The sequence below is a fragment of the Pseudomonas sp. P1_F7 genome (assembly GCF_056405655.1).
The window spans coordinates 228,268-283,278 of the sequence record NZ_JBFUBR010000013.1 but is presented as its reverse complement, the minus strand read 5'-3'; the positions used below and the strand labels follow the sequence as shown (position 1 = coordinate 283,278).

The following is a 55,011-nucleotide window of genomic DNA, read 5'->3' as shown; positions in this document are numbered from 1 at the left end:
TCGGTAAAGCGTGCATGGCAATTCCTCGTGCTCAATCGTGCAGGACGCTGGCGCTGCCCTGGTCGAACAACAGACCGGCCTGGCTGCCGACGGCGAAGCGTTTGCTCTGGTCGACGCAGTTGGGGGTGCGCACGGTGAGGCGCGAACCGTCGCTCAGGCTGACCTGGTATTGCAGGTCGGTGCCGAGGTAGATCTGCGCCTCGATCCGGCACGGCAGAGCGGTCTCAGTGCTGGCTGGCACCAGATGCAAACGCTCGGGGCGCACGGACAATGCGACGTTGGCACCGACTCGCACATCGCTGCACGGCTGCGCAGGCAGCGGATGACCGGCCGGGCCGGCGAACCAGGCCAGGCCGTCTTCGACGCGGGTGACCGTGCCTTCGATGAAGTTGGTTTCCCCGATGAAGTCCGCCACGAAGCGATTGCGCGGGCGTTCGTAGATGTCTTCCGGGCGACCGACCTGCTGCACTTCGCCTTCGGACAACACGGCGATGCGGTCGGACATGGTCAGGGCTTCTTCCTGGTCGTGGGTGACAAAGATGAAGGTGATGCCGGTGCGGGCCTGAATGGTTTTCAGCTCTTCGCGCATGGCCTGGCGCAGCTTGAGGTCCAGCGCCGAGAGCGGTTCGTCGAGCAACAACACTTTCGGGTGTGGCGCCAATGCACGAGCGAGGGCGACGCGCTGTTGCTGACCGCCGGACAGTTGCGCCGGCTTGCGGTTGGCAAAGCGCTCCATCTGCACCAGGGCGAGCATCTCGCGCACCCGTTCGGCCATTTGCGTTTTGTTCAGGACTTTGCCCATCGGGTGGGACTCAAGACCGAAGGCCAGGTTCTCGGCAATGGTCATGTGCGGGAACAACGCGTAATGCTGGAACACCGTGTTGACCGGGCGCTGGAAGGGCGGGCGGTCGGCGATGTTTTCGCCGTAGAGCAGAATCTCGCCTTCGGTAGGGAATTCGAACCCGGCGATCATCCGCAGTAGGGTGGTTTTGCCGCAGCCCGAAGGGCCAAGAAGCGTGAAGAATTCGTTGTCGCGAATGTCCAGGTCGATGCTTTTGAGCGCCACCGGGCCAGTCTTTGGATCACCGTAGACTTTGCGCACTGAGCGGATGGACACCGCCAGCGTTTGCAGCGAATGCAGGGCATTCATGCGTTACCTCCGATTCCCCCATCGCCTGCGCACGTGCTGAAAACAGCTGTGTCGTCGGGCCATGGATATTATTTTTCTGGGCAGGATCGAGATTGCGTTCGGGTGTTGTAACCAGCTGTTTTTTTGTTCTGCTGTGGATCGATTATCAGCGAGGGGTTGCGGGGGCGAAACTTCAATTTTAACATAGGGGCTGTTAAAAAATTTAACAGCAGAAGGCGCCCGGAAACCATGCCTGACCACCGTTTGCCGCCGCTCAACGCGGTGCGTGCCTTTGATGCCGCGGCCCGGTTGGGCAGCTATGTCGAAGCCTCCAAAGCCCTGCACGTGACCCAGCCGGCCATCGGCCGTCACGTGAAGTTGCTGGAAGACTGGCTGGGCATCCAACTGTTCGAGCGCACCTCTCGCGGGGTCAACCTGACGACGGCGGGGGAGAAGTATCACCGCAAGATCACCGCCGCCTTGCAGCAGATCATCGAGGCCGGAAAAGAGGCGCAGCCCAAGCACGCCGAACGCTGGCTGCGCATCATGGTGGTACCGGGGTTCGCCAAGCGCTGGCTGATGCCGCGCATCGAGGCCATGCGTCATCTGCGCCCGGGCTTGAAGTTCGCCATCGAACCCAATTCGACCTTCACCGAAGTGGATGGCAAAAGCGCTGACCTGGGCATCGTCTACGGGGTGGACGGCCAATATGCCCACTCGCGCACCAGCCTGATTTGTCCTCGGGTGTTTCCGATCTGCTCCCCCGATTATCTGGCCAGCGTCGAGCCCATCGACAGCCCCGCTGACCTGGTGAGGCACAACCTGATCCACGTCGATGACGGCGAGTGGTGGAACCTGTGGTTCGCCGCCAACGACCTCGACATCCACCTCAATTCGGACATGCTCTACGTCAACAATGACCACGCGTTGTCGGTGGCCGAGAGCGGGCAGGGCATTGCGCTGGCCAACGAAGTGCTGGTGCGCGAAGAGCTCCATAGCGGCAAGCTGGTGCGGGTGGTGGACGCGCAGGTGAAGCTGGAAAGCTACCGGGTGCTGACGCCGTCCGCCGAGCTCTCGGCGGACGTGGTGTGGTTTATCGACTGGCTCAAGACCGAGCTGGAGCAGGACTTCCCGGAAGCGGTGATCCGCGCCTGAGAAGTCCTGGCGGACTCAACTCAAGCGGAAGCGCCCGGTGTTGTCGCTGAGGGCCTTGCTGCCGTGGCTCAGGGTGTCCGCTGCCTGGTTCACCGCGCGGGCGCCTTCGAGCAAGCGCACCGCCGCTTGATCGACCTGCTGGATATTGCCGCTGACCTCGTCGGCGGTACTGGCCTGTTCCTCCACCGCCGTGGCGATTTGCGCCAGGGTATCGGTGACGCTCTGCACCGCGCTGGCGATTTCCCCGAGCCGTTCACCGAGGCCGGTGACCGCTTGTGCATCGGACTCTGCCTGACTGCACGCGGCTTGCATCAGGCTGACGGCCTCATTCACCGTGCTGCGCAGGCTGTCGACCGTGCCGGCAATCTGTGCGGTCGACGATTGTGTGCGTTGCGACAGGCTGCGCACTTCATCGGCCACTACCGCGAAGCCACGCCCTTGCTCGCCCGCCCGAGCCGCCTCGATGGCGGCGTTGAGTGCCAACAGGTTGGTCTGCTCGGCGACGCCGCGAATGGTGTCGACCACCAGCTGGATCTGCTGCCCCTGCTCGCTGACCCGGCCCAGCGCCGCAGCAGTGTCGTTCAGGCGTTGATTGAGTTGCTGGATGCTCGCGGTGGTGCGCTGGCTGTCACGGCTGCTGTCGGCGGCAATGCGTCGGGTGTGCTGGGCGCTGCCGGACGCCTGTTCGCAACTGTGGGCCACCCCTTGGGAGGTCGCGGCCAATTGCGTCGCCGCAGCGGCAATCTGGCTGATTTGCAACTGCTGGGCTTCGACTTCGCCCAAGGCGTCGCTGGAATGATGGTTGAGGGTTTGCACCGCATTGCTCAGTTGCAGGGTTTCGTGATCCACCCCTTGCAGGCTGGTGCGCAGTTGCACCACGGCGACGTTCAGCGCGGTGCTGATGGCCGCCAGTTCATCCCGACCCTGAACCGGTACTTGCAGGCTCAGATTGCCATCGCGCAAGGCCTCGGCCAGCACCGTGATGCCGCTGGCGCTGCGGCGGATCGAGGTCTGTAAACAGATGAACAGATACAGCGCGGCCAGCAACAGGCAACCCAACACGGCGGCCACCACAATGAACTGGCGGATCGCCGAGCCGTGGTAGTAATCCAGGCGTTGATCCAGCGACACCAGCGACTGCTGGCGCAACGAGGCGAGGTTGGAGAGCAGGGCATCGAGACTGCGCTCGAAGTCATCCGGCTTGAGGTTGATGCTGCCGCCGAACACGCCGTCATCCAGCACCTTCAGGCCTGCATCGAGGCGCTTGAGGCTGTCGTGGTATTGCCCGGCCCAGGTTTGCAGGGCGCTGGGCAAGCGCGCTTCGAGCAGGCCAGCTGTTTTCACAAGCTGCTCTCGCGCATCACCGATGCGGCTGCGCAAGTCGCGCAGTTGAAGACGGCTTTGCAGGGTGAACTGCCCAGACACCACCGAGGCCTGACCCACCGCCGCCAGACGACCGACCCGTTCGATCAGGTCCGGCGCGTGCTGGGTGGAAATCTGCGTCAGCAAATAAGTCTCCAGCCACGGCGCGAGCGTCAGGCGATTGTCCATGGCGATCTGCTCGCGCAAAGCTTGCAGGGCGCTCAAGGCGTTGGTGAAGCGATCGTAGCCATCGGGCCACCAGCCAACACTGCTCAGGCTTTTTGAGTCGAGGCCATCGAGGGCGGTTTGCAGGGCCTGATAACGCGACAGCGTTTCACCTTCGGCAGCTTCTTTTTGCAGGGCATTGCCCAACTCGGCAGTGGCCTGGTTCACGGCGGGCTGAACCGCATCGAAGGCGGCCATCGCGGCGAGGGTGGCCGGCGTTGGCTGGCGATTGGTTTCCGTGGCGCGCCACCGGGCGGCGCGATCACGCTGGGCGGCGAGCAGGTCATCCAGCGCATCGAGCGCAAGCAGTTGCCGCACTCCGGCGCGTTCGCCGGAGATCAGGTTGAGTTTGTCGCGATAGTCCTGGCCAATCATCCACAGGCTGCCGGCCAGCGGCAGGATAAACAGCAAAAACAACAGCTGGAATTTGCGTGCAAAACCAAAACGCCCCAGCAGCCCGATCCCCGGTGATAAAAAAGCCTGCATGCCCCATGACTCCTCTGGACACCACGCACCATTGGCGTGCGTCGGAGGTTGTTGCACCGCCGACTCGTGCCCTCTAAAAAGGCCTCGAAAGTTCACCCTTGTCCGCTCTGTAGGCCGACTCTGTAGCGAAACTTCCCATTGTCGGTCTCCTTTGTAAGGAAGCCGTGTTCAAGCAGACAAGGAAGGCAAGATTCAGACCATGGCTTTGCGCCATCAACCTTGCCGCGATGAAAATCGAGGTCGTTAGCAGGCTAAGGGGATGGCGTTGCTGCACTGAAAAATGGCACATTGACGCACCTGCCTGTTTGCACCCACCTGTTGTACGGAAAACCCCATGGCTATCAGCAACGCCCAGACCGGCTCAGTGCCGGCGTCCGCTACGCCCCAAAGCAGTCCTCTGGTGATGCGCATCATCGGCGCGGTGGCGCTGGCGCATTTGATCAACGACCTGATCCAGTCGGTGTTGCCGTCGATCTACCCGATGCTCAAGGCCAACTATGGCCTGACCTTCACTCAGGTCGGTCTGATCACCCTGACGTTTCAGTTGACGGCCTCGCTGCTGCAGCCGTGGGTCGGTTACTACACCGACCGTCATCCCAAGCCGTGGTTGTTGCCGGCGGGGACGGTCTGCACCCTGGTCGGCATTCTGATGATGTCGATGGTCGGCAGCTTCCCGTTGATTCTGCTGGCGGCGGGGCTGATCGGCATCGGTTCATCGACCTTCCACCCGGAAGCATCCCGCGTAGCGCGCCTGGCTTCGGGCGGGCGCTTCGGGCTGGCGCAATCGACCTTCCAGGTCGGCGGTAACGCAGGCTCGGCGTTCGGCCCGTTGCTGGCGGCGGCGATCATCATTCCCTACGGCCAGGGGCACGTGGCGTGGTTCGGCCTGTTCGCGGTGTTTGCGCTGTTCGTGCTCTACCGGATCAGCCGCTGGTACGCCAACCACTTGAACCTGTTCAAGCTCAAGCAAGGCCAGGCGGCGACTCACGGCCTGTCCAAGGGCCGAGTGACCAGTGCGCTGGTGGTACTCGGGTTGCTGGTGTTCTCCAAGTATTTCTACATGTCGAGCCTCACCAGCTACTTCACCTTCTACCTGATCGAGAAGTTCGACCTGTCGGTGGCCAGTTCGCAGTTGCACCTGTTCCTGTTTCTCGGCGCGGTCGCGGCGGGGACATTCTTTGGTGGGCCGATCGGCGACAGGATCGGGCGCAAGGCGGTGATCTGGTTCTCGATCCTCGGCGTTGCACCGTTCACATTGCTGCTGCCGCATGTCGACCTGTTCTGGACCAGCATCCTCAGCGTGGTCATCGGCTTCATCCTCGCCTCGGCGTTCTCGGCCATCGTGGTGTATGCCCAGGAACTGGTGCCGGGTAATGTCGGGATGATCGCCGGGGTGTTCTTCGGTTTGATGTTCGGCTTCGGCGGGATTGGCGCGGCGTTGCTCGGGCATTTGGCGGACATTCACGGCATCGAGTACGTGTACTACCTGTGTTCGTTCCTGCCGTTGTTTGGGGTGTTGGCGATTTTCCTGCCGCGTACGAAGAAGTCTTGATCCAGCACAAATCCCTGTGGGAGCGAGCAAGCTCGCTTCCACAGAAAAGCAAAAACAAGACACAAAAAAGCCGCGTATCAAACGCGGCTTTTTCTTGGGTGTGTGGCTTACACGTTGAAGCGGAAGTGCATCACGTCGCCGTCTTTAACGATGTAGTCCTTGCCTTCCAGGCGCCATTTACCGGCTTCCTTGGTACCGGCTTCGCCCTTGTACTGGATGAAGTCGTTGTAGGCGATCACTTCGGCGCGGATGAAGCCTTTTTCGAAGTCGGTGTGGATCACGCCAGCAGCTTGTGGTGCGGTGGCACCGACACGGACGGTCCAGGCGCGGACTTCTTCGACTCCGGCGGTGAAGTAGGTCTGCAGGTGCAGCATTTCGTAGCCGGCGCGGATTACGCGGTTCAAGCCAGGCTCTTCGAGGCCCAGGGCTTCGAGGAACATGTCTTTCTCTTCGCCGTCATCGAGTTCGGCAATTTCCGCTTCGATCTTGTTGCACACCGGAACAACCACGGCGCCTTCTTCTTCGGCGATGGCGCGTACAACGTCCAGGTGCGGGTTGTTCTCGAAACCGTCTTCAGCGACGTTGGCGATGTACATGACCGGTTTGGTGGTCAGCAGGTGGAAGCCCTTGATCACCGCTTTTTCGTCGGCACCCATGTTCTTCATCAGGCTGCGCGCCGGCTTGCCTTCGGTGAAGTGGGCGATCAGTTGCTCCAGCAGGCCTTTCTGGACCACTGCGTCCTTGTCACCGCCCTTGGCGTTGCGCGCGACTTTCTGCAGTTGCTTCTCGCAGCTGTCGAGGTCAGCGAAGATCAGTTCCAGTTCGATGATTTCGATGTCGCGTTTCGGGTCGACGCTGTTGGAAACGTGAATCACGTTCTCGTCTTCGAAGCAGCGGACCACGTGGGCGATGGCATCGGTTTCGCGGATGTTGGCCAAAAACTTGTTGCCCAGGCCTTCACCTTTCGACGCACCGGCAACCAGGCCCGCGATGTCGACGAATTCCATGGTGGTCGGCAGGATGCGCTTTGGATTGACGATGGCTGCCAGGGCATCCAGGCGCGGATCCGGCATCGGCACAATACCGCTGTTGGGTTCGATGGTGCAGAAGGGGAAGTTCTCGGCCGCGATCCCGGATTTGGTCAGGGCGTTGAACAGGGTGGACTTGCCGACGTTAGGCAGGCCGACGATGCCGCAATTGAATCCCATGGTGTTTCCCCTCGGATAAGAGTCAGGCCTTCTGGCTGTGCAGGTTTTTCATCGCGCGGTTCCATTCCCCGGCGAGGATATCCGGCAGCACGCCGAGGGCGAAGTCGATGCTGGCATCGAGTTTTTCCTGTTCGGCGCGTGGCGCACGACCCAGGACGAAGTTTGAAACCATACTGGCAACGCCCGGGTGGCCAATGCCAAGCCGCAAGCGATGAAAGGTATTCTGATTGCCCAGTTGCGCAATGATGTCGCGCAACCCGTTGTGACCGCCATGGCCGCCGCCTTGCTTGAGCTTGGCAACGCCGGGTGGCAGGTCGAGTTCGTCGTGCGCCACGAGGATTTCTTCAGGCTTGATGCGGAAGAAACCGGCGAGTGCCGCCACGGCCTGGCCGCTGCGGTTCATGTACGTGGTGGGAATCAGCAGACGAACATCCTGACCCTGATGCGAATAGCGCCCGGTCAGGCCGAAATACTTGCGGTCCGCCACAAGGTTCACACCTTGTGCGTTCGCGATGCGCTCAACAAAAAGGGCCCCTGCGTTATGCCGGGTCTGTTCGTATTCAGCGCCTGGATTTCCCAGGCCAACGATCAGTTTGATGGCAGTCACGATAGGGGCCCTTCATTGGAGTGGTGGATAACATCGCCGCAATCAGGGAGAGCGGCGAAAGTGGACGAAAATTGCTCATTTACCATGATGTAAACTCCGCGTTCTCGCCCGCTTTCTCGCTATGCTCTAGTCCGCGATGTATCCGGTCACTCCGGCGTACAGAGTAAAATTACTCTGCAGCGCCTTCTGCAGCTTCTGGAGCAACACGTGGAGCGTGGACGTTGGCAACAGCCTTGTCATCGCCGTGTGCCAGGGCCACGAACTCAACGCCTTTAGGGGCCTTGAGGTCCGACAGGTGAATGATCGAACCGATTTCAGCGTTAGCCAGGTCGACTTCGATGAACTCAGGCAGATCTTTCGGCAGGCAGGTAACTTCGATCTCGGCAACAACGTGCGAGATTTCGCCGCCTTTCTTGGTCGGTGCTTCTTCGTTGATGAAGTGCACTGGAACGATAGCGGTCAGTTTCTGGCCAGCTACTACGCGTACGAAGTCAGCGTGCATCACGTGGCCTTTGGCCGGGTGACGCTGCAGGGCTTTGATCACGACGTTCTGCTTGGTGCCACCAACATTCAGCTCGATGATGTGGCTGTAAGCCGCTTCGTTTTCGAGCAGTTTGGCAACTTCTTTGGCCAGCATGCTGATGGATTCAGGGGCTTTTTCGCCACCGTAAACTACAGCTGGAACCAGGGCGGCGAGACGACGCAGGCGGCGGCTCGCACCTTTCCCCAGGTCGGAACGCACTTCAGCATTCAGGGTAAAATCGTTCATGTTGTATCTCCAAAATAACCACATTCGCCCCAGCGTTTGCGACCAGCGCTAAAGGCGATATGGGCAAAAAAGCCCCGCCCCGACAGGAATGCCGGGGCGGGGCGCTTTTCGTCAACGAGACATTTCGAGAAGGGCAGGGCCCTTAGCGGAACATCGCGCTGATCGATTCTTCATTGCTGATGCGGCGAACCGCCTCGGCAACTACCGGCGCGATATCCAGTTGACGGATACGCGAGCAGGCTTGTGCAGCAGCGGACAACGGGATGGTGTTAGTCACCACCAGTTCGTCCAGCATGGAATTTTCGATGTTTTCGATCGCCCGACCGGACAGCACAGGGTGTGTGCAGTAGGCGAAAACCTTGGCAGCGCCATGCTCTTTCAAGGCCTTGGCCGCGTGGCACAGGGTGCCGGCGGTATCGACCATGTCATCGACCAGAATACAGGTACGCCCTTCGACATCACCGATGATATGCATCACTTCAGAGTGATTGGCTTTCTCACGGCGTTTGTCGATGATCCCGAGATCCACGCCCAGGGATTTGGCAACGGCACGTGCACGCACGACGCCGCCAATGTCCGGGGACACGATCATCAGGTTTTCGAAGCGCTGATCTTCGATGTCATCCACCAGAACCGGGGAGCCGTAGATGTTATCTACCGGAATATCGAAGAAACCCTGGATTTGGTCAGCATGCAGATCAACCGTGAGAACACGGTCGATGCCGACTACGGTAAGCATGTCAGCCACGACTTTCGCGCTGATAGCCACACGTGCGGAACGCGGACGGCGATCCTGACGGGCATAACCAAAGTAAGGAATAACAGCAGTGATACGAGTAGCCGAGGAGCGGCGGAAGGCATCAGCCATCACTACCAGTTCCATCAGGTTATCGTTGGTCGGAGCGCAAGTCGGCTGAATAATGAAGACGTCTTTACCGCGGACGTTTTCATTGATCTCGGCTGTAATTTCGCCGTCGGAGAACTTACCGACAGAGATGTCACCGAGAGGGATATGCAGCTGACGTACGACACGTCGAGCCAGATCGGGGTTAGCGTTCCCCGTAAAGACCATCATCTTGGACACGCGCAGTACCTGAAGGCTGAGGGTAACCTGGATGAGTATAGGAAAATGGCAGGGGCGGCTGGATTCGAACCAACGCATGGCAGGATCAAAACCTGCTGCCTTACCGCTTGGCGACGCCCCTGTATCTGTTGCAACGATTACCCAGTAATCGGTTCCTTTAGAGCAGACCTTGAAGCTTGCGATGCAACATCGAAACGTTGCTTCCTTTTGCTACAAAACCTGTAAGGGTCTCTGTCAGAAGGGCCGAGACTTTATCAGCTTCAGCTTTGCTTGGGAAGCCCCCAAACACACAACTTCCAGTTCCGGTGAGTTTTGCTTCGGTAAATTTACCTAACAAATTCAAAGCGTTACGTACCTCTGGATAACGCCTTGTTACCACCGGCAAGCAGTCATTTCGACTGTTTCCCTTGGGAACGGGGCGCACTTTAATGGGAGGAGTGTTACGTGTCAACAACGGATCTGAAAAAATTTCTGCCGTACTTACAGAGACTTGCGGTACCAGCACGAGATACCACGGTTCTTCAGGGTCGACAGGGGTCAGTTTCTCCCCCACGCCCTCGGCAAAAGCCGCGTGGCCACGTACGAAAACCGGGACGTCTGCGCCCAGCGTCAACCCCAGGCCAGCCAGACGATCTTCATCCCAACCCAATTTCCACAGATGATTGAGGCCGAGCAAAGTCGTTGCGGCATTCGAACTGCCGCCGCCAATGCCGCCGCCCATGGGCAGGATTTTTTCGATCCAGATATCGACGCCCAGCGAACAACCGGATTGCTCCTGAAGTTTTTTCGCGGCCTTGACGATCAGGTTGCTGTCGTGGGGAACGCACGGGAATTCGGTGTGCAGTTGAATGACACCGTCATCGCGCAGGGCATAGGTGATTTCGTCGCCGTAATCGAGAAACTGAAACATCGTCTGCAGTTCGTGGTAGCCGTCTTCACGGCGACCCAGAATGTGCAGCATCAAATTGAGTTTGGCCGGCGAAGGCAACGTCAGGCGATTGTCTGGCATTTCACTGCCCCAATTTGCGCGGTTGCCAAGTCTTGATCACCAGCGTGACATCCAGGTCGGTGCCATGCAGTTTGATCCGTTCGGGCAGCCAGTAACCGTTCAGTTGGGTATATTCGGTGTATTCGACCTGCCAACCGTCCTGTTCGAGGCTGGCCAAACGACTGTCGCCGTCCAGCGTCAGACGGCTTTTGCTGTCCGGAGCCGGGAGCCCGCGTACCCACCAGGCCAGGTTGGACACCGGCAATTTCCAGCCCAACTGTTCTTCGAGCAGCACTTCCGGATTCGGTGCGTCGTACCGTCCCTGATTGGCGACTTCCAGCGACACCTTGCCCGGGCGCCCGGTCAGGCGTGCCGCGCCGCGGCCCAGTGGTCCGGACAGGCGAATGTCGTAGTAATCCTGGCGCTGCAACCAGAACAGCGTGCCGCTGCCCGAATCTTTGGGTGCGCGAATGCCGATCTTGCCGTCGATCTGCCAGCCATCAAGGCCCGCAAGCTGCTGTTTGTGCTCTCGCCATTGGGCAGGGTTGCCGTGCCCTTCGACCGATTCGCGGGGACCCAGGCCCGCGCAACCGGCGAGCAGGGCGATAAAACTGAAAACGATGAAATGGCGCAAAAACATAATCTTAAAGAGTCTCTGATCCGGTCAGGCGTTTGATGGTGCCGCGCAGGGTCGGGCTATCGGGTTGTTCCTTGAGGAACTTGCCCCAGACTTGTTTGGCTTCACGCTGTTTGCCATTGGCCCACAGCACTTCGCCCAGGTGAGCGGCGACTTCCTGATCGGGGAAGCGATCCAGGGCCTGGCGCAGCAGGCGCTCGGCTTCGTCGAGATTGCCCATTCGGTAATTCACCCAGCCAAGGCTGTCGAGTACCGCCGGGTCTTCCGGACTGATCTGGTGTGCCTGTTCGATCAGGGCCTTGGCTTCGGCGTAGCGCGTGGTGCGGTCAGACAGGGTGTAGCCGAGGGCGTTCAACGCCATGGCATTGTCCGGGTCGCGCTTGATGATCGTGCGCAGGTCTTTTTCCATCTGCGCCAGGTCATTGCGTTTTTCCGCCTGCATGGCGCGGGTGTAGAGCAGGTTCAAATCGTCCGGGTATTGCTGCAAGGCTTGATGCAGAACGCTCCAGGCCTTGTCGCCCTGATTGTTGGCGGACAGGGTTTCGGCTTCGATGAGGTACAACTGGATCGCGTAATCCGGCTGCTCGTCGCGCTCTGCCGCCAGCTTTCTTTGCGCTTCGGCGGTCCTGCCGTTGTCTATCAGGATGTCGGCCTGACGCAATTGCGCCGGCAGGAAGTCGCTGCCTGGGCCAACCTTGGCGTATTCGATCAGCGCGCCTTGCGGGTCGTTTTGTTCTTCGGCGATGCGGCCGAGATTCAGGTGCGCCGAGTCGACGTGGCTTTCCCGGGCGATCAAGTCTTCCAGATAACCCTTGGCCTCATTCCAGGCCTTGGCTTCCAGGCAGACCAGTGCCAGCGAGTAACGCAGTTCGTCGTCTTCCGGGTATTGCTGAACCAGGCTCGAGAACTCGGTCTTGGCATCGTCCATGCGGTCCTGTTCAACCAGCATACGTGCGTAAGTCAGGCGCAGGCGCTTGTCGTCCGGGTATTTCTTGATGCTTTTCTGCAGCAACGGCAGGGCTTCGTCACCGCGATTCAGGGTTTGCAGCAGGCGTGCGCGCAGCAGAATCGGGGCAATTTCGCCGTCGTCCGGCGGATTGTTTTCCAGCAGCTTTAGCGCGCCTTTGGCATCGCCATCCTGTTGCATTAGCAGCGCCTTGCCGAAAATCAGCTGGCCGTTGTTCGGGTGACGCTGCAACAAACGGTCGAAGCTTTTCATCAAGCCGTTGCGGGTGTCCTGGTCGGTGTCGGCCGCGGACAGCGCAAGGAAGTCGAAATGGGTGTCGCCCTTGCCCTGCAAGACTTTCTCCATATAGACCATGGAGTCGTCATAACGCCCGGCGCGTGCCAGTTGCACGGCGGCGGCGCGTTGCGCTTCGAGGTCGTTGGGGGCGTTTTTGGCCCAGATCAGCGCGGTGTCCAGGGCTGCCTGATCGGCGCCCAGATACTCGGCGATACGAAATGCCCGCTCGGAGATGCCCGGATCCTGGGTGTTGATGGCCTGGGTCACATAGTTGTCCAGGGCAATGTCGAAACGATTGCGCTGGCCAGCCAGTTCGGCGCTCAACAGGCTGAAGATGGTTTCCTCGCTGAATGAGCTGTAGACCTTGGGCTTTTCAGGGGCCGGGGTGCTGTCTTCAGCCGGCGGCGTACCGTCCGACGAGACGGGTGCCAAGGCCTGGCAGCCGCTGAGGAAGACAAAAGCGAGGAGCAACGCGGAAGATCTATTCATATAGGAAGAGGACGACTAACCTGCGGTCGGATCATCATGACACAAGCTTTCGGCCAAACATAACCGGCCCGCCAATTTACCCGCGAGTCCAAAGCTCGATCTTTCGGCCTTGTTCCTGATAATCGCGGGGCGATGCCATTGTAGGAGCTGCCGAAGGCTGCGATCTTTTGATCTTGCTCTTTTAAAGGCAAAAGATCGCAGCCTTCGGCAGCTCCTACAGAGGCCCATCGCCAGCGTAAATAGGAATAGATCGCAGTCAGTGGGGATGTCTACCAAGACGATAGATATCGAGTGGTTGTTCTGATTCCGTCGAAGTAGGACAATTACCGGCTTCACGTCACCATCAGCGACTTTGAATGGCCTTCCTTGCACTCGGTATTAACCACAAGACTGCTTCAGTAGACGTCCGCGAGCGCGTGGCTTTTACCCCTGAGCAGCTGGTTGAGGCCTTGCAGCAGCTCTGCCGACTCACCGACAGCCGCGAAGCTGCGATCCTCTCCACCTGCAATCGCAGTGAACTCTATATAGAACAGGATCACCTGTCGGCGGACGTCGTGCTGCGCTGGCTGGCCGAATATCATCATTTGAGCTACGACGAGCTGCGCGAAAGCGCCTATGTGCATGAAGATGATGCGGCAGTTCGTCACATGATGCGGGTGGCTTCCGGGCTCGACTCGCTGGTGTTGGGCGAACCGCAGATCCTCGGCCAGATGAAGTCGGCCTATGCCGTGGCCCGCGAGGCCGGCACCATCGGGCCGTTGCTCGGGCGCTTGTTCCAGGCCACGTTCAATGCGGCCAAGCAGGTGCGCACCGACACTGCCATCGGCGAGAACCCGGTGTCGGTGGCGTTTGCCGCGGTGAGCCTGGCCAAGCAGATTTTCAGCGACCTGCAACGTAGCCAGGCCTTGTTGATCGGCGCCGGCGAGACCATCACCCTGGTCGCCCGCCATCTGCATGACCTGGGTGTAAAGCGCATCGTGGTCGCCAACCGCACCCTGGAGCGCGCCAGCATCCTGGCCGAACAGTTCGGTGCTCATGCGGTGTTGCTGTCGGATATTCCGGCGGAGCTGGTGCGCAGCGATATCGTCATCAGCTCCACTGCCAGCCAATTGCCGATTCTGGGCAAGGGTGCAGTGGAAAGCGCCTTGAAACTGCGCAAGCACAAACCGATCTTCATGGTAGATATCGCCGTTCCGCGCGACATCGAGCCAGAAGTAGGCGAGTTGGACGACGTTTACCTCTATAGCGTCGACGATCTCCACGAGGTGGTTGCCGAGAACCTCAAGAGTCGCCAGGGCGCAGCCCAGGCCGCCGAAGAGATGGTCTCGGTCGGCGCCGAAGACTTCATGGTCCGCCTGCGCGAGTTGGCGGCGGTGGACGTGCTCAAGGCCTATCGTCAACAGAGCGAACGCCTGCGCGACGAAGAATTGCAAAAGGCCCAGCGTATGCTGGCCAACGGCAGCAGTGCCGAAGAGGTGCTGGTGCAACTGGCTCGCGGGCTGACCAACAAACTGTTGCACGCACCGAGCGTGCAGTTGAAAAAGCTCTCTGCCGAAGGTCGCCTGGATGCGCTGGCGATGGCCCAGGAACTCTTTGCCCTCGGTGAGGGCTCATCGGATAGCTTTTCGGATAAAAAACCGCAATGAAAGCGTCACTGCTCAATAAGCTGGACATCCTCCAGGACCGTTTCGAGGAATTGACCGCCCTGCTGGGCGATGGCGAGGTCATTTCCGATCAGAACAAGTTCCGCACTTACTCCAAGGAGTACGCGGAAGTTGAGCCGATCGTTGGCGCCTATAAAGAACTGCTGAAAGTGCAGGATGACCTCGAAGGTGCCCAGGCACTGCTCAAGGACAGCGACCCGGACATGCGTGAAATGGCCGTGGAAGAAGTCCGCGAGGCCAAGGAACGCCTGGTCACACTCGAAGCCGACCTGCAACGCATGCTGTTGCCCAAGGACCCGAACGACGGGCGCAATGTGTTCCTCGAAATCCGTGCCGGCACCGGCGGCGACGAGGCGGCGATTTTCTCCGGCGACCTGTTCCGCATGTATTCGCGTTACGCCGAGCGCCGTGGCTGGCGGGTGGAAATCCTCTCGGAGAACGAGGGGGAACACGGCGGCTATAAAGAGGTGATTGCCCGGGTCGAAGGCGACAACGTCTACGGCAAGCTGAAATTCGAATCCGGGGCGCACCGTGTGCAGCGGGTTCCCGCGACCGAATCCCAGGGCCGCATCCACACGTCGGCCTGCACCGTGGCGGTATTGCCCGAGCCGGACGAACAGGAAGCCATCGAGATCAACCCGGCCGACCTGCGCATCGATACCTACCGCTCCTCCGGCGCCGGTGGTCAGCACGTCAACAAGACCGACTCGGCTATCCGTATCACGCACTTGCCGTCCGGCATTGTCGTCGAGTGCCAGGAAGAACGTTCACAGCACAAGAACCGCGCCCGGGCGATGTCCTGGTTGTCGGCCAAGCTGAACGATCAGCAGACCTCCGCCGCAGCCAACGCCATCGCCAGTGAGCGCAAGTTGCTGGTCGGCTCCGGTGACCGTTCCGAGCGCATCCGCACCTACAATTTTGCCCAGGGTCGGGTCACCGACCACCGGGTCAACCTGACCTTGTATTCCCTCGACGAGATCCTCGCCGGCGGTGTCGAGGCGGTGATCGAGCCGTTGCTGGCCGAGTACCAGGCCGATCAACTGGCAGCGATAGGTGAGTAAATGACGATCATTGCCAGTTTGTTGCGCGCCGCCGATTTACCCGACTCGCCGACGGCGCGTCTGGATGCCGAATTGCTGCTGGCGGCAGCGTTGGGCAAGTCCCGCAGTTTCCTGCACACCTGGCCGGAGCGCATCGTGCCCAGCGAAGCGGCGCTGACGTTCGCCGAATATTTGCAGCGGCGCCGCAGCGGTGAGCCGGTGGCCTATATCCTCGGCCAGCAGGGTTTCTGGAAGCTGGACCTGGAAGTGGCACCGCACACGCTGATCCCGCGCCCCGACACCGAGCTGCTGGTGGAAGCCGCGCTGGAACTGTTGCCGGCCACACCGGCTAAAGTACTCGACCTTGGCACCGGCAGCGGCGCGATTGCCCTGGCCCTGGCCAGCGAGCGTCCGGCCTGGAGCGTCACTGCCGTGGATCGCGTGCTGGAAGCCGTGGCTCTGGCCGAACGCAATCGCCAGCGTCTGCATTTGAATAACGCCAAGGTACTGAGCAGCCATTGGTTCAGCGCCCTGGAAGGTCAGCGTTTTCAACTGATCATCAGCAATCCGCCCTACATCGCAGCGTCCGATCCGCATCTGGTCGAGGGCGATGTGCGCTTTGAGCCGGCCAGCGCCCTGGTGGCCGGTGTCGACGGGCTCGACGATCTGCGTCTGATCGTCGCCCAGGCACCGGACCATCTCGACGCTGGCGGCTGGCTGATGCTCGAACATGGCTACGATCAGGCCGAGGCGGTTCGCGATTTGCTGCTGACCCGCGGGTTTGAAGAAGTCCACAGCCGCACCGATCTGGGCGGTCATCAACGCATCAGTCTGGGGCGCCTGCCGTGCTGAATGATCAGGAGTTGCTGCGTTACAGCCGGCAGATTCTGCTGCAACACATCGATATCGACGGTCAGTTGCGGCTCAAGGAAAGTCGGGTATTGATCGTCGGTCTTGGCGGCCTTGGCGCACCAGTGGCGCTGTATCTGGCGGCGGCAGGTGTGGGTGAATTGCATCTGGCGGACTTCGATACGGTCGACCTGACCAACCTGCAACGCCAGATCATTCACGACACCGACAGCGTCGGCATGACCAAGGTCGATTCGGCGATCAAGCGCCTGACGGCGATCAACCCCGAGATCCTGTTGATAGCCCATCGTGCGGCACTGGATGAAGATTCCCTGGCTGCTACTGTGGCCGGCGTGGATCTGGTCCTCGATTGCTCCGACAATTTTTCCACCCGTGAAGCGGTCAACGCCGCTTGCGTAGCCGCCGGCAAACCTTTGGTCAGTGGCGCAGCGATTCGTCTCGAAGGGCAACTGTCGGTGTTCGATCCGCGTCGGCCGGAGAGTCCGTGCTACCACTGTTTATACGGGCACGGCAGCGAAGCCGAGCTGACATGCAGCGAGGCCGGCGTGGTCGGACCGCTGGTGGGGCTGGTCGGCAGTCTGCAAGCGCTTGAAGCGCTGAAGTTGCTGGCCGGATTCGGCGAGCCGCTGGTGGGGCGCCTGCTGTTGATCGACGCTTTGGGCACGCGCTTTCGTGAGTTGCGGGTCAAGCGCGATCCGGGTTGCAGCGTCTGTGGGTCGAAACATGCGTGAAGCGCCGATTGGCGTGTTCGACTCCGGTGTCGGCGGGCTCTCGGTACTGGCCGAGATCCAGCGTTTGCTGCCCAATGAGACGCTGATGTACGTCGCCGATTGCGGGAATGTTCCCTATGGCGAGAAAACCCCGGAGTTTATCCAGCAGCGTTGCAGCGTGATGGCCGACTTCTTTCAGCAGCAGGGCGCCAAGGCCCTGGTGCTGGCCTGTAACACGGCGACGGTGGCCGGCGTCGCCGACTTGCGTCGCGACTATCCCGAATGGCCCATCGTCGGCATGGAGCCGGCGGTCAAACCGGCCGCCGCCGCAACCCGCTCCGGCGTGGTGGGGGTGCTGGCCACCACCGGCACCTTGCAGAGCGCTAAGTTCGCCGCGTTGCTCGACCGCTTCGCCACGGATATAAAAGTGATCACCCAGCCGTGTCCCGGGTTGGTGGAGCTGATTGAAAACGGCGATCTGCACAGCCCCGAGCTGCGTCAGCTGTTGGCCGGGTATGTCGAGCCGCTGCTGGCCGCCGGCGCGGACACCCTGATTCTTGGCTGCACCCATTACCCCTTTCTCAAGCCGATGCTGCGGCAGATGATCCCCGAGGACATCAGCCTGATCGACACCGGCGCCGCCGTCGCGCGCCAGCTTCAGCGGCTGCTGGCCGAAGGTGAGCTGCTCGCCGAGGGGCCTGCCCGTGAGGCGCAGTTCTGGACCAGCGCTGATCCGGTTCATTTCAGAAATATCTTGCCGATACTGTGGAATACCTGTGGCGTTGTGCGAAGCTTCAACAGGTAGAAGATTGACCGGGGGAGTACGAAAAGTCGGGTGAGCTTCTGATAAAACGCTGACTTCTATAGTTTTTCAGAGCTGGCAACAAAAAAATCATACGAAATCGTTCGGAAAAGGAAGTTTCTCGTGAAGCGACTATTCTGTTTGGCCGCGATTGCGGCCGCATTAATGGGGCACACCTTTACCGCGCAGGCGGCAGGTGTGGAGTTCGCGGTTGGTCAGACCAGCGATTCGACCATGACGTATCGACTGGGCATGCAATTCGATTGGGACCAGAGCTGGTGGCAGAGCGACGTTGGTCGCGTAACCGGTTACTGGAGCGGCGCCTATACCTATTGGGAAGGCGACAAGACCTCCAGCAACAACAGTTTGTCGTTCTCCCCGGTATTCGTTTACGAATTTGCCGGCCAGAACGTCAAGCCGTACGTTGAAGCGGGCATTGGTGTGGCGGTGTTCTCCAATACCCGACTCGAAGACAACAACATCGGCAGTGCTTTCCAGTTTGAAGACCGTTTCGGTTTTGGCCTGCGCTTCAACGGCGGCCATGAAGTCGGGATCCGCGCGACACACTATTCCAACGCCGGGCTCGCCAGTTCCAACGACGGTGTAGAAAGCTACTCGCTGCATTACACGTTGCCGTTGTAAGCACGACGGTTTTTCAGCTGGTTGCAATTCCCCCTGTGGGAGCGAGCTTGCTCGCGATAGCGATTTCAGACTCAACATTGATGTTGAATGAAGCATCGTCATCGCGAGCAAGCTCGCTCCCACAGGGGGGCACGTTGTTTTCCAGTTCAGCGATACGCCGTCGAAATCCCCTGGCGTTCGTCGATGCACTCCGGTGCGCCCATCTCGAATTCCCGGCAGATCAGCGGGCGTTTTTCGTAGATGGTGCACATCATCGTGTTGCGATCCAGCGCGGCACACCAGCCGTCATCCAGGCGCAGCATCACTTCCCCGCCCCAGTCATCGGTATCGATGAAGCGTTCAGGCACACCCGTATCGGTGATCAGCATGACTTCGAGCTGGCAGCAGCAGGCTGCGCAGGTCGAGCAGGTGACTGCGGGTTCCGCGATTTGCGTATGGGGGATGGTTTTCATGGCGCGCAGTGTAAGGCAGTCACCGGGTGCTGTGTGAAAGGTCTGACGGACGCTCAAGTATCGGAACGTCCGAGATACCGCTGCCGATGATGGCGATTTTCACGGTTGATCCTTGATCGGTGGCTGGTTGCGCACCATGGGTTTGCCGATCTCCAGTTTCACTTGGTCCGGCCGTTTGGCGAGTGGCCAGAGGGCCGCCATGAACGCCGCCGGGAAAGCGATTTCCAGCGGTCGGTCCTTGAGTTTTTCGAAGATGTGCCGTGCGGCTTTCTCCACCGGCCAGCTCAAGGGCATGGGGAAGTCGTTTTTCTCCGTCAGTGGCGTTTCGACAAAGCCGGGGCTGATCACCGTGAGTTCTATGCCTTCCGGGGCCAGGTCGATGCGCAGGGATTCGAACAGGTAACGCAGCCCGGCCTTCGAGGCGCCGTACGCTTCTGCCTTGGGCAGCGGCAGGTAAGTCACCGTACTGGCCATGGCCACCATATGCGGTGCAGTGCCAGCCCGTAGCAAAGGCAGGGCGGCGTCGATGCAATAGCTGCTGGCCAACAGGTTGGTGCGCACCACGTGCTCGACAATCGACGCATCGAACTGCTTGGCATCCACGTACTCGCAGGTGCCGGCGTTGAGTATCACGGTGTCCAGCGAGCCCCAGTCCTCGGCAATCTGCTCGCCGATTTCGCGCACAGTCTGGCTGTTTGTCAGGTCTCCGGCGACCACCAGCACCTGTCCCGGATAGCGTAGCGACAAGTCTTTCAGTGGTGCCACGGTGCGCGAACTGACGGCCAGGTGCGCACCGGTTTTCAGGATTTCTTCGGCCAGGGCGGCACCGATGCCGCTGCTGGCGCCGGTCAGCCAGTATCGTCGTGCGAGTGTGCGACTCATCTCAACCTCCTTTTCAGCCAGGCAATTGCCCGGAGCCCCGGCATCGAGTCCCGGTGGCGGTAAATCATGACCCAACGGCGGCGTATTGCCGTGAGGGCAGGTTTTTGAACGCCGTCAATGCGCGCGTACGGGATGTGCTCAAGTCGACGATCGGTGGCGGGTAATCCACAGCACCGAAAAGGCCACCGAGGTTGGCCGGGTTATGCACTTCCTTTTTACTCAGAGCGGCCAATTCCGGCAGCCAGTGTTTGATGAACAGGCCTTCGGGGTCGAATTTTTCCGACTGGCTCAACGGGTTGAAAATCCGGAAGTAAGGCGCCGAGTCGGTGCCGGTGGAGGAACTCCACTGCCAGCCACCATTGTTCGCCGCCAGGTCGCCATCGATCAGGTGGCGCATGAAAAAGCGTTCGCCTTCGCGCCAGTCGATCAGCAGGTTCTTGGTCAGGAACATTGCCACCACCATGCGCAGGCGGTTGTGCATCCAGCCGGTTGCCAACAGTTGGCGCATGGCGGCGTCGATGATCGGCAAGCCGGTGCGTGCCTGTTGCCAGGCTGCCAGTTCTTCGGGGGCGTTACGCCAGGCCAGCGCTTCGGTTTCCGGACGAAACGCGCGGTGCCGGGAAACTCGTGGGTAGCCCACCAGGATGTGTTTGTAGAACTCGCGCCATAGCAGTTCGTTGATCCAGGTGACGGCGCCGGTCTTGCCGCTTTCGAACTCACCCTGATTGCTGTTCAAGGCGGCGTGCAGGCATTGGCGCGGAGAAATCACTCCCGCAGCGAGATAGGCCGAGAGCTGGCTGGTGCCGGGCTTGGCCGGGAAATCCCGTTCGCTTTGGTAGTGGTCGATCTGCACATCGCTAAAGCTGTCGAGGCGACGTCGGGCTTCGGCTTCACCCGCCGGCCACAGGCTGCGCAGGTTGTCCCCGGGCGTTGCTAAACCGTCGACACTCGAGGGGATCGAATCGCTGGCAATGTTCAGCGGCGCTTGTTTCGGCGGCACGCGGACCAGGCTGGGCAGCGAGTGGTGCAGCCGTTCGTAGCAGACTTTGCGGAACTGGCTGAAGACCTGAAAGTAAGTGCCGGTCCGGGTCAGCACACTACCGGGCCTGAACAGCAATTGATCGAGGTAGCGGCGAACTTCGATGCCTTCGGCCCGCAGTGTCCGGGTGACCGCCGCATCGCGACGGGATTCATGGATGCCGTATTCCTCGTTTAGGTACAGCGCGTCGACTTGCCACTGTCGGCACAGGTTCAGCAGTACGCTTGGCGTGTCCTCCCAGCGAGGTGCCCGGCGTATCAGCAGGGGGATGTTCAGTTGACCCAGTTCGTGGCTCAACTCGCGCAGGTTGCGCAGCCAGAAGTCGACTTTGCAGGGCGCATCGTCGTGTTCCAGCCATTGTTCCGGACTCAGCAGATACACCGCCACGCACGGGCCGCGAGCCGCGGCGGCCGAGAGGGCGGTGTTGTCATGTAGACGCAAGTCGCTGCGCAGCCAGATCAATTGCATGTTGGTATCCACGTGATTCATTTAAATCAGCCCGCGCCGAACGAGTGTCTGATGTGCCGACAACGGATTTTCGGCCAGGTACAAATCAGCGATCTCGGTAGTACTTGCGGACAACTCGGCCTGGTGGATGCATACCGTTGGTCCGGCAATCATTTTTGGGCAACTGATACCTTTCAATAGTTTCGGCAGCTGCGCCAGGTTCAGGGCTTTACTGGAGTACAGCAGAACCCCACGGGGTTGCAGCATTTCGACCGCCAATGCCAGTTCTCCGACAGGCAGCGGCCCGTCGAAGACCTCCACCGGGCAATCCGCGCTGCTGATCAGCCAGGCCGTGAGCCACAGATGCGGCTCCATGGGCAGGTCCGAGTGGTTGATCAACAGCAGCGGCGCGGTGCGCAACTGGCGATTGTTATGGTAGATGCGTGCGCCGAATTTGCTGCGCAACCAGGCACAAAAAAAGCCCCGTTCCATCTGCGCTCCGAACTGGCCTTGCCAGCGGTGCTCCAGAGCAGCCAGCAAGGGCATCAGCAACTGCTCGCACAAGGTGCGCGGCGGATACAAAGCCATGGCCTGATTGACGCTGTCATCCAGGGCGCGCTCCTGCAGTCCGCTGACCGCCTGCAGCAATATTTGTAACAAGACGTGCCAATCGTTGTCGACGGACTCGCTGAAGGCTTGCGGTGTGTCGAGCAAATGCTTGACCTGGCTGACGGCAACGCCGCGGTTGAGCCAGGTGAGGATGGCCTGGATGCGTTGTACATGGTCGGTCGAGAACAACCGATGTCCCTTGGGCGTGCGTTGCGGCACGATCAGGCCATAGCGGCGCTCCCAGGCGCGCAAGGTCACGGCATTGACGCCGGTTTGCCGCGCCACCTCACGGATCGGCAGCCAGCCTTCGTCCAACGCCTTTTTCAAGTCATCGCCGAGGTCTTTGCGGGCGCTGGTGTCAAGTGCTCTTTTCATCAGATGGCGTTTCGCAGACTGAGATTTTCCGGGTGCAGTTGCAGGTAGACCTGCTGTGCGATGTACGGATCGGGGTGTTGGCGAAAGTGATGTTTGAGCAGCGTCAGCGGCACCACCAGCGGCACGATGCCCAGGCGGTACTGGCTGATCACGTGTTGCACTTCCTGCTTGTCTTCGTGGCTGATGGCCTGTTTCAGGTAGCCACTGAGGTGTTGCAGGACGTTGGTATGCGTGCGGCGGGTGGCACATTTTTTCAACGCCGCCATCAATTCGCTGAAATAGCGCGGGCCAAGTTCCTTCGGATCGGTATGGCTCATGTTGCCCAGCAGGTTGCCCAGGGTTTTGTATTGCACCGGGTTGTGGGCCATCAGCAGGTATTTGTAGCGCGAGTGAAAGTCCGTGAGTCCGCGCCGGGTCAGGCCTTCCTGGCGCAGCTGCTGCCAGGCGCTATAGACGAACACGCGGGTGAGGAAGTTTTCCCGCAACACCGGATCGTTGAGCCGGCCGTCTTCCTCCACCGGCAAGTCCGGGTGCCGCAGGCTGGCGCTGAAGGCGATTTTCGGTTTGGCGGAGGCGTGGGGCATCGGAGCACCTCGAATCTGAACCTGTACAAACATTCGGTTCTGTACAAGATAACTTCATCATAGATTCGAAGTTGTACAAGTCAAATTTTATGTATAGGTTTTCTGGCGGGCTGCTGCCAGGGCGACAGCAGCGATTTGCTCGGATTGATGCTCTTTACTGCAGGTGCTCATGCAAGCGGCGGGCGGCTTCCTGACCGCTGAGCCAGGCCCCTTCGACGCGTCCGGACAGGCACCAGTCGCCACAGGCGTACAGCCCCAGATCGGCATCGGCCAGGGTGCCCCATTCGTGACTGCTGGCGGGGCGGGCGTAGAGCCAACGGTGGGCGAGGCTGAAGCTCGGCGCGGGCATGGAGTCGTGCAGCAGTTCGGCGAAGGCGCCATGCAGTTGTTCGATCACGGCTTCCTTGGACAGGTCGATGTGCTGGCGACTCCAGGCGCTGGTGGCGTGCAGGACCCAGGTGTCGAGAATGTTGTCGCGCCCAGGTTTACTGCGGTTGCGGGCCAGCCAGTCGAGAGGGCTGTCCTGGACGAAGCAGCCTTCCATGGGCGTTTCCAATGGCGTTTCGAAGGCCAGGGCGATGGCCCAGGTCGGGTCCATTTTCACCCCGGCGGCGGCACCGGCGAGTTTCGGCGCTGATGCCAGCAAAGCCGTGGCCTGCGGGGCTGGCGTGGCGATGATCACGTGGCTGAACGGTCCGTGGGTGAAGCCCTCGGCGTCCTGCAGGTGCCAGTGTTCTTCACCGCGATAGACCTCGGTGATCCGGCAGGCGAAATGCACTTCAAGGTCACCGAGCAGGGCGCGGGTGATGGCGCTCATGCGGGGCGTGCCGACCCAGCGGGTCTGCTCGTCCGGCGACAAGTTGAGCTGGCCGCCATGGTAGGTGTACAGCTGCGGCGTCCACTCGGCGACCCAGCCCTTGGCTTGCCAGCGCTGGACTTCGGTGACAAAGCGCCGGTCACGGGCGGTGAAATATTGCGCGCCCATGTCCAGGGCCCCCGCATCGCTGCGCTTGCTCGACATGCGCCCGCCGCTACCGCGGCTTTTATCGAACAGTTGAACCACATGCCCGAGGTCAGTCAGGGCCTGGGCGGCGGAGAGTCCGGCAATGCCGGTGCCAATGATTGCGATAGGTACAGTCATAGGGGCCTCGTTTACCTTTCTGTACAGACTACGCCGGGGTTCAAACCTGTACAATATTGTTTTTTGGTATAGCTTTTAGCGTTCTCGTTCTGACAGCTTGGCCTATTGTTAAACATAGAGCCTGCTCGATACCAAAGATCCCTGCTTATAAAAATAGACTAATGGACAGGGTAAAACGCCACGCGAGGAAGAAGTCATGCACATATTGCTGACCGGCGGTACTGGTTTGATAGGACGTCAGCTTTGCCGGCACTGGTCGGGTCAGGGATATCGCCTGACAGTCTGGAGTCGCCAGCCTGAAAAAGTCGCAAAAATATGTGGTGCCCAGGTGCGTGGAATTGCTCGATTGGAGGATCTGGGGCAGGAGCCGGTGGATGCGATCGTCAATTTGGCCGGAGCGCCGATTGCCGACCGACCCTGGACGCACAAGCGTAAAGCCTTGTTGTGGAGCAGCCGCATCACGCTCACCGAAACCCTGCTGGCGTGGCTCGAAAGTCGCGAGCAGAAACCCCGGGTCCTGATTTCCGGTTCGGCTGTCGGCTGGTATGGCGACGGCGGCGAGCGTGAACTGACCGAGGATTCGGCGCCGATCAGCGAAGACTTCGCCAGCCAGTTATGCATCGCCTGGGAAGAGACTGCACAGCGGGCCGAAGCGCTGGGCATTCGCGTCATTTTCATTCGTACCGGGTTGGTGCTGTCGGCCGAGGGCGGCTTTTTGTCGCGGCTGTTACTGCCGTTCAAACTGGGCCTGGGAGGGCCGATCGGCAATGGCCGGCAGTGGATGCCGTGGATTCATATCAACGATCAAATCGCCCTGATTGATTTTCTTCTGCATCGCAACGAGGCCAGTGGTCCTTATAATGCGTGCGCGCCCAAACCGGTGCGCAACCGCGAGTTTGCCACGGCGCTGGGTGGCGTACTGCATCGCCCGACCTTCATGCCAATGCCGGCCTTCGCATTGAAGGTGGGGCTGGGCGAGTTGTCGCTGTTGTTGTTGGGCGGCCAACGGGCCACTCCGGTGCGTTTGTTACAGGCTGGTTTCACTTTTAAGTTCACGGATTTGCGCGCGGCTCTGGACGATCTGTCCGGTCGCCTTTGAAATAGGACGTTGCATGACCGATCACGCGTTGCTTCTGGTCAACCTGGGTTCACCTGCCTCCACCTCGGTGGCGGATGTGCGCAGCTACCTCAATCAATTTCTGATGGACCCGTACGTGATCGACCTGCCATGGCCGGTTCGACGTCTGCTGGTGTCGCTGATCCTGATCAAGCGTCCCGAGCAGTCGGCCCATGCTTATGCCTCGATCTGGTGGGACGAGGGCTCGCCGCTGGTGGTGCTCAGCCGTCGTCTGCAACAAGCCATGACCGCCCAGTGGCACCACGGCCCAGTCGAACTGGCCATGCGTTACGGCGAGCCATCGATCGAATCGACGCTGGTGCGCATGGCCGCCGCGGGGCACAAGCGAATCACGTTGGCGCCGCTATATCCACAGTTTGCCGACAGCACCACCACCACGGTCATCGCGGAAGCCAAACGTGTGGTGCGCGAGAAAAACCTCGACGTGCAGCTGTCGGTGCTCCAGCCTTTTTACGATCAACCAGAGTACCTCGATGCGCTAGTGGCCACGACCCGGCCGCATTTGCAGCAGGGCTTCGATCACTTGCTGATGAGTTTTCATGGATTACCGGAACGGCATCTGAAGAAGCTCAACCCCGGTCACAGCTTCGAGGGCGGCGGTGATTGCTGCGCTGGGGCGCCGCCGGAAGTGGTCGCCACCTGTTATCGCGGCCAGTGCCTGCGTACGGCGGCAGAGTTTGCCAAGCGCATGGGGTTGCCGGAGGGCAAGTGGTCGGTGTCGTTCCAGTCGCGTCTGGGGCGCGCCAAATGGATCGAACCCTACACCGAAGCACGCCTCGATGAATTGGCCAAAAGCGGGGTGAAAAAGGTTCTGGTGATGTGCCCGGCGTTCGTTGCCGATTGCATCGAGACGCTGGAAGAGATCGGAGATCGCGGGAAGGAGCAATTCCGCGCCGCGGGGGGCGAGGACCTGGTGCTGGTGCCGTGCCTCAACGATGATCCGCATTGGGCGCGGGCGTTGAGTGTGTTGTGCGAAAGGGCGCCGTTGACACTTTAAAAGCTTCGCGAGCAGGCTCGCTCCCACAGGGAAATACATTCCAAATTGTGGGAGCGAGCTTGCTCGCGATAGCTATCTGGCAGACTACAAGTATCTCAAGCCGTTAGATCAGCGGCTCATTCGCCTTCTTGTGCTTCCAGCTGTCGTTGCCAGGCAGGATCAGGTTCAAGCCAATCGCCACCACCGCGCACAGCGCGATGCCTTTGAGGCCGAAATCGTCCGGCCCGGTGCCGGTGCCGATCAGCACGCCGCCGATCCCGAACACCAGGGTCACCGACACAATCACCAGATTGCGCGCCTCGCCCAGATCGATTTTGTGGCGGATCAGCGTGTTCATCCCCACCGCCGCAATCGAACCGAACAACAGGCACAGAATCCCGCCCATCACCGGTACGGGAATGCTTTGCAGCAGTGCGCCGAACTTGCCGATGAACGCCAGGCTGATGGCGAAGATCGCCGCCCAGGTCATGATTTTCGGGTTGTAGTTCTTGGTCAGCATGACCGCGCCGGTCACTTCGGCGTAGGTGGTGTTGGGCGGGCCGCCGAACAGACCGGCCGCCGTGGTGGCAATGCCGTCGCCGAGCAGGGTGCGGTGCAGGCCAGGCTTCTTCAGGTAATCACGGCCGGTCACGCTACCCACGGCAATCACGCCGCCGATGTGTTCGATGGCCGGGGCCAGGGCTACCGGAACGATGAACAGAATCGCCTGCCAGTTGAATTCCGGCGCGGTGAAGTGTGGGATGGCGAACCATGGTGCCGCTGCAATCTTCGCCGTGTCGACCACGCCGAAGTAGAACGCCATGCCAAAGCCCACCAGCACGCCGGAGATGATCGGTACCAGGCGGAAGATGCCCTTGCCGAAAACCGCAACGATCAGCGTGGTCAGCAGCGCGGGCATCGAGATCATCATTGCCGTCTGGTAATGAATCAGCTCGCTGCCGTCACCGGCCTTGCCCATGGCCATGTTGGCGGCAATCGGCGCCATGGCCAGGCCGATCGAGATGATCACGGGTCCGATCACTACCGGCGGCAGCAGGCGGTCGATGAAACCGGTGCCTTTGATCTTCACCGCGAGGCCGAGGAAGGTGTAGACGAAACCCGCCGCCATCACACCGCCCATGGTCGCGGCGAGGCCAAACTGGCCCTTGGCGAGAATGATCGGGGTGATGAAGGCAAAGCTCGATGCCAGGAACACCGGCACCTGACGCCCGGTGACGATCTGGAACAGGATCGTCCCCAGGCCGGCCGTGAACAGCGCCACGTTCGGGTCGAGGCCGGTGATCAGCGGCATCAACACCAGGGCGCCGAAGGCCACGAACAGCATCTGTGCACCCGACAGCACTGTGCGCCAGAGCGGATCGTTGAACTCTTGCTGCATGGTCACGCGTCCTTCTGCTTGGTGCCGAAGATCTTGTCACCGGCATCGCCCAGCCCTGGGATGATGTAGCCGTGTTCGTTCAGTTTTTGATCAATGGAAGCGGTGTAGATGATCACGTCCGGGTGAGCTTTCTCGACCACGGCGATGCCTTCTGGCGCGGCGACCAGCACCATGGCGCGGATGTCCTTGCAGCCGGCTTTTTTCAGTAGGTCGATGGTGGCAACCATCGAGCCGCCGGTGGCGAGCATCGGGTCGATGATCATGGCCAGGCGTTCGTCGATTTCCGGCACCAGCTTCTCGAGGTAGGTGTGGGCTTCGAGGGTTTCCTCGTTGCGGGCCACGCCCACGGCGCTGACCTTGGCGCCCGGGATCAGGCTGAGCACGCCTTCGAGCATGCCGATGCCGGCACGCAGAATCGGTACCACGGTGATTTTCTTGCCGGCGATTTTCTCGACCGATACGGTGCCGCACCAGCCTTCGATATCGTAGGATTCCAGCGGCAGGTCTTTGGTAGCTTCATAGGTCAGCAGGGCGCCGACTTCCTGAGCGAGCTCACGGAAATTCTTCGTGCTGATGTCTGCGCGGCGCATAAGGCCAAGTTTATGACGGATCAGCGGGTGGCGGATCTCATGGATGGGCATGGGGAAAGGCTCCGGCGGCGGGCAAAAAAACCGGCCTAGATTAATCTATCCGAGGGTGTTGTCCTATAGACATACAGTACGTTAGTCCACAAACGCTTGATCTGGCCGTGCGGGATGCGTACCTTTGCCCGCTTTTCCGAATCCGTCCCTCCCCCTCAAACCCCCTGGAGAGCGCCATGTCCGCTGATCTCGAGCATATCCGTCAAATCATGCGAGAGGCTGACTGCCTGTACACCGAAGCTGAAGTCGAGGCGGCCATCGCCCGCGTCGGTGCACAAATCAACGAGCAAATGGCCGACAGCAACCCGGTGGTGTTCTGCGTGATGAACGGCGGGCTGATTTTCTCCGGCAAGCTGCTGACTTATCTGCAGTTCCCGCTGGAAGCGTCCTACCTGCACGCTACTCGCTATCGCAACGAAACCAGCGGCGGCGACCTGTTCTGGAAAGCCAAGCCGGAAGTTTCCTTCATCGACCGTGATGTGCTGATCATCGACGACATCCTCGACGAAGGTCACACCCTGGGCGCGATTATCGACTTCTGCAAACATGCTGGCGCACGTAAAGTGCACACTGCCGTGCTGATCGACAAAGACCACGACCGCAAGGCCCGTCCGGACCTCAAGGCCGATTTCGTCGGTCTGCCGTGCATCGATCGCTACATCTTCGGTTACGGCATGGACTACAAAGGCTACTGGCGTAACGCCAACGGAATTTTCGCCGTTAAAGGAATGTAAGACATGGATACGCCTCGCTTTCTGGATCAGACCTTGTTCGCCGAGCTGGCCGGGAAAGCCGCGGCCAACCCTCGTGGGCGCCAGCATCACAACTTCCATCAGATGGAAGACGCTTGCCATCGCATGGCGGTGGGGTTGCAGCCGTTCACGTATATCCCGCCTCACCGGCATTTGGGCGACAACAAGGCCGAAACCCTGTTGGTCCTCAAGGGCCGGCTGGGCGTGTTGATCTTCGATGAGACCGGTACGGTGCTGAGCAAGACCGTGCTTCAGGCCGGTGGCGATTGTGTTGGCGTGGACCTGCCAACCGGTGTGTTCCACGGTGTGGTGGTGCTGGAGGCCGACAGCCTGATGTTCGAATGCAAGGCTGGCCCTTACCGTCCGGTCGGTGAAGGTGAGCTGGCGCATTGGGCGCCGCGCGAAGGCGAGCCCGGTGTTGCCGAGTATCAGGCCTGGATGCGCGCGCAGTTCGACTGATGCGCTTTTTGTAACCCGCCCTCCGGAGCCTGTCATGAGCCGTTCGATCCGCTGTTGCGCCGCCTTGTTGCTGACCCTCAGCCTGCCTCTGGCTGCCGCACCTGCGCCCATGCACAGTCAATTTCTGCCGCCGGACGATCTCACTCTGCGCGATGCTGATCCCGAACAGCAGCAACTGATGCAGGTCACCGATTATTCGGTGGTGGTCGGCGCTCAGCGTCAATCCAACCAACAGCCGATTCCGGTCACGTCGCCACTGATGATTCGTCTCAAGGGCAAATCCCTGAACAAGGGCGCCACCATCAGTCAGGTGCTGGTCAACTTCGATGGTGAAAGCAAAAGCCTGAAGAAGCCGGTCTACGACGACAAGAGCAAAACCCTGACCCTCTATTACCCGCTCGCTCAATACCGGGTAGTGATCGACTTGCTGCGCAATGACACGGTGTATTGCCAGTTTCTCAGCTACGCCAATGGCCATGTCTGGGCCGATCTGCACACCGGCAGCACTCGTCCGCGTTGAGCCCTGTGCCTGCGCAGGGGTAAACTGCCCGCCCGTGTAATGTCTGCGAGCTGGAGTCGGCAATGCGTAAAGATAAAAAACAAGTGATTGGTGACGAGATCGGCGATGAGCAGATCAAGTTGTTCCTCGATTTCGAACCGGTCGACGCGACTTCTCCGTCCCTGCACAAACTGGTCAAGGCCTACCGTGGCCTGCGTATCGACGATTTCGAGCGTTTCCTGACGTTCTTCGTCGAAGCGGGTTACGACGTGAATGGCAAGGATGAGCACGGCAATGACTTTGTTGCCCTGATCAAGGATCAGCGCAATGCGCCGGATTACATCGAGCTGATCGAAAAAGCTCGCGGTTAAAAATCAAAAGATCGCAGCCTTCGGCAGCTCCTACTTTGGAACGGCGTACCTCCTGTAGGAGCTGCCGAAGGCTGCGATCTTATAAAGGCATAAAAAAACGCCCCGCTCTCAGTGAGAACGGGGCGTTTTTTATAAGGCCGAATCAAGCGTAGCTTTCGGTCTCGCTGCTGGCTTCAACCAGTTCCAGGGCAACGTTGTTCTGCGCGTTGATCTTGCGATACAGCGTAGCGTCGGTTTCCAGAACCTTTTCCCGGGCCGGGAAGATTTCGGCCAGTTTGGTGGCCCATTCGCCTATTGCTTGGCTCGGGAAGCATTTTTCGATCAGCTCAAGCATGATCGAAACGGTCACCGAAGCACCTGGCGAAGCGCCGAGCAGTGCCGCCAGGGAACCGTCCTTGGCCGCGACCAGTTCGGTACCGAATTGCAGGATGCCGCCTTTTTTCGGGTCTTTCTTGATGATCTGCACCCGTTGGCCGGCCACTTCCAGGCGCCAGTCTTCGGCTTTCGCTTGCGGGTAGAAGCGACGCAGGGATTCCAGGCGCTGCTCCATCGACTGCATCACTTCGCTGACCAGGTACTTGGTCAGGTCCATGTTGTTTTTCGCCACGGACAGCATCGGACCGATGTTGCCGGCACGAACCGACATCGGCAGGTCCATGAAGGAACCGTGCTTGAGGAACTTGGTGGTGAAGCCGGCGTATGGTCCGAACAGCAGGGACTTCTTGCCTTCGACCACGCGGGTGTCCAGGTGCGGCACGGACATTGGCGGCGAACCCACGGCAGCCTGGCTGTAGACCTTGGCCTGGTGGTGCTTGACCACTTCCGGGTTGTCGCAACGCAGCCACTGGCCGCTGATCGGGAAGCCGCCGAAGCCTTTGCTTTCTTCGATGCCCGAAGCCTGCAGCAACGGCAGTGCCGCGCCGCCAGCGCCGAGGAAGACGAATTTGGCGTCGACTTCACGGGTGTTGCCGCTGTTGACGTCCTTGATGCTGACGGTCCAGCCGCCATTGCTACGCTTGAGGCCGGTCACGCGCTTGCAGTACTTGACCTGGGCGTCGGGTGCGCTGGTCAGGTGCTTGAGCAACTGGTTGGTCAGGGCGCCAAAGTTGACGTCGGTGCCGTTGATCACGCGGGTCGCGGCGAGGGTTTCGCCAGGATCGCGGCCAGGCATCATCAACGGCATCCACTCGGCCATCTTGGCCTTGTCTTCGGTGTATTCCATGTCGGCGAAGGCGTGGTGCTTGCTCAGCACCTTGAAGCGTTCCTTGAGGAAGGACACGCCGCTGTCGCCCTGCACGAAACTCAGGTGTGGCACCGGGCTGATAAACGATTTGCACGAGCCGAACGTGCCTTTTTTGGTCAGGTACGACCAGAACTGCTTCGACACCTCGAACTGGGTGTTGATGTGCACGGCTTTCTTGATGTCGACGGCGCCATTGGCGGCCTGCGGCGTGTAGTTGAGCTCACACAGCCCGGCGTGACCGGTACCGGCGTTGTTCCACGGGTTGGAACTCTCCGCGGCACCGGAATCCATCAGCTCGACGACTTCCAGCTTGATCGCGGGGTCGAGCTCTTTGAGCAGTACTGCAAGGGTGGCACTCATGATGCCGGCCCCAACCAGTACTACGTCGACTGCTTCGTTATGCGCCATTTAACGCGTCTCCAAAATCTGCAGCACCAAATTGTCGGCATGGCTGCCAGGAGTGACGGGGCGTGTCAGTGTTGCCCCAGGTACCCATGGCAGGATCGCCATGTCCGAATCTTCGTAATTTATCGCAACTTCGACGGACGCTACCTGCCGGGCCTATGAGCCATATGAACTCATTTCAGCGCGCGGGAGGCAATTCGACTTATGGTCGATACATCCGTTTGTGCAACCAAATCCGTAGCGGACAGGCTTCAGGCTCCGGTGTTCGAGGAATACTCGGTCCTGTGTCGTTGGGCTGTTGTAGACGCTAATGGTGCATGTTCAGACGCAAAACTATTCATTTGCTCGCCACACTCTTGTGAAGTTGTGAAAACCCGTTTTTTTCACGCTCTTTTGAAGACGTGAACCTCAAAAAGGGCTGTCCCAGCCTGGCACCGTGCCCGGATGGATTACCGCCATGGGATACAGGGCAGGCAAAACGGGCAAACAGCTCAGTGACCGAGCGTAATGACAGCTCTGCAGATTCGCGAAAAGTGGAGGTTTTGCTCAACAAAACAGCAAGCGCGCCAGCTTCACTCGATCTGTGTGGGCGGCTCTCTGTGGGCGGTGCGGGGTGTCAATACAAGCGCATTGACGATGCTGCGAGGCCCGATCAGGAGACGTCCTTATAATCGGGGGGAGATTGTATCTAAGAAACGCAGGGAAATGGTCGTGTTTAATGACTTTTATTAGGTGTTTGGTCAGGTCGTCATCAGTTGCTGTGCACGCGAGCGTGGCTGTTGCTGCTGCGAAACGACACGAGCGCCGGCCGGTAGCGGCTGATTCAGCCAGTTCAGGCGGATCTCTTCGATTTCAACCCAGCCATCGCCCATGGGCTGGAGGCTGCATTGTTTGAAGGCCTGGCAGTGGCCATTGCGGTCGAGCAGGGCGAAGCAGCGATGCAGTGGGCGTGGCGCGAACAGAGAGATCAGATGGCGCATGGTGGAGTACCTTGTTGGTTTTCTGAAGAAAACGATAATCGCAAGCCATTACGTGCAAGTGTATGAGTGGTGACATCTATGTGACAGGAACCGCATTCCCGAGGAGTTGTCAGAGAATTCATCAAACACTGTGCGGTGCTGGTTCCCCGCAGTGGCGCACCGCTATACTGCCGGCCTGTTTGTGCCTGATTCTGGAGAGAAGAGCATGTTGCAACGCCTGTTGTTCGGTTTGATCACTGTGACCAGTTTGACCCTGGTTGGCTGCGCCCACAGCCCGCAACAACTGAGCCCGGAACCCAAGCTGACCGCCCAATTGGCCCCGGTCGGCCATGGCCAGCCTGTCGTGGTACGTGTAGTGGACGGTCGTCCGTCGCCGACACTGGGCACCCGTGGTGGCCTGTACCCGGAGACCAGCGCGATCACCGTGCAGGGTGCGCAGATCCTGCCGAAGCTGCAGGCCCAGGCTGAAGCCGCCGTGCGTCTGTTGGGCTTCACCCCAACGAACAATGCCATGAATGCACCGCAACTGACCGTGACCCTGGCAGAGTTGAAGTACCAGTCGCCCAAGGAAGGCATGTACGTGACCGAAGCCACCATCGGCGCGACGTTCCGCTCCGATGTACAGAACGCCAACCGTCGCTACAGCGGCCGTTATGGTTCGTCCCTGGACCAGCGCTTCGGTATGGCGCCGAATCAGGAAACCAACACCAAGCTGGTCAGCGATGTGCTCAGTGATGCGTTGACCCGCCTGTTCAAGGATCCGACCGTGGGTCAGATTCTCGGCGAGTAATGCGAGCCATGTAGGAAGATATCGTCAGGCGGCTTGCGAGTAAAAATCCAGCACACTCACACCAGTGAGCAAATCCGTTTCCGGCAAATCCGCATGTTGATGCCCGCCCAAGGCGCAATACACCAGCCAATGGCGGTCCTGCACGTTGAAGGCGAGACTGCCGACGAGGGCTTGTTGCTCTTCGCTGGGGGAGATGAGGTAAAGACGATCCTGGTTTTCGGCGTGGAGCATGACGTGGTCCGTGTCGGTTTCGAGACGCGCATGGTCGCCGATACAGATGACGAAGCCGTGACTCAGGACAGCCATTGATCAATTGCTTCGTTATTTGTCGGAAACAGAGGGCAGGCGCGCAGGCTTTCGGTAGAATTCGCGCCGCGGTCGCCGGTCGGCAGCTGCCACCTGTTTGACTTGAGGTTTGTGATGTCGCTGCACTTGATGACGCTGTTTACTGCCCATCCCGCCAAATTGATCAATCTGCTGGCCTTGCTCTTTGCCTTCCCGGGCGGCTGGTTGCTGCACACTACCCGTCGTCGCGAACTGCGCGCGATGGCCAGTTTGCAGGCGCAGCGCCAGAGTAGTTCCAAAGTAGAGCCTACGCTGGGCTGGGCGACCTTGCGCACGAACCGGTTTTTCTACATCTTCGGCTTTGCCTGCATGGGGATGGCGTTGCTGGTGTCGTGGATCAGCACTCAGGTCTGAACCATTTCAAAGTAAAAGATCGCAGCCTTCGGCAGCTCCTACGGGTGTACATCAATCCTGTGTAGGAGCTGCCGACGGCTGCGATCTTTTGATCTTGATCTAAAGAAAAACGGCGCCCGAAGGCGCCGTTCTCGTATCCAGCCGAAACCGCTTACAGCGGCAACCCTGCCTTCACCCGGTACTGATTGCGTACCGGCGTCGCATATTGCAGCACCAGGAATGGACGATGCTCCTCAGGGCAGGCGTCCAGGCGGCGTTGCCATTCTTCCTGGGCCTTGGCCAGTTCCTCGGCCGGGAACACTTCGGCGGCTTTCGGCACCTGCAACTGCGGATCGGCGTCTTTCCACTGCGCGTAAGCCAGGTAATGCACCGGGAACAAGCGGTATCCGCTGAGGATTTGCCTGTCCATCTCGACCGCCAACTGCTTGGTGTCTTCGAACAGTTCTGTGATCGGTGCGGCAAAGTTCACATGCACCCGGCCCTTGTAGCCGGTGATGCCCTTGGCGATGCTCACGTCATCCTCGCCCGGAACCTTGGTGTAGCTGCCGGTGGTGGCGCGGATGTAAAGCTCGCGGGCCTTGGCCTGGTCGCACGGGTCGTATTCGTAGCTGATCGACACCGGGGTCAGGTTCAGTGACTGAATGACTTCACCGAACGGCTCGTCCTTGCGGCTCATGTGAAACATCTTGAGGATCGCCGATTCGGTACGGTCGTCACCGTCCTTGGCGCGGCCTTCGGCCTGGGCAATCCAGATCGAAGCGCAATCGTTGCGGATCGAATGGTTGATGTACGCCGACAGCAATTGATAGGCCGCCATTTTTTCCCGGCGTCCGCTGATCGAGCGGTGCACGATGAAGCTCTTGTTCAGGCGCATCAGGTCGCTGACGAAAGGCTTTTGCAGCAGGTTGTCGCCAATGGCGATGCGTGGCGTCGGCAGGCCGGCGTGGTACACGGCATAGTTGACGAAGGCCGGGTCCATCACTATATCGCGGTGGTTGGCGATAAACAGGTAGGCACTGCCGGACTTGAACTGCTCCACCCCGGTATAGGTGACACCGTCGGTGGCACGCTCGATGGTGTGGTCGACGTAAACCTCGACTTTGTCCTGTAACGTGGCCACGGAGTTAATGCCGGCAAACTCACGGCGCAACCGATGGGCTATAAGAGGTTTGAGCGCCCAGCCTAAAGAGCCAGCAAAACGCGGAAAGCGGAAGTGGGTGAGGATATCTAGAAACGCCTTGTCGCCGAGCAGTCGTGCCAGCACTGCCGGGACTTCACTGTCGTCGTAAGGTCGGATGGCATCGAATTCGCCCATCATGCTCTCTTGTTAGAAACGGCTAGGGTAAGTAAAGGTTTTGATCGAAAACCGGCGGGGCACGGTCTGAAAAAGTAGCCAGACAAAAATAGCCCTGCAAATAGACCGGCGATTATACGCACAAGTCACCTGGGAGACCGCGATGCTGGAAAACGCGCTGTATGAATGTCCGTATTGTGGTGAGGAAGTAGAGACTACTCTGGATTTGTCCGGCGGCGATCAGACCTATATTGAAGACTGTCAGGTGTGTTGCCGGCCGATAACCTTCGTGTTGCAAGTTCATGGAGAGGAATGGCATCTCGAAGTGTTCAGCGAAAACGAGTGAGGAGCGTGTATGCAGCGCATCTACGATCCGGAAAACCTGATGGAGGGCGAGTTGCTGCAAGGCATGCTCGCCAGCGAGGGTATCGAGTCGCATCTGGTGGGCCGTGATTTGCTCGGCGGCTCCGGCGAGTTGCCGATCTATGGCCTGCTCGGGCTGTCGGTCGAGAACGATCAGGCTGAGTACGCCCGCGAGTTGATCACCGCGTACAATGCCGCGCTGCCGCTGTCCGGCGATGAACCGGACAGCTTTCCCGGCACGCTGGTCTGTTAGGCTGGCGTTCGTTTGATCAAGAGCCGTGTTACCCCATGTGTGGACGTTATGCCCTGTTTCGCTGGAATCCCGCCTTCGCGGCGCTGCCCGGTTTTCCCGCCGACCAGCAGGCGCAGTGGAACATTTCCCCCAACGATTCGGTATTGATGCTGCGGGCCGGGCCTGACGGCCAACGCACGCTGGCCCGTGCCCGCTGGGGCCTGACGCCACCCTGGTTGACCGATCTGTCCCGCACCCCGGCCCACGCCCGTGCCGAAACCGTTGCCGAACAACCGATGTTCCGCGAAGCCCTGCGCCTGCGCCGCTGCCTGTTGCCGGCCAATGGTTTCTACGAATGGCGCGGGACGACGCGCAAGCGCCCGTACTGGCTGACACCGGGGGAGGGCTCGTCATTGTTCTTTGCTGCGATCTGGGAGGCGTATCCGGTGCAGGAGCAGGTATGGCTGAGTACGGCGGTGATCACGCAACCGGCGGCGAGCCAGCGGCGGCCGTTGATTCTTGATGAGGCGGGGCAGGCCGCGTGGCTGGATCCCGAGACGCCATTGCATGCTTTGCAAGCCTTGCTGGCCAGTGAACCTGCCGCGTTGCGCGAACGGGTGCTGGCCAACATGGTGAATGATCCGAAGCTCAATGGGCCGGAGTGTCTGACGCCGGGCTAATCCTGCGCCAGTTCAGGCTCGCTCCCACAGGGATTTACGGCGTTCACGAAACCTGTGGGAGCGGGCTTGCCCGCGATGGGGCCTTTGAATCAGTCCCGGAACTGATTGATCAACCGCCGCTGTTGCTCGGCCAACTTGGTCAAATCGGCATTCGCCGTGCTCGATTCATCCGCACCGCCCGTGCCGGATGTCGTAATTGAATCAATGCACGGTGTGTGGGGCTGCGGCTCGCCCCGGAGTGTGAATTTTTTTCCTGCACCGACGAGAGCTTTGTCTGAATTGTGCGTCTTACGTCCATTGTATATGGCGTCGATACATTTCCACGCCTAGGATACGCGGCATGTTTTCTGGGAGTTTTTTGATGAACAAGATTTTGGTTGTCAGTGCACTGGGCGCAGCGTTGCTGCTCACCGGTTGCCAGTCGGTCAACACCACCAGTGGCGGCGCCGTAGGCGTTGAGCGCAAGCAGTACATGTTCAGCATGTTGTCCTCGCAAGAGGTCGACCAGATGTACGCCCAGTCCTATCAGAAGACAGTGGGCGAAGCGTCAGGCAAAGGTGTGCTGGACAAGACCAGCAATGAAGCCAGGCGGGTTCAGGTGATTGCCGACCGGCTGATTGCCCAGGCGCCGATATTTCGTCCGGACGCGGCCCAGTGGAAGTGGGAAGTCAACCTGATCAAGAGCGATGAACTCAACGCCAACTGCGGCCCTGGCGGCAAGATCATCTTTTACACCGGGCTGATCGACACCCTGAAACTGACCGACGATGAAATCGCCGCGATCATGGGCCATGAAATCGCCCACGCCCTGCGCGAGCATGGTCGTGAGGCGATGTCCAAGGCATATGGCATCGAAATGGCCAAGCAGGGCGCCGGTGCCTTGTTGGGATTGGGCCAGGACACCATGGCCCTGGCCGATACCGTGGCCAACTACGGCATGACCTTGCCCAACAGTCGCGCCAATGAAAACGAAGCGGACCTGATCGGCCTGGAACTGGCGGCCCGTGCTGGCTACAACCCGAATGCCGCGATCACCCTGTGGAACAAGATGAGCAAGGTCTCGGAAGGTGCGCCACCGGAGTTCATGAGCACTCACCCGGCGTCGTCGAGCCGTATTGCGGCGTTGCAGGCGGCGATTCCGAAAGTCATGCCGCTTTACGAGCAAGCCAAGAAGTCCTGATCTGCATTCAATGACACTTGTGGCGAGGGAGCTTGCTCCCTCGCCACAATGACTGCCTTACCCCGTCAAACCCACCCGCTGCTCTGCATCGCCTTGTACACCGCGACAATCGCCAGGATGAAGAACGCCGACGCCGCCAGTCGACGGATCAGGGTCAATGGCAATTTGTCCGCGGCAAAGTTACCGGCCAATACCACGGGCACGTTGGCAATCAACATGCCGAGGGTGGTGCCGATGATCACCAGCCACAGCTCCGGATATTGCGCAGCCAGCATCACGGTCGCGATTTGCGTTTTGTCGCCGATTTCCGCCAGGAAGAACGCGATCAGCGTAGTCAGGAACGGCCCGAACTTGCGGGCGGTGCTGGCTTCGTCGTCATCCATCTTGTCCGGCACCAGGGTCCACAGTGCGGTCGCGGCGAAGCTCGCGGCGAGGATCCAGTGCAGCATCGTATCCGAGAAGAAACTCCCGACCCAGGCGCCGACTGCACCGGCGGCCGCGTGGTTGGCCAGGGTCGCGGCAACGATGCCGGCGATGATCGGCCAGGGCTTGCGGAAGCGGGCAGCGAGAATGAGTGCGAGCAGTTGCGTCTTGTCGCCGATTTCGGCCAAGGCAACGATTGCGGTAGGTACGAGTAGTGAATCCAGCATCAGGGGTTTTCCTAAGGGGCGGGTCGACACGGCTATGACACGTACAGCCTTCCCGCCCCGGGTAAGGTGTGCGTGTCATAGGTCTTGTCAAACCCTGCGATCCATCTGATGTGGATGCTTGGGTCGCATGCGCCATGGTCTTTTGACCAAGTATGTTGACGCATGCCGGACGAGCGTGGCGCTCGTGGGAGACTACTCCCCTAGGACGGAGCGGATTCTGCCTAGGCAAAATCCATTCGGCAAGCCCTCTTTTTCAAAAGAAGATCTAACCGCGTTTGGCCCGGTAGATTCTGAAACCCTGTCCTTCGGCCTTGATCGCACACACGCCCAAATGCTCTTCGATCAGTGGTTGGTACTTCAGGAAGCTATTCGCTACCAAGCGAAGTTCGCCACCGTTTTTCAGATGTTTGGCGGCTTTTCGCAGCAAATTCTCCGTTGCGAAATAGTCGGTGTGCACACCGACATGGAACGGCGGATTGCTCAGAATCGCACTCAAACCCATCGGCGCGGCATCGATTCCGTCACCGGTAATCACTTCGGCTTCCAGACCATTGGCAGCCAGGGTCAGACGACTGCTGGCAGCGGCAAAGGCATCCACATCCAGCAAAGTGACCTGGTTGTGCGGATAGCGACGTTTCACCGCCGCGCCCAAGACCCCTGCGCCGCAACCGAAATCGAGCAAGTGACCGCTGGGCAGTTTGTCCAGATGCTCCAGCAGCAGCGCGCTGCCGCGATCCAGGCGACCATGGCTGAACACCCCCGGCAGGCTGATGACCTTCAACGGGCCTTCGGCCAGCGGTAGTTCGTAGGTTTGCGCCAGGCTTTCCAGCGGTTTGGCTTCAGGCGCGTTGGCCACGGTGACCAGCCAGAGCTGGCAGTGGCGCGCGCTGTCGAGTTTGCGCGGCTTGCCGAACGGGTTGAGTTGTTTGGCGGCACCTTCGATGCCGCTTTTTTTCTCGCCGACCAGGTACAACTCGCGGCCTGCCAGCCGCGAGGCGAGGGCATTGAGGATGTAGTCGGTCAGGTCCTTGGCTTTGGGCAGAAACACCACCGCGGTATCGAACCCGCGCTCCGGCGCATTCACACCAAAATGGCTACGCCCGGCAAAGCGGGCGTCCAGCGCGGCCTGGTCGCCAGCATGCCAGCACCAACCGTGGGCGTTGGGCAGACGGCCCAGCAAGTCGTCGGCGGGCAAACCGGCCAACAACACCGAACCCTGGAATAACTCGGCCTGGCGAAGCAGTACTTCACTGCGCGGATCCATAACTGCTCCCGTGAAAAAAAGTGCCGCAGTTTATCAACTGACGGCTCGCAGCGCCTTACCGCTGAAGTATCCCAGTGCGTTTTCGGTCACTTGGCCAACGATTCGCTGGCGCGCTTCGCGGCTACCCCAGGCGTTGTGCGGGGTGACGATCAGGCGCGGAATGTCGTTGGCCAGCAGCGGATTGCCGTTGATGGGAGGCTCGACGCTCAGCACGTCCGTAGCGGCGCCGCCCAGATGACCGTTGCGCAGGGCGTCGGCCAGTGCCTGTTCGTCGATCAAGCCACCGCGTGCGGTATTGACTACAAATGCACCGGGTTTCATCGAGGCCAGTTCACGAGCGCCGATGAAGTGGCGAGTGTGCTCGTTGAGCGGGCAGTGCAGGGTCAGGGCATCGACCTGTGGCAACAGTTCATCCAGCGGCAAGCGGTCCGGCCGGGTAGGGCGTCCGGGAACTTGCCCCAGCAGAACGCGCATGCCGAAGGCTTCAGCCAGCCGTGCGACCGCGCCACCCAGTTCCCCGTGACCCAGCAGGCCAAGGGTTTTGCCTTCGAGTTCGACAATCGGGTAGTCCAGCAGACAGAACTGTTTGGCCTGCTGCCAGCGGCCAGCGCCGACGGCTTTTTGATAATCGGCCAGGCGCGTGGCCAGATTGAGCAGCAGCATGATCGTGTGCTGCGCCACCGACGGCGTGCCGTAGCCCTGGCAGTTGCATACGGTAATCCCGTGGGCGCGGGCGGCGGCGAGGTCGACATTATTGGTGCCGGTGGCGGTGATCAGGATCAGCTTGAGATCAGGGCTGGCGGCCATGGCGGCGGCGTCGATGACAATTTTGTTGCTGATGGCGACGGTGGCGCCCTTGAGGTGTTCGACGACTTGATCGGGCAAGGTCTGGGCGAACAGCTGCAATTCGCTGAAACAACTGCGCAGCGGGTTGAGGTCAAGGTCGCCAAGGTCCAGGGACGGGTGGTCGAGGAAAACGGCGCGGCGAGTGTTCGTCATCAACTGTACCTTTTGTGCAATGAACTGAAGGCGTAATCTGCCGAGCCTACCAGATGAAATAAATAGTTACGCTTGGCCTAAAGGAGCCCCCATGTACTGGACAGAGTTCTTGACCGTTGCCCTGATTCACCTGCTGGCCGTGGCCAGTCCCGGCCCGGACTTTGCCGTGGTGGTGCGTGAGAGTGTTACCCACGGTCGCCGCGCGGGCACCTGGACCGCGCTGGGTGTGGGGACGGCAATTTTCGTGCACGTGGGTTATTCGCTGTTGGGTATCGGCCTGATCGTGTCCCAGTCGATCGTGCTGTTCAATGCCTTGAAATGGGCCGCTGCCGCTTATTTGCTGTACATCGGTTACAAGGCACTGCGCGCGCAACCGGCCAAGCCTGTGGCGGACGATCTGCACAAGGAAGCCGGCGAGCGCACGGCCCGTGGTGCCTTCACCTCAGGTTTCGTCACCAACGGTCTCAATCCGAAAGCCACGCTGTTCTTCCTCTCGCTGTTCACCGTGGTGATCAACCCGCACACACCACTGGCCGTGCAGGCCGGTTACGGGGTTTACCTGGCGGTGGCGACAGCGGGCTGGTTCTGCCTGGTGGCGATGTTGTTCAGCCAGCAGCGCGTACGGGCCGGTTTCGCCCGCATGGGCCACTGGTTCGACCGGACCATGGGCGCGGTGCTGATTGCGATTGGCGTGAAGCTGGCTTTTACCGAGATGCATTGATTCGTAGGAGCTGCCGCAATCACCAAACCTCTGTGAGAGCTGGCGCAACGCCAGTATTCATGCGGTTCTGCAAATCATTCCTTTGGCTGATTTGGCTGGCGTTCAAGGGCACTACAGTGCGTACTTTCAGTCACGACCGTGCAGTCAGATTAAAGGGATTATTATGTTGCAGACTCGCGTTATCCCCCCGGCCGAAGGCGCTTACCAGTACCCGCTGTTGATCAAACGGCTGCTGATGTCTGGTGCCCGTTATGAGAAAACCCGCGAGATCATCTACCGCGACAAGTTGCGCTACAGCTACCCGACCCTGATCGAACGGGTGGCCCGTCTGGCCAACGTGCTGACAGCGGCCGGGGTCAAGCCCGGGGATGCCGTAGGTGTGATGGACTGGGACAGCCATCGTTACCTGGAATGCATGTTCGCCATCCCGATGATCGGTGCGGTGATCCATACCATCAACGTGCGCCTGTCGCCGGAACAGATCCTCTACACCATGAACCACGCCGAGGACCGCTTCGTGCTGGTCAACAGCGAGTTCGTGGGGCTCTACAAGGCTATCGAAGGGAATCTGACCACGGTCGACAAAACCCTGTTGCTGACTGACCTGCCGGAAAAAACCGCGGACCTGCCAAATCTCGTAGGCGAATACGAACAACTGCTGGCCGCGGCGAGCCCGCAGTACGACTTCGAGGATTTCGACGAAAACTCGGTCGCGACCACGTTCTATACCACCGGTACCACCGGTAACCCCAAGGGCGTGTACTTCACCCATCGGCAACTGGTGCTGCACACCATGGGCGTGTCGACCATCATGGGCGCGATCGATAGCGTGCGTCTGCTGGGTACCAACGACGTGTACATGCCGATCACCCCGATGTTCCACGTCCACGCCTGGGGCTTGCCGTATGTGGCGACCATGCTCGGGCTCAAGCAGGTGTACCCCGGCCGCTATGACCCGGAATACCTGGTGGAGTTGTGGCGCAAGGAGAAGGTCACGTTCTCCCATTGCGTGCCGACCATCTTGCAGATGGTCCTCAATGCCAAGGCTGCGCAGAACGTCGACTTTGGCGGCTGGAAAATCGTTATCGGCGGCAGTGCCCTGAACCGCACGCTGTACGAGGCGGCGAAGGTCAAAGGCATTCAGTTGACCGCGGCGTACGGCATGTCGGAAACCGGGCCGCTGGTGTCGTGCGCGCACTTGAACGATGAGCTGATGGCCGGCACCGAAGACGAACGCACCACCTACCGGATCAAGGCTGGCGTGCCGGGGCCGCTGGTGGAGGCGGCGATCGTCGACACCGAGGGTAACTTCCTGCCCGCCGACGGCGAGACCCAGGGTGAGTTGGTGCTACGCGCACCATGGCTGACCGAGGGTTATTTCAACGAGCCGCAGAAGGGCGCCGAGCTCTGGGCCGGCGGCTGGCTGCACACCGGCGACGTGGCGACCCTGGACAGCATGGGCGTGATCGACATTCGTGACCGCATCAAGGACGTGATCAAGACCGGTGGCGAGTGGATCTCCTCCCTTGACCTGGAAGACCTGATCAGCCGTCATGCGGCGGTACGTGAAGTAGCAGTGGTGGGGATCCCCGATCCGCAGTGGGGCGAGCGGCCGTTTGCCCTGCTGGTGCTCCGTGAGGGTCACGCAATCGGGGCCCGGGAACTCAAGGAACACCTCAAGCCGTTTGTGGAACTGGGGCACTTGAGCAAGTGGGCGATTCCGAGCCAGATCGCCCTTGTTACTGAAATTCCCAAGACCAGTGTCGGCAAACTCGACAAGAAGCGCATTCGTGTCGACATCACTGAATGGCAAGCTACCAACAGTACCTTCCTCTCGACGCTTTAAGCGCCTCCCGGTGTGCCCGAAAGGGCACGCCAGCCCCACCAAGCAAGCGCTTGGCTTGTCAAATCGAAATTTTCAGCCATCCTTGCCGTGCCGACGGGTGTCGGACTGGCGAAAGGACTGTTCCAGAGTGGCTGGCAGCTGCAAATCACACTTTAGAGGGATCAAGCACAACTACCTGCTGGCTATAGTCCGCTCAAGGATTTTTAAGAACGGAGCAACCGCACGAACCGGGGCGATGCAACTTTGGAATGACTTTGGGATGCCATGGCTCCCGGTTATCCACAGCGTTTTTAGAAGTGCTCATGCCATAAAAATAAAATGCACATGGAGTAGCGTCGATGACATCAGTAAACCAGTTCTGGCGCCGGGCGAAGCTGCCCCTGGCTGTCAGTCTTGCCTCTACGCTCGCCGGGCCAGCATTCGGCGTCAGTTTCAACGTAGGTGAAATCGAAGGTCAGTTCGACTCATCCCTGTCGATTGGTGCCAGCTGGTCTACCGAACAGCCGAACAAGAACCTCATCGGTGTCAACAACGGCGGCAAGGGTTTGTCCCAGACCTCTGATGACGGTCACCTGAACTTCAAGAGCGGGGAAACCTTCTCGAAGATCTTCAAGGGCATCCATGACCTTGAACTGAAATACGGCGATACCGGTGTTTTCGTCCGTGGCAAATACTGGTACGACTTTGAACTGAAAGACGAAAGCCGTCCGTTTAAGGACATCAGTGACGACGGCCGCAAGGAAGGCGCCAAGTCCGCTGGCACTCAACTCCTCGACGCCTTCGTCTACCACAACTACTCCATTGCCGATCAGCCAGGTTCCGTGCGTCTGGGCAAGCAGGTCGTGAGCTGGGGTGAAAGTACCTTCATCGGTGGTGGCATCAACTCGATCAACCCGATCGACGTGTCCGCGTTCCGCCGTCCGGGTGCCGAGATCAAGGAAGGCCTGATCCCGGTCAACATGTTCTATGTGTCCCAGAGCCTGACCGAAAACCTCTCGGCCGAAGCGTTCTATCAAATTGAATGGGACCAGACCGTCGTCGACAACTGCGGCACGTTCTTCTCCCAGCCGGACATCGTTGCCGACGGCTGCGACAACAACCTGCGCGTGCTGAACAAACGCTCGCAAATTCCGGCCATTGCCTTGGGGCCTCTGGCCGCCAACGGCGTTGACGTCAACGAAGAGGGTGTTCTGGTGCGCCGTGGCCCCGATCGCGATGCCCGCGACAGCGGTCAGTGGGGTGCGTCCTTCAAGTATATGTTCGATCCGCTGGACACCGAGTTCGGCGCCTACTTCATGAATTACCACAGCCGTGCGCCGATCTTCAGCGCCACCGGTGCGCCGCAGTCGGTCTACAACACTGCAGCGGGACTTCCAGGCCCGTTCGCGGCACTCGGGCCACTGCTGGTGGCAGGTAATTCGCAGTACTTCATCGAATACCCCGAGGACATTCGCCTGTATGGCTTGAGCTTCTCCACCACCCTGCCTACCGGTACGGCGTGGAGCGGTGAGATCAGCTACCGTCCGAACGCTCCAGTGCAGCTCAACTCCACCGACATCCTGTTCTCTGGTGTCCGTCCTTTGGGCAATAACAACCCGAACAATCCGTTGACCAATGCATCGCTGCTTACCGGCGTTCCAGGTCAAGACCTGCATGGGTATCGTCGCAAGGAAATCACCCAGTTCCAGACCACCCTGACGCACTTCTTCGACCAGGTCATGGGCGCCAGCCGTCTGACCCTGGTGGGTGAAGTGGGCGTGACCCATGTTGGCGGCCTGGAAAGCACTTCCGACGTTCGTTATGGCCGCGATCCGGTCTACGGCCCGGGTGAGTTGCCAGCCTCTGGCGCGCTCGATACCTGCGTGGCGCTCAACACCAGCACCATCAACGGTGCCGGCCCGGGTACGCCGACCAACAACCGCAGCCGCAACTGCACCGACGAAGGCTTCACCACCCCGACTTCGTGGGGCTACCGCGGTCGCGCCATCTGGGAATACAACGACGTGTTTGCCGGTGTGAACCTCAAGCCGAATGTTGCCTGGTCCCATGACGTGAGCGGTTACTCCCCAGGCCCTGGCGGCAACTTCGAGGAAGGCCGCAAGGCGGTGAGCCTGGGTGTCGACGCCGAGTACCAGAACACCTACACCGCGAGCCTGGCTTACACCAACTTCTTCGACGGCAAGTACACCACCGTGGATGACCGCGACTTCGTTGCGCTCAGCCTCGGCGTGAACTTCTAAGCACAGTATTTTCAGGACGAACGCATAAATGAAAATAACAAAGAGTCTGTTCCACGCCGGTGTTCTGGGTCTTTCGCTGCTGGCGACCAGCGTCATGGCGGCGGTTCCCCAGGCCGAAGCCGACAAGCTAGGCAAGAGCCTGACCCCGATGGGCGCCGAAATGGCGGGTAACGCCGACGGTTCGATTCCGGCCTGGAAACCGATGCCGAAGAATGCCGGCACGGTCGACAGCAAAGGTTTCCTGTCCGATCCGTACGCGGGTGAAAAACCCCTGTTCACCATCACGGCGCAGAACGTCGACCAGTACAAGGCCAAGCTTGCCCCTGGCCAGTACGCGATGTTCAAGCGCTACCCGGAAACCTTCAAGATGCCGGTGTATCCGTCCCACCGCGGTGCCACCGTGCCGGATGACGTGTTCGCCGCCATCAAGCGCAACGCCACCAACACCAACCTGGTGTCCGGCGGTAACGGTCTGGAGAACTTCGAAACGGCGGTGCCGTTCCCGATTCCGAAAAGCGGCGTGGAAGTCATCTGGAACCACATCACCCGCTATCGCGGGGGCAGCGTGACCCGTCTGGTGACCCAGGCGACACCGCAACCGAATGGCTCATATAGCATGGTGTACTTCCAGGACCAGTTCGTGTTCCGCGACAAGATGAAGGATTACGACCCGAAAAACCCGGGCAACATCCTGTTCTACTTCAAGCAGAAAGTAACCGCGCCGGCGCGTCTGGCCGGTGGCGTACTGCTGGTGCACGAAACCCTCGACCAGGTGAAGGAACCGCGTTCGGCGTGGGTCTACAACGCCGGTCAGCGTCGTGTGCGCCGTGCACCGCAAGTGTCCTATGACGGCCCGGGTACCGCGGCCGACGGCCTGCGTACTTCCGACAACCTGGACATGTACAACGGTGCACCGGATCGTTATGACTGGAAGCTCGAAGGCAAGAAAGAGATGTACATCGCCTCCGACAGCTACAAACTCGACTCACCAATGCTCAAGTACGACGACATCATCAAGGCCGGTCATATCAACCAGGACCTGGCGCGTTACGAACTGCGTCGTGTGTGGCATGTGGTTGCAACCCTGAAGGAAGGTCAGCGTCACATCTACGCCAAGCGTGACTTCTACATTGACGAAGACACCTGGCAAGCAGCGGTCATCGATCATTACGACGGTCGCGATCAACTGTGGCGCGTCGCCGAGGCCCATGCCGAGAACTACTACGACAAGCAAGTGCCGTGGTATGCCCTCGAAGCTCTGTATGACCTGCAATCGGGTCGTTACCTGGCGCTGGGCATGAAGAACGAAGAGAAGTCGGCCTATGACTTCGGCTTCCAGGCCACCACCAGCGACTTCACCCCGGCCGCCTTGCGTCAGGATGGTGTTCGCTAAGGTGAACTGAGTAGAGGCCGCACCCTCTGAAAACGCCCCGACTGGTTCGGGGCGTTTTTTTTGTTTGTAGACTTTTTGTAGCCATTTGTAGCAATTACCTTCATTCCCTATCCGTTTACGGCTAGGCTGCGGACATCTGCAACGCCGCCACCCGCAATTCAAACAAGAGCCGGCTATGACTGATTTGTCTACATCCCCAGGTTCTGCAAACGTTGCTGTCGCGACACTCGACGGGCGCTTCTTTCGCCCGCCGTTGCCCGACGGCCATGTGCTGCGTCCACGTTTGTGCGAGCGTCTGAGTGCCGGGCTCGGTGGCAGGTTGCTGCTGGTCAGCGCACCGGCAGGGTTCGGCAAGAGTTCGTTGGCGGTGGAGTTTTGTCAGGGGTTGCCGGCGCACTGGCAAAGTCTCTGGCTAGGGTTGAGCCCGCGAGACAGTGACCCGGGACGTTTTCTCGAGCGCCTGCTGGAAGGCCTCCAGGACTATTTTCCGCACCTGGGCAGGCAATCCCTCGGGTTGTTGAAAATGCGCCAGCGCCATCAGCCGTTCGCATTCGAAGAATGGCTGGACGGCCTGCTCGACGAATTGGCTGAGCACCTGTCCACTGCGACGCCATTGTTGCTGGTGCTGGATGATTACCATCTGGCCCAGGGCCCGGTGCTGGATCGTTGCCTGCAATTTTTCCTCAATCATCTCCCCGATGGCTTGCTGGTGATGGTCACCAGTCGCCAACGTCCCGATTGGCACCTGGCGCGACTGCGGCTGTCGCGGCAACTGCTTGAGTTACATGAACAGGATCTGCGCCTGACCCACGACGAGGCCTTGAGCCTGCTCGATCGGCACAGCAGTTCCTTGCGCGGTGAGGCACTGGAAAACCTGATCCAGCGCAGCGAAGGCTGGGTCGCGGGGTTACGTTTCTGGCTGCTGGCCGCCTCGGAGGCGGGTACCGATGGCGCGCTTCCGCAATCGTTGCACGGCGGGGAAGGGCTGATCCGCGATTACCTGCTCGAAGAGGTCATCGATTGCCTGCCAGCCGAGGTCCAGTCGTTCCTCTATGACACGGCGCCCCAGGAACGTTTTTGCAGCGAACTGTGCGACGCCGTTCGCGACGCCCATGACAGCGGGGAGATCCTGCGCTTCCTGCTCGCCCACCAGGTGTTCCTGGTGCCGCTGGACGAGCATGGCCACTGGTATCGCTATCACCATCTGTTTTCCGATCTGTTGCGCACGCGGCCGACTTCCCAGTCGATGGTGCCGGCCGCCAGCCTGCACCTGCGTGCCTGCCGCTGGTTCAATGCCCAGGGACTGCTCGATGAGGCCGTGGAGCAGGCCTTGCGTGCCGGTCACCTGGACGTCGCGGCGAACCTGGTGCAGAACCTCTCCGAAGAGCAACTGCTGGCCGAGCAGAATGTCGGCATGTTGCTGCGCTGGAAAATGGACTTGCCTGACAGCTTGCTGATCAGCACACCGCGACTGATCGTGCTCTATAGCTGGGCGCTGGGGATGGCTTGCCAACTGGATGCCGCCGAGGAACTGGCCAGCCATTTGAGCCGCTTCCTGCCCGCTCCGTCGGCCACCGCCCAGAAGTCCATGCTGGCTCAATGGTTGGCGTTGAGCGGCATCATTGCCCGTGGGCGCGGCAACCGCGAACTGACGCTGCGGTACTGCCGCGAAGCATTGGAAAGTCTTCCGTCCAAGCGTTACGGCCAGCGCCTGATGTGCCTCTCCACCCTGTCCAACCTGGCCATTGCCGACGGTGATTTGTGGCGGGCGCGGGGACTGAACCGCGAATCGCTGGAGCTGGCGCAACGGGTCGGCAACCCGTTGTTCGAAGCACTGGCGCACTACGACCGCGCGCGGGTGCTGCAAGCGCGCGGGGAAATCTGTCGGGCGCTGGAAGAGGTCCGTCAGGGAATGCAACGCCTGCAGAGCTTGTCTGCGCAACGGCTGTATGCGGTTCGCGCCCGGTTGACCTTGTACGAAGGCTTTTTGCTGGCCCTGCGCATGCAGCCGCAAGCGGCGCGGCTGCGATTGCAGGCCGGTTTGAGCGAGGCGCGCGCCTGTCGCGATATCAGCGTGCTCATCGGCCATTGCGTGATTGCCAGGCTGGAAGGCAGCAGCGGCGAATTCGCCAAAGCTTTTGCCGAACTTGCCGAAGCCGAACGGCTGATGCACATCTGGGACGTGCCGCCGATCTACTACCTGGCCATGATCACTCTGGTCAAATGTGAACTCTGGCTGGCCCAGGGGCGCACCGATCTGGCCGAAGCCTGGCTGGCACGTCTGGGGCAGACCTATAACGGCGAAAACGGGGCAGCACCACCGGAGTTCCACCCGCAATTGCCGCTGCATATCGAATTGCAGCAAGCCTTGCTGGAAGTCATCCAGGGCCAACCGATGCTGGCCGAAGGGCGTTTGAATGCGCTGCTTGAACATGGTCAGCAAAGCGGTCGGCAGATGCTCAGTGCCATGGCGCTGACCCAGAAAGTGGCGTTATTGCTGGGCAGCGGACGGGAACCGGAAGCACGCAAGGCACTGGCTCAGGCGCTGGACGCCGCAGGCGGAGGGGTGCTGCAACCCTTTGAGAGCCTGCTGGCCGAGCACCCGGACTGGCTGCGTGGACAACTTCAACATTGTTCGCCAACCCCTGTTTCCCTGAGCCTCAGTGAAAAACTGCCGGCATTGGTTGCCCGGCCCGGACTGGAATCCTGCGCGACCGCGGAGCAGCTCAGCACCCGGGAAATGGCGGTTCTGCGATTGATCGCACAGGGCTGTTCGAACCAGGAAATCAGCGATCAGCTGTTTATTTCCCTGCACACGGTCAAGACCCACGCCAGCCACATCAACAGCAAGCTCGGGGTCGAGCGGCGTACGCAGGCGGTGGCGCGAGCCAAGGAATTAGGGGTGTTGGGTTAAGGATTTTTCATGTTACCCATCGCGGTCATTGGCTCGCTGCCCAATTGTGCGAAAATCGCTTGTCCCCGTTTATCGAGCAGGCCCCGATGTCCCAGCAACCCACCCTCATACGCGAAACCTTCCCCGTCGGCCCTTTGCAGTGCAACTGCACGATCATCGGTGATCCGGTGACGAAAAAGGCCATCGTCGTCGATCCGGGTGGCAATCATGAACTGATCCTGGCGCGGCTCGACGCCTTGGGTCTGAAAGTGGTCAGCATCATTCACACTCACGCACACCTCGATCATTTCCTGGCTTCCGGTCAACTCAAGGAGAAAACCGGCGCGACCCTGCATCTGCACAAGGAGGACCAGTTTCTGTGGGACAACCTGGAAATGCAGTGCCAGATGTTCGGCGTTCCTTATACCCCGGTGCCGTCCCCGGATCGCTGGCTGGCCGATGATGAAGAACTGGCCTGCGGCTGTGGCGTGGCGCTGCACACGCCAGGTCATACACCGGGCTCCATGAGCTTCTGGTTTTCCGAGGCCAAGTTGCTGATTGCCGGTGATACGCTGTTTCGTCGCGGCGTCGGGCGTACGGATTTGTGGGGCGGCGACCAAGCGACCATTGTGCGCTCGATCAAGCAGCGGCTGTATACCCTCGACGAAGACGCCACCGTAGTGACCGGGCATGGTCCGGATACCCGTCTGGGTGACGAAATGCGCGAGAACCCCTTTGTTCGGGGCTGATTTGTAACATTCGGAATTTTTACCCGTTAACATGATCCAACGCCCGCAAAGGCGGATGCCTTGGTCCGTTGCACCACAGAATGCAAAAAAGTAGGAGCTTTACATGTTCACCACGCGTCGTTTGATTATTCTCGCTACAGCTGTGGCCGTTTTGTCCGGTTGTGCCACGCCTAACCCATACGGCGGTCAGGGCCAGGCTCAGGGCCAGACGGATAGTGGCTCCGAAGGCATGAGCAAGACCGCGAAATACGGTGGCCTCGGCGCTCTGGCCGGTGCACTGGCCGGTGCTGCGATCAACCACGATAACCGTGGCAAGGGCGCACTGATCGGTGCTGCGGTGGTCGGTGCTTCCGCCGCCGGCTACGGCTACTACGCCGATCAGCAAGAGAAAAAGCTGCGCGCCAGCATGGCCAACACCGGTGTTGAAGTGCAGCGCCAGGGCGACCAGATCAAGCTGATCATGCCGGGCAACATCACGTTCGCTACCGATTCGGCGAACATTGCCCCAGGTTTCTATCAGCCGCTGAACAACCTGGCGGGCTCGCTGAAAGAGTTCAACCAGAACCAGATCGAGATCGTCGGCTATACCGACAGCACCGGCAGCCGCCAGCACAACATGGACCTGTCCCAGCGTCGTGCCCAGAGCGTGGCAACTTACCTGACCTCGCAAGGCGTCAGCGGTGCCAACCTGAGCGCTCGCGGTGCCGGTCCGGATAGCCCGGTTGCCAGCAACGGCGACGTCAATGGCCGGGCGCAGAACCGCCGTGTAGAGGTCAACCTCAAGGCGATTCCGGGCCAGCAGTATGGTGGTCAGCAGCAAGGTCAGGTTCAGCAGTACCCATGATCGTCTGATTGAACCCCAGGCGTAAAAAAGCCCGCCCGATTCTAAACAGATCGGGCGGGCTTTTTTGTATCGTCAGTTCTGGCCCCATCGAGGGCAAGCCCGCTCCCACAAGAATCGATGTCGTACACAAAATCTGTATTCAAAGCATAACCCTGTGGGAGCAGGCTTGCCCGCGAAGGGGCCAGTGTGGGCACCGGAGATACAGGATCAGAAACAAAAAAGCCCCCGGACAATCACGTGTCCGGGGGCTTTTTGCTATGCGCGAAAGCTGATTACTTCTTCAGGCCGTAATGCTCATCGAGCATGCCCGGCGCGTTCGGGGCTTTCGGTGCGTAGTCGCGAGGTGGTTCCTGATTGCGTGGCGGCGTCAGGCGTTCCCGTGGAGCCTGTGCTGCATCGGCATGCAGGGAAGCCAGCAGGCGTTGGCGAGTCTGCTCGTCCAGGGCCAGACGGTTGGCGCCCTCGGCGAGATGGTCCTGCACTTCCTGATAGCTCTGAGTCAGTTTCTTGACCAGTGTCGCGGTGCTGTTGAAGTGGGTCACCACCTCGTTCTGATAACTGTCGAAACGTTCCTGAATATCGTCCAGCTGACGCTGCGTACGGCTGGGCGCGGCGTTCGGTGCAACGCGAGCGATCAGGAACCCAATGGCGACACCCACAACCAGGGCAAGAGTCGGTAACAACCAAACTAAGAGCGAGTGTTCCACGAGTCCTTCCTCTATAAACGGCTTTGCTTTACGTTAACGGCTCGAACCTGCGCTGTATACCGCGATTCACTCGCAATAGACAGCCACAGACAATTTGCTAGACGAGTCGACCCGATTCGAGGTCACGGAGTTCCTTCCTTGCTTATGCGTGAAACCCCCGTAGTGATTGATGGCCCGGTCGGGCAATTGGAAGCACTTTACCTGGATAACGAACAGCCGCGCGGCCTGGCGCTGATCTGCCATCCGAACCCGGTGCAGGGCGGCACCATGCTCAACAAAGTGGTTTCGACCCTGCAGCGCACTGCGCGTGATGCCGGTTTGATCACCCTGCGTTTCAACTACCGTGGTGTCGGCGCCAGCGAAGGCACCCACGACATGGGTACCGGTGAAGTCGATGATGCCCAGGCTGTCGCCGAATGGTTTCGCGCCAGACACCCGGAATTGCCGCTGACCCTGTTCGGTTTTTCCTTCGGCGGTTTTGTTGCAGCAAGTCTCGGCGGACGCCTTGAGGCCAGGGGCGAGCAGCTCAAGCACCTGTTCATGGTTGCGCCGGCGGTCATGCGCCTCGGCGATCAGGATCAGCTGCCGCAGCAGGGCGAACTGACCCTGATTCAGCCGGAAACCGACGAAGTGATCGATCCACAAGTCGTTTACCAATGGTCCGACAAGCTCGAACGTCCCCATGAGCTGCTGAAAGTGGCAGAATGCGGACACTTTTTTCATGGCAAGCTGACCGATCTCAAGGATCTGATCCTGCCGCGTCTCTCGAATTGATTGCAGTCTGACAAGCGATTACCCATGACGACTCGTACCCGTATCCTCACCGGCATCACCACCACCGGCACGCCGCACCTGGGCAACTACGCTGGCGCCATCCGCCCGGCGATTGTCGCCAGCCGTGACAGCAATGCCGATTCGTTCTACTTCCTGGCCGACTATCACGCCCTGATCAAGTGCGATGACCCGCTGCGCATCCAGCGCTCGCGTCTGGAAATCGCCGCGACCTGGCTGGCCGGTGGCCTGGATGTCGACCGCGTGACCTTCTACCGCCAGTCCGACATCCCGGAAATCCCCGAACTGACCTGGCTGCTGACTTGCGTCGCCGCCAAGGGCCTGCTCAATCGCGCTCATGCCTACAAGGCTTCGGTGGACAAGAACGTCGAGACCGGCGAAGACCCGGATGCCGGCATCACCATGGGCCTGTACAGCTACCCGGTGCTGATGGCCGCGGACATCCTGATGTTCAATGCGCACAAGGTGCCGGTCGGTCGTGACCAGATCCAGCACGTGGAAATGGCCCGCGACATCGGCCAGCGCTTCAACCACCTGTTTGGCCAGGGCAAAGAGTTCTTCACCATGCCCGAGGCGTTGATCGAAGAGAGCGTCGCCACATTGCCGGGCCTGGATGGCCGCAAGATGTCGAAGAGCTACGACAACACCATTCCGTTGTTCAGCAGTGCCAAAGAGCTGAAGGACGCGATTTCGCGGATCGTCACCGACTCCCGCGCGCCGGGCGAAGCCAAGGATCCGGACAATTCGCACCTGTTCACCCTGTTCCAGGCGTTCGCCACCCCGGCGCAGGCCGACGAGTTCCGCAGCGAACTGTTGCAGGGCCTGGGTTGGGGCGAGGCGAAGAATCGTCTGTTCCAGTTGCTGGACAGCGAACTGGGCGAATCCCGCGAGCGTTATAACCAGTTGATCGAGCGCCCGGCAGATCTGGAAGACATCCTGCAACACGGCGCGAAAAAGGCCCGTTCGGTGGCGACACCGTTCCTCAACGAACTGCGTGAGGCGGTGGGCCTGCGCTCCTTCGTTGCCCAGACTCAAGTGGCTGCGACCACCAAGAAGAAAGCCGTGAAGGCTGCACGTTTTGTCAGCTTCCGTGAAGACGACGGCAGTTTCCGCTTCCGTCTGCTGGCGGCCGATGGCGAACAACTGCTGCTGTCGCGCAACTTCGCCGACGGTAAAGCCGCCGGGCAAGTGACCAAGCAGCTGCAAGCGGGCCAGGATCTGGACGTGCGCAGTGAAGACCTGGGCTTCAGCGTCTGGCTGGAAGGCGAGTGCGTTGCTGACAGCCCTGCCTTCGCCGACAGCGCCGCACGCGACGCGGCCATCGAAGCCTTGCGCATTGCCCTGACGCCGGTTCAGGAATAAACAACGGTTCGGTCCGACCAAGGGCCGATTGCCATTCCTCCGGGCCGTCGCTACAGTGTCGGCCCGTTTTTGTTGCCTTGCTAACGAATTATGACGCCCCTAGAACGATATCAAGCTGATCTGAAACGCCCGGAATTCTTCCATGACGCCGCGCAGGAAACTGCCGTACGTCATTTGCAGCGCCTGTACGATGACCTGGTCGCGGCCGAGCAAAACAAGCCAGGCCTGCTGGGCAAGTTGTTTGGCAAGAAGGATCAGA

At 60.0% G+C, this 55,011-nt stretch carries 55 protein-coding genes, 1 tRNA gene, 2 pseudogenes and 1 riboswitch (2 of these 59 cut by a window edge); of the genes and pseudogenes, 30 read left to right on the top strand and 28 right to left on the bottom strand.

The genetic code is table 11. The features are described from left to right. Positions 1-16, bottom strand: partial view of an ABC transporter permease gene (locus AC1D1M_RS20805; protein ID WP_477777055.1) — the 5' portion only. Its footprint begins 905 nt before the window's first position; the window shows 16 of its 921 coding nt (coding positions 1-16); the start codon lies at positions 14-16; the stop codon falls past the left edge of the window. A 15-nt stretch (positions 17-31) separates the two neighbouring features. Further along, positions 32-1,150, bottom strand: a complete 1,119-nt coding sequence (locus AC1D1M_RS20800) for an ABC transporter ATP-binding protein (RefSeq protein WP_477777054.1) — start codon at positions 1,148-1,150, stop codon at positions 32-34. A gap of 228 nt (positions 1,151-1,378) precedes the next feature. Between AC1D1M_RS20800 and AC1D1M_RS20795 the strand changes: the two genes are divergently transcribed. Next, positions 1,379-2,284: a LysR substrate-binding domain-containing protein gene (locus AC1D1M_RS20795; protein ID WP_477777053.1), complete on the top strand. Its 906-nt coding sequence runs from the start codon at positions 1,379-1,381 to the stop codon at positions 2,282-2,284. Between the two features lie 15 nt (positions 2,285-2,299). Here AC1D1M_RS20795 and AC1D1M_RS20790 read toward each other — a convergent pair whose 3' ends face one another. Continuing rightward, a complete protein-coding gene (locus AC1D1M_RS20790; protein ID WP_477777052.1) occupies positions 2,300-4,357 on the bottom strand; it encodes a methyl-accepting chemotaxis protein in 2,058 nt (685 codons plus the stop codon). A 334-nt stretch (positions 4,358-4,691) separates the two neighbouring features. Here AC1D1M_RS20790 and AC1D1M_RS20785 point away from each other — a divergent pair, with 334 nt between their 5' ends. Then, positions 4,692-5,909, top strand: a complete 1,218-nt coding sequence (locus AC1D1M_RS20785; RefSeq protein ID WP_477777051.1) for an MFS transporter — start codon at positions 4,692-4,694, stop codon at positions 5,907-5,909. Between the two features lie 107 nt (positions 5,910-6,016). Here the strand turns inward: AC1D1M_RS20785 and ychF are convergent, their stop codons facing one another. The 8 genes from ychF to AC1D1M_RS20745 all read right to left on the bottom strand — a co-directional run bounded on the left by ychF (position 6,017) and on the right by AC1D1M_RS20745 (position 12,934). After that, a complete protein-coding gene (gene ychF, locus AC1D1M_RS20780) occupies positions 6,017-7,117 on the bottom strand; it encodes a redox-regulated ATPase YchF (protein WP_150728018.1) in 1,101 nt (366 codons plus the stop codon). Positions 7,118-7,139: 22 nt separating this feature from the next. Further along, entirely contained in the window at positions 7,140-7,724 is a 585-nt protein-coding gene (gene pth, locus AC1D1M_RS20775; protein ID WP_046030136.1) for an aminoacyl-tRNA hydrolase, read from the bottom strand. A 169-nt stretch (positions 7,725-7,893) separates the two neighbouring features. Next, positions 7,894-8,493, bottom strand: coding sequence for a 50S ribosomal protein L25/general stress protein Ctc (locus AC1D1M_RS20770; RefSeq protein WP_477777050.1), 600 nt, complete (start codon positions 8,491-8,493; stop codon positions 7,894-7,896). A 142-nt stretch (positions 8,494-8,635) separates the two neighbouring features. Continuing rightward, on the bottom strand, positions 8,636-9,577 hold the full coding sequence (locus AC1D1M_RS20765) for a ribose-phosphate pyrophosphokinase (protein ID WP_003208392.1): 942 nt from the start codon (positions 9,575-9,577) through the stop codon (positions 8,636-8,638). Between the two features lie 46 nt (positions 9,578-9,623). Next, positions 9,624-9,698, bottom strand: a tRNA-Gln gene (locus AC1D1M_RS20760). A gap of 36 nt (positions 9,699-9,734) precedes the next feature. Beyond that, positions 9,735-10,586, bottom strand: coding sequence for a 4-(cytidine 5'-diphospho)-2-C-methyl-D-erythritol kinase (gene ispE, locus AC1D1M_RS20755; RefSeq protein WP_477777049.1), 852 nt, complete (start codon positions 10,584-10,586; stop codon positions 9,735-9,737). Position 10,587: 1 nt separating this feature from the next. Continuing rightward, positions 10,588-11,205, bottom strand: a complete 618-nt coding sequence (gene lolB / locus AC1D1M_RS20750) for a lipoprotein insertase outer membrane protein LolB (protein WP_477777048.1) — start codon at positions 11,203-11,205, stop codon at positions 10,588-10,590. Between the two features lie 4 nt (positions 11,206-11,209). Continuing rightward, a complete protein-coding gene (locus tag AC1D1M_RS20745) occupies positions 11,210-12,934 on the bottom strand; it encodes a tetratricopeptide repeat protein (RefSeq protein ID WP_477777047.1) in 1,725 nt (574 codons plus the stop codon). A gap of 356 nt (positions 12,935-13,290) precedes the next feature. Between AC1D1M_RS20745 and hemA the strand changes: the two genes are divergently transcribed. The 6 genes from hemA to AC1D1M_RS20715 all read left to right on the top strand — a co-directional run bounded on the left by hemA (position 13,291) and on the right by AC1D1M_RS20715 (position 18,662). Then, on the top strand, positions 13,291-14,580 hold the full coding sequence (gene hemA / locus AC1D1M_RS20740) for a glutamyl-tRNA reductase (RefSeq protein WP_007973881.1): 1,290 nt from the start codon (positions 13,291-13,293) through the stop codon (positions 14,578-14,580). Continuing rightward, positions 14,577-15,659 (top strand): peptide chain release factor 1, encoded by a 1,083-nt coding sequence (gene prfA, locus AC1D1M_RS20735; RefSeq protein ID WP_007981853.1) that lies wholly within the window; start codon positions 14,577-14,579, stop codon positions 15,657-15,659. The genes hemA and prfA overlap by 4 nt, the downstream gene beginning before the upstream one ends. Further along, positions 15,660-16,490 (top strand): peptide chain release factor N(5)-glutamine methyltransferase, encoded by an 831-nt coding sequence (prmC, locus tag AC1D1M_RS20730; protein WP_477777046.1) that lies wholly within the window; start codon positions 15,660-15,662, stop codon positions 16,488-16,490. Next, entirely contained in the window at positions 16,484-17,239 is a 756-nt protein-coding gene (locus AC1D1M_RS20725) for a molybdopterin-synthase adenylyltransferase MoeB (RefSeq protein WP_477777045.1), read from the top strand. The genes prmC and AC1D1M_RS20725 overlap by 7 nt, the downstream gene beginning before the upstream one ends. After that, a complete protein-coding gene (murI, locus tag AC1D1M_RS20720; RefSeq protein WP_477777044.1) occupies positions 17,232-18,023 on the top strand; it encodes a glutamate racemase in 792 nt (263 codons plus the stop codon). The genes AC1D1M_RS20725 and murI overlap by 8 nt, the downstream gene beginning before the upstream one ends. A gap of 120 nt (positions 18,024-18,143) precedes the next feature. Next, complete coding sequence (locus tag AC1D1M_RS20715; protein ID WP_223454734.1) at positions 18,144-18,662, top strand: acyloxyacyl hydrolase; 519 nt, start codon at positions 18,144-18,146, stop codon at positions 18,660-18,662. A 146-nt stretch (positions 18,663-18,808) separates the two neighbouring features. Here AC1D1M_RS20715 and AC1D1M_RS20710 read toward each other — a convergent pair whose 3' ends face one another. The 6 genes and pseudogenes from AC1D1M_RS20710 to AC1D1M_RS20685 all read right to left on the bottom strand — a co-directional run bounded on the left by AC1D1M_RS20710 (position 18,809) and on the right by AC1D1M_RS20685 (position 24,191). After that, positions 18,809-19,114, bottom strand: a complete 306-nt coding sequence (locus AC1D1M_RS20710; protein WP_007981864.1) for a YkgJ family cysteine cluster protein — start codon at positions 19,112-19,114, stop codon at positions 18,809-18,811. A 99-nt stretch (positions 19,115-19,213) separates the two neighbouring features. Continuing rightward, positions 19,214-19,996 carry an SDR family NAD(P)-dependent oxidoreductase gene (locus AC1D1M_RS20705; protein ID WP_477777043.1) on the bottom strand — a complete coding sequence of 261 codons (783 nt, stop codon included), beginning with the start codon at positions 19,994-19,996 and terminating at the stop codon, positions 19,214-19,216. A gap of 64 nt (positions 19,997-20,060) precedes the next feature. Then, positions 20,061-21,503 carry a deoxyribodipyrimidine photo-lyase gene (gene phrB, locus AC1D1M_RS20700; RefSeq protein WP_477777042.1) on the bottom strand — a complete coding sequence of 481 codons (1,443 nt, stop codon included), beginning with the start codon at positions 21,501-21,503 and terminating at the stop codon, positions 20,061-20,063. 21 nt (positions 21,504-21,524) lie between these two features. Continuing rightward, positions 21,525-22,466: a MerR family transcriptional regulator gene (locus tag AC1D1M_RS20695; RefSeq protein ID WP_477777041.1), complete on the bottom strand. Its 942-nt coding sequence runs from the start codon at positions 22,464-22,466 to the stop codon at positions 21,525-21,527. Further along, positions 22,466-23,002 (bottom strand): annotated as a pseudogene (locus AC1D1M_RS20690) (YbgA family protein); the annotation flags it as partial. The pseudogene AC1D1M_RS20690 and the gene AC1D1M_RS20695, both read right to left, overlap by 1 nt. Before the next feature lie 202 nt (positions 23,003-23,204). Next, complete coding sequence (locus AC1D1M_RS20685; protein ID WP_477777040.1) at positions 23,205-24,191, bottom strand: NAD(P)/FAD-dependent oxidoreductase; 987 nt, start codon at positions 24,189-24,191, stop codon at positions 23,205-23,207. Between the two features lie 196 nt (positions 24,192-24,387). Here AC1D1M_RS20685 and AC1D1M_RS20680 point away from each other — a divergent pair, with 196 nt between their 5' ends. Continuing rightward, entirely contained in the window at positions 24,388-25,290 is a 903-nt protein-coding gene (locus AC1D1M_RS20680) for a TIGR01777 family oxidoreductase (RefSeq protein WP_477777039.1), read from the top strand. Between the two features lie 13 nt (positions 25,291-25,303). After that, complete coding sequence (gene hemH / locus AC1D1M_RS20675; RefSeq protein ID WP_477777038.1) at positions 25,304-26,326, top strand: ferrochelatase; 1,023 nt, start codon at positions 25,304-25,306, stop codon at positions 26,324-26,326. Between the two features lie 103 nt (positions 26,327-26,429). On the opposite strand, the gene AC1D1M_RS20670 is transcribed toward hemH, so the two are convergent. Further along, a complete protein-coding gene (locus AC1D1M_RS20670; RefSeq protein ID WP_057713328.1) occupies positions 26,430-27,704 on the bottom strand; it encodes a uracil-xanthine permease family protein in 1,275 nt (424 codons plus the stop codon). Positions 27,705-27,706: 2 nt separating this feature from the next. Beyond that, complete coding sequence (gene upp / locus AC1D1M_RS20665) at positions 27,707-28,345, bottom strand: uracil phosphoribosyltransferase (protein ID WP_102671705.1); 639 nt, start codon at positions 28,343-28,345, stop codon at positions 27,707-27,709. 176 nt (positions 28,346-28,521) lie between these two features. On the opposite strand from upp, the gene AC1D1M_RS20660 reads away from it, so the two are divergent. The 4 genes from AC1D1M_RS20660 to AC1D1M_RS20645 all read left to right on the top strand — a co-directional run bounded on the left by AC1D1M_RS20660 (position 28,522) and on the right by AC1D1M_RS20645 (position 30,426). Continuing rightward, positions 28,522-29,079: a hypoxanthine-guanine phosphoribosyltransferase gene (locus AC1D1M_RS20660; RefSeq protein WP_007981338.1), complete on the top strand. Its 558-nt coding sequence runs from the start codon at positions 28,522-28,524 to the stop codon at positions 29,077-29,079. Positions 29,080-29,082: 3 nt separating this feature from the next. Next, positions 29,083-29,556: a WbuC family cupin fold metalloprotein gene (locus tag AC1D1M_RS20655; RefSeq protein WP_477777037.1), complete on the top strand. Its 474-nt coding sequence runs from the start codon at positions 29,083-29,085 to the stop codon at positions 29,554-29,556. A 34-nt stretch (positions 29,557-29,590) separates the two neighbouring features. Then, positions 29,591-30,076: a hypothetical protein gene (locus AC1D1M_RS20650; RefSeq protein ID WP_108214879.1), complete on the top strand. Its 486-nt coding sequence runs from the start codon at positions 29,591-29,593 to the stop codon at positions 30,074-30,076. A gap of 62 nt (positions 30,077-30,138) precedes the next feature. Beyond that, a complete protein-coding gene (locus AC1D1M_RS20645; RefSeq protein WP_015096805.1) occupies positions 30,139-30,426 on the top strand; it encodes a PA4642 family protein in 288 nt (95 codons plus the stop codon). Between the two features lie 142 nt (positions 30,427-30,568). Here the strand turns inward: AC1D1M_RS20645 and mqo are convergent, their stop codons facing one another. Further along, complete coding sequence (gene mqo, locus AC1D1M_RS20640; protein WP_477777036.1) at positions 30,569-32,077, bottom strand: malate dehydrogenase (quinone); 1,509 nt, start codon at positions 32,075-32,077, stop codon at positions 30,569-30,571. 737 nt (positions 32,078-32,814) lie between these two features. Beyond that, on the bottom strand, positions 32,815-33,054 hold the full coding sequence (locus AC1D1M_RS20635) for a hypothetical protein (RefSeq protein ID WP_116264370.1): 240 nt from the start codon (positions 33,052-33,054) through the stop codon (positions 32,815-32,817). 205 nt (positions 33,055-33,259) lie between these two features. Between AC1D1M_RS20635 and AC1D1M_RS20630 the strand changes: the two genes are divergently transcribed. Then, on the top strand, positions 33,260-33,844 hold the full coding sequence (locus AC1D1M_RS20630; protein WP_007973847.1) for a YajG family lipoprotein: 585 nt from the start codon (positions 33,260-33,262) through the stop codon (positions 33,842-33,844). Between the two features lie 24 nt (positions 33,845-33,868). On the opposite strand, the gene AC1D1M_RS20625 is transcribed toward AC1D1M_RS20630, so the two are convergent. Next, entirely contained in the window at positions 33,869-34,075 is a 207-nt protein-coding gene (locus tag AC1D1M_RS20625; RefSeq protein WP_477777076.1) for a hypothetical protein, read from the bottom strand. 189 nt (positions 34,076-34,264) lie between these two features. On the opposite strand from AC1D1M_RS20625, the gene AC1D1M_RS20620 reads away from it, so the two are divergent. Then, positions 34,265-34,543: a hypothetical protein gene (locus AC1D1M_RS20620; protein WP_477777035.1), complete on the top strand. Its 279-nt coding sequence runs from the start codon at positions 34,265-34,267 to the stop codon at positions 34,541-34,543. Positions 34,544-34,694: 151 nt separating this feature from the next. Here the strand turns inward: AC1D1M_RS20620 and AC1D1M_RS20615 are convergent, their stop codons facing one another. Continuing rightward, positions 34,695-35,861: a 1-acyl-sn-glycerol-3-phosphate acyltransferase gene (locus AC1D1M_RS20615; RefSeq protein ID WP_477777034.1), complete on the bottom strand. Its 1,167-nt coding sequence runs from the start codon at positions 35,859-35,861 to the stop codon at positions 34,695-34,697. Positions 35,862-36,000: 139 nt separating this feature from the next. On the opposite strand from AC1D1M_RS20615, the gene AC1D1M_RS20610 reads away from it, so the two are divergent. From AC1D1M_RS20610 to AC1D1M_RS20600, 3 genes are read left to right on the top strand one after another with little or no spacing between them, the layout of a single operon-like run. Then, positions 36,001-36,183 (top strand): CPXCG motif-containing cysteine-rich protein, encoded by a 183-nt coding sequence (locus AC1D1M_RS20610; protein WP_085715945.1) that lies wholly within the window; start codon positions 36,001-36,003, stop codon positions 36,181-36,183. Between the two features lie 9 nt (positions 36,184-36,192). Beyond that, complete coding sequence (locus AC1D1M_RS20605) at positions 36,193-36,453, top strand: putative signal transducing protein (protein WP_015096800.1); 261 nt, start codon at positions 36,193-36,195, stop codon at positions 36,451-36,453. 35 nt (positions 36,454-36,488) lie between these two features. Next, positions 36,489-37,112, top strand: coding sequence for an SOS response-associated peptidase (locus AC1D1M_RS20600; RefSeq protein ID WP_007981312.1), 624 nt, complete (start codon positions 36,489-36,491; stop codon positions 37,110-37,112). A gap of 89 nt (positions 37,113-37,201) precedes the next feature. Here AC1D1M_RS20600 and AC1D1M_RS20595 read toward each other — a convergent pair. Then, positions 37,202-37,294 (bottom strand): annotated as a pseudogene (locus AC1D1M_RS20595) (hypothetical protein); the annotation flags it as partial. A gap of 179 nt (positions 37,295-37,473) precedes the next feature. On the opposite strand from AC1D1M_RS20595, the gene AC1D1M_RS20590 reads away from it, so the two are divergent. Further along, entirely contained in the window at positions 37,474-38,292 is an 819-nt protein-coding gene (locus AC1D1M_RS20590) for a M48 family metallopeptidase (protein ID WP_477777033.1), read from the top strand. Between the two features lie 65 nt (positions 38,293-38,357). Here the strand turns inward: AC1D1M_RS20590 and AC1D1M_RS20585 are convergent, their stop codons facing one another. From AC1D1M_RS20585 to AC1D1M_RS20575, 3 genes are all read right to left on the bottom strand, one after another. Then, complete coding sequence (locus tag AC1D1M_RS20585; RefSeq protein ID WP_008016665.1) at positions 38,358-38,942, bottom strand: TMEM165/GDT1 family protein; 585 nt, start codon at positions 38,940-38,942, stop codon at positions 38,358-38,360. An 89-nt stretch (positions 38,943-39,031) separates the two neighbouring features. After that, positions 39,032-39,156, bottom strand: a riboswitch (yybP-ykoY riboswitch). Positions 39,157-39,207: 51 nt separating this feature from the next. Further along, entirely contained in the window at positions 39,208-40,206 is a 999-nt protein-coding gene (locus AC1D1M_RS20580) for a methyltransferase (RefSeq protein WP_477777032.1), read from the bottom strand. 33 nt (positions 40,207-40,239) lie between these two features. After that, positions 40,240-41,205 (bottom strand): 2-hydroxyacid dehydrogenase, encoded by a 966-nt coding sequence (locus AC1D1M_RS20575; RefSeq protein WP_477777031.1) that lies wholly within the window; start codon positions 41,203-41,205, stop codon positions 40,240-40,242. Between the two features lie 91 nt (positions 41,206-41,296). Between AC1D1M_RS20575 and AC1D1M_RS20570 the strand changes: the two genes are divergently transcribed. From AC1D1M_RS20570 to AC1D1M_RS20540, 7 genes are all read left to right on the top strand, one after another. Then, positions 41,297-41,926 carry a LysE family translocator gene (locus AC1D1M_RS20570; protein WP_477777030.1) on the top strand — a complete coding sequence of 210 codons (630 nt, stop codon included), beginning with the start codon at positions 41,297-41,299 and terminating at the stop codon, positions 41,924-41,926. Positions 41,927-42,089: 163 nt separating this feature from the next. Beyond that, positions 42,090-43,772 carry a fatty acid--CoA ligase gene (locus tag AC1D1M_RS20565; RefSeq protein ID WP_477777029.1) on the top strand — a complete coding sequence of 561 codons (1,683 nt, stop codon included), beginning with the start codon at positions 42,090-42,092 and terminating at the stop codon, positions 43,770-43,772. A gap of 338 nt (positions 43,773-44,110) precedes the next feature. Continuing rightward, complete coding sequence (locus AC1D1M_RS20560; protein ID WP_477777028.1) at positions 44,111-46,012, top strand: DUF1302 domain-containing protein; 1,902 nt, start codon at positions 44,111-44,113, stop codon at positions 46,010-46,012. Positions 46,013-46,040: 28 nt separating this feature from the next. After that, positions 46,041-47,405, top strand: coding sequence for a DUF1329 domain-containing protein (locus AC1D1M_RS20555; protein ID WP_477777027.1), 1,365 nt, complete (start codon positions 46,041-46,043; stop codon positions 47,403-47,405). Between the two features lie 175 nt (positions 47,406-47,580). Further along, positions 47,581-50,319, top strand: coding sequence for a winged helix-turn-helix domain-containing protein (locus AC1D1M_RS20550; RefSeq protein ID WP_477777026.1), 2,739 nt, complete (start codon positions 47,581-47,583; stop codon positions 50,317-50,319). 86 nt (positions 50,320-50,405) lie between these two features. Continuing rightward, positions 50,406-51,047, top strand: coding sequence for an MBL fold metallo-hydrolase (locus AC1D1M_RS20545; protein WP_057713346.1), 642 nt, complete (start codon positions 50,406-50,408; stop codon positions 51,045-51,047). Positions 51,048-51,150: 103 nt separating this feature from the next. Then, positions 51,151-51,891 carry a YiaD family glycine zipper/OmpA-like lipoprotein gene (locus tag AC1D1M_RS20540; protein ID WP_477777025.1) on the top strand — a complete coding sequence of 247 codons (741 nt, stop codon included), beginning with the start codon at positions 51,151-51,153 and terminating at the stop codon, positions 51,889-51,891. 272 nt (positions 51,892-52,163) lie between these two features. On the opposite strand, the gene AC1D1M_RS20535 is transcribed toward AC1D1M_RS20540, so the two are convergent. Then, entirely contained in the window at positions 52,164-52,598 is a 435-nt protein-coding gene (locus AC1D1M_RS20535; RefSeq protein ID WP_007989833.1) for a Z-ring associated ZapG family protein, read from the bottom strand. A 144-nt stretch (positions 52,599-52,742) separates the two neighbouring features. On the opposite strand from AC1D1M_RS20535, the gene AC1D1M_RS20530 reads away from it, so the two are divergent. The 3 genes from AC1D1M_RS20530 to zapE all read left to right on the top strand — a co-directional run. Continuing rightward, complete coding sequence (locus tag AC1D1M_RS20530) at positions 52,743-53,372, top strand: alpha/beta hydrolase (RefSeq protein WP_477777024.1); 630 nt, start codon at positions 52,743-52,745, stop codon at positions 53,370-53,372. Positions 53,373-53,396: 24 nt separating this feature from the next. After that, positions 53,397-54,752, top strand: a complete 1,356-nt coding sequence (locus AC1D1M_RS20525; protein ID WP_477777023.1) for a tryptophan--tRNA ligase — start codon at positions 53,397-53,399, stop codon at positions 54,750-54,752. A 90-nt stretch (positions 54,753-54,842) separates the two neighbouring features. Then, positions 54,843-55,011: the beginning of a cell division protein ZapE gene (gene zapE / locus AC1D1M_RS20520; RefSeq protein WP_477777022.1), read on the top strand. The gene runs 926 nt beyond the window's last position; the window shows 169 of its 1,095 coding nt (coding positions 1-169); the start codon lies at positions 54,843-54,845; the stop codon falls past the right edge of the window.

Coding starts and splice junctions, on each gene's coding strand:
- AC1D1M_RS20800 (WP_477777054.1), bottom strand. CDS start 1,150: ATGAATGCCCTGCATTCGCTGCAAACGCTGGCGGTGTCCATCCGCTCA.
- AC1D1M_RS20795 (WP_477777053.1), top strand. CDS start 1,379: ATGCCTGACCACCGTTTGCCGCCGCTCAACGCGGTGCGTGCCTTTGAT.
- AC1D1M_RS20790 (WP_477777052.1), bottom strand. CDS start 4,357: ATGCAGGCTTTTTTATCACCGGGGATCGGGCTGCTGGGGCGTTTTGGT.
- AC1D1M_RS20785 (WP_477777051.1), top strand. CDS start 4,692: ATGGCTATCAGCAACGCCCAGACCGGCTCAGTGCCGGCGTCCGCTACG.
- ychF (WP_150728018.1), bottom strand. CDS start 7,117: ATGGGATTCAATTGCGGCATCGTCGGCCTGCCTAACGTCGGCAAGTCC.
- AC1D1M_RS20770 (WP_477777050.1), bottom strand. CDS start 8,493: ATGAACGATTTTACCCTGAATGCTGAAGTGCGTTCCGACCTGGGGAAA.
- ispE (WP_477777049.1), bottom strand. CDS start 10,586: ATGCCAGACAATCGCCTGACGTTGCCTTCGCCGGCCAAACTCAATTTG.
- lolB (WP_477777048.1), bottom strand. CDS start 11,205: ATGTTTTTGCGCCATTTCATCGTTTTCAGTTTTATCGCCCTGCTCGCC.
- AC1D1M_RS20745 (WP_477777047.1), bottom strand. CDS start 12,934: ATGAATAGATCTTCCGCGTTGCTCCTCGCTTTTGTCTTCCTCAGCGGC.
- hemA (WP_007973881.1), top strand. CDS start 13,291: ATGGCCTTCCTTGCACTCGGTATTAACCACAAGACTGCTTCAGTAGAC.
- prfA (WP_007981853.1), top strand. CDS start 14,577: ATGAAAGCGTCACTGCTCAATAAGCTGGACATCCTCCAGGACCGTTTC.
- prmC (WP_477777046.1), top strand. CDS start 15,660: ATGACGATCATTGCCAGTTTGTTGCGCGCCGCCGATTTACCCGACTCG.
- murI (WP_477777044.1), top strand. CDS start 17,232: ATGCGTGAAGCGCCGATTGGCGTGTTCGACTCCGGTGTCGGCGGGCTC.
- AC1D1M_RS20710 (WP_007981864.1), bottom strand. CDS start 19,114: ATGAAAACCATCCCCCATACGCAAATCGCGGAACCCGCAGTCACCTGC.
- AC1D1M_RS20705 (WP_477777043.1), bottom strand. CDS start 19,996: ATGAGTCGCACACTCGCACGACGATACTGGCTGACCGGCGCCAGCAGC.
- phrB (WP_477777042.1), bottom strand. CDS start 21,503: ATGCAATTGATCTGGCTGCGCAGCGACTTGCGTCTACATGACAACACC.
- AC1D1M_RS20695 (WP_477777041.1), bottom strand. CDS start 22,466: ATGAAAAGAGCACTTGACACCAGCGCCCGCAAAGACCTCGGCGATGAC.
- AC1D1M_RS20685 (WP_477777040.1), bottom strand. CDS start 24,191: ATGACTGTACCTATCGCAATCATTGGCACCGGCATTGCCGGACTCTCC.
- AC1D1M_RS20680 (WP_477777039.1), top strand. CDS start 24,388: ATGCACATATTGCTGACCGGCGGTACTGGTTTGATAGGACGTCAGCTT.
- hemH (WP_477777038.1), top strand. CDS start 25,304: ATGACCGATCACGCGTTGCTTCTGGTCAACCTGGGTTCACCTGCCTCC.
- AC1D1M_RS20670 (WP_057713328.1), bottom strand. CDS start 27,704: ATGCAGCAAGAGTTCAACGATCCGCTCTGGCGCACAGTGCTGTCGGGT.
- upp (WP_102671705.1), bottom strand. CDS start 28,345: ATGCCCATCCATGAGATCCGCCACCCGCTGATCCGTCATAAACTTGGC.
- AC1D1M_RS20660 (WP_007981338.1), top strand. CDS start 28,522: ATGTCCGCTGATCTCGAGCATATCCGTCAAATCATGCGAGAGGCTGAC.
- AC1D1M_RS20655 (WP_477777037.1), top strand. CDS start 29,083: ATGGATACGCCTCGCTTTCTGGATCAGACCTTGTTCGCCGAGCTGGCC.
- AC1D1M_RS20650 (WP_108214879.1), top strand. CDS start 29,591: ATGAGCCGTTCGATCCGCTGTTGCGCCGCCTTGTTGCTGACCCTCAGC.
- AC1D1M_RS20645 (WP_015096805.1), top strand. CDS start 30,139: ATGCGTAAAGATAAAAAACAAGTGATTGGTGACGAGATCGGCGATGAG.
- mqo (WP_477777036.1), bottom strand. CDS start 32,077: ATGGCGCATAACGAAGCAGTCGACGTAGTACTGGTTGGGGCCGGCATC.
- AC1D1M_RS20635 (WP_116264370.1), bottom strand. CDS start 33,054: ATGCGCCATCTGATCTCTCTGTTCGCGCCACGCCCACTGCATCGCTGC.
- AC1D1M_RS20630 (WP_007973847.1), top strand. CDS start 33,260: ATGTTGCAACGCCTGTTGTTCGGTTTGATCACTGTGACCAGTTTGACC.
- AC1D1M_RS20625 (WP_477777076.1), bottom strand. CDS start 34,075: ATGCTCCACGCCGAAAACCAGGATCGTCTTTACCTCATCTCCCCCAGC.
- AC1D1M_RS20620 (WP_477777035.1), top strand. CDS start 34,265: ATGTCGCTGCACTTGATGACGCTGTTTACTGCCCATCCCGCCAAATTG.
- AC1D1M_RS20615 (WP_477777034.1), bottom strand. CDS start 35,861: ATGATGGGCGAATTCGATGCCATCCGACCTTACGACGACAGTGAAGTC.
- AC1D1M_RS20610 (WP_085715945.1), top strand. CDS start 36,001: ATGCTGGAAAACGCGCTGTATGAATGTCCGTATTGTGGTGAGGAAGTA.
- AC1D1M_RS20605 (WP_015096800.1), top strand. CDS start 36,193: ATGCAGCGCATCTACGATCCGGAAAACCTGATGGAGGGCGAGTTGCTG.
- AC1D1M_RS20600 (WP_007981312.1), top strand. CDS start 36,489: ATGTGTGGACGTTATGCCCTGTTTCGCTGGAATCCCGCCTTCGCGGCG.
- AC1D1M_RS20590 (WP_477777033.1), top strand. CDS start 37,474: ATGAACAAGATTTTGGTTGTCAGTGCACTGGGCGCAGCGTTGCTGCTC.
- AC1D1M_RS20585 (WP_008016665.1), bottom strand. CDS start 38,942: ATGCTGGATTCACTACTCGTACCTACCGCAATCGTTGCCTTGGCCGAA.
- AC1D1M_RS20580 (WP_477777032.1), bottom strand. CDS start 40,206: ATGGATCCGCGCAGTGAAGTACTGCTTCGCCAGGCCGAGTTATTCCAG.
- AC1D1M_RS20575 (WP_477777031.1), bottom strand. CDS start 41,205: ATGACGAACACTCGCCGCGCCGTTTTCCTCGACCACCCGTCCCTGGAC.
- AC1D1M_RS20570 (WP_477777030.1), top strand. CDS start 41,297: ATGTACTGGACAGAGTTCTTGACCGTTGCCCTGATTCACCTGCTGGCC.
- AC1D1M_RS20565 (WP_477777029.1), top strand. CDS start 42,090: ATGTTGCAGACTCGCGTTATCCCCCCGGCCGAAGGCGCTTACCAGTAC.
- AC1D1M_RS20560 (WP_477777028.1), top strand. CDS start 44,111: ATGACATCAGTAAACCAGTTCTGGCGCCGGGCGAAGCTGCCCCTGGCT.
- AC1D1M_RS20555 (WP_477777027.1), top strand. CDS start 46,041: ATGAAAATAACAAAGAGTCTGTTCCACGCCGGTGTTCTGGGTCTTTCG.
- AC1D1M_RS20550 (WP_477777026.1), top strand. CDS start 47,581: ATGACTGATTTGTCTACATCCCCAGGTTCTGCAAACGTTGCTGTCGCG.
- AC1D1M_RS20545 (WP_057713346.1), top strand. CDS start 50,406: ATGTCCCAGCAACCCACCCTCATACGCGAAACCTTCCCCGTCGGCCCT.
- AC1D1M_RS20540 (WP_477777025.1), top strand. CDS start 51,151: ATGTTCACCACGCGTCGTTTGATTATTCTCGCTACAGCTGTGGCCGTT.
- AC1D1M_RS20530 (WP_477777024.1), top strand. CDS start 52,743: ATGCGTGAAACCCCCGTAGTGATTGATGGCCCGGTCGGGCAATTGGAA.
- AC1D1M_RS20525 (WP_477777023.1), top strand. CDS start 53,397: ATGACGACTCGTACCCGTATCCTCACCGGCATCACCACCACCGGCACG.